General features: G+C 74.5%; 35 protein-coding genes and 1 pseudogene. 17 read left to right on the forward strand and 19 right to left on the reverse strand.

From position 1 onward, the window contains the following. The first annotated feature begins 206 nt into the window (after positions 1–206). Together ABD353_RS27935 and ABD353_RS27940 are read left to right on the forward strand one after the other, a co-directional pair. The gene (locus ABD353_RS27935; RefSeq protein WP_344626456.1) at positions 207–659 is read left to right on the forward strand and encodes a DUF5990 family protein; all 453 of its coding nucleotides are present in this window, start codon (positions 207–209) and stop codon (positions 657–659) included. A 273-nt stretch (positions 660–932) separates the two neighbouring features. Continuing rightward, entirely contained in the window at positions 933–2,138 is a 1,206-nt protein-coding gene (locus ABD353_RS27940; protein ID WP_344626457.1) for a ferritin-like domain-containing protein, read from the forward strand. Between the two features lie 85 nt (positions 2,139–2,223). On the opposite strand, the gene ABD353_RS27945 is transcribed toward ABD353_RS27940, so the two are convergent. Then, positions 2,224–3,030, reverse strand: coding sequence for a class I SAM-dependent methyltransferase (locus ABD353_RS27945; RefSeq protein ID WP_344626458.1), 807 nt, complete (start codon positions 3,028–3,030; stop codon positions 2,224–2,226). Positions 3,031–3,186: 156 nt separating this feature from the next. Between ABD353_RS27945 and ABD353_RS27950 the strand changes: the two genes are divergently transcribed. Next, positions 3,187–3,789, forward strand: a complete 603-nt coding sequence (locus ABD353_RS27950; RefSeq protein WP_344626459.1) for a TetR/AcrR family transcriptional regulator — start codon at positions 3,187–3,189, stop codon at positions 3,787–3,789. Between the two features lie 46 nt (positions 3,790–3,835). Next, positions 3,836–4,222 (forward strand): VOC family protein, encoded by a 387-nt coding sequence (locus ABD353_RS27955; protein WP_199923038.1) that lies wholly within the window; start codon positions 3,836–3,838, stop codon positions 4,220–4,222. A gap of 76 nt (positions 4,223–4,298) precedes the next feature. Here the strand turns inward: ABD353_RS27955 and ABD353_RS27960 are convergent, their stop codons facing one another. Next, positions 4,299–4,700 carry a nuclear transport factor 2 family protein gene (locus ABD353_RS27960; RefSeq protein WP_344626460.1) on the reverse strand — a complete coding sequence of 134 codons (402 nt, stop codon included), beginning with the start codon at positions 4,698–4,700 and terminating at the stop codon, positions 4,299–4,301. Positions 4,701–4,816: 116 nt separating this feature from the next. Here ABD353_RS27960 and ABD353_RS27965 point away from each other — a divergent pair, with 116 nt between their 5' ends. From ABD353_RS27965 to ABD353_RS27980, 4 genes are all read left to right on the forward strand, one after another. Further along, positions 4,817–5,380: a PadR family transcriptional regulator gene (locus ABD353_RS27965; RefSeq protein ID WP_344626461.1), complete on the forward strand. Its 564-nt coding sequence runs from the start codon at positions 4,817–4,819 to the stop codon at positions 5,378–5,380. Positions 5,381–5,449: 69 nt separating this feature from the next. Then, a complete protein-coding gene (locus ABD353_RS27970) occupies positions 5,450–5,851 on the forward strand; it encodes a nuclear transport factor 2 family protein (RefSeq protein ID WP_344626462.1) in 402 nt (133 codons plus the stop codon). A gap of 118 nt (positions 5,852–5,969) precedes the next feature. Further along, positions 5,970–7,085, forward strand: a complete 1,116-nt coding sequence (locus ABD353_RS27975; protein ID WP_344626463.1) for an inorganic phosphate transporter — start codon at positions 5,970–5,972, stop codon at positions 7,083–7,085. Between the two features lie 56 nt (positions 7,086–7,141). Next, entirely contained in the window at positions 7,142–7,387 is a 246-nt protein-coding gene (locus ABD353_RS27980; RefSeq protein WP_344626464.1) for a hypothetical protein, read from the forward strand. 134 nt (positions 7,388–7,521) lie between these two features. Here ABD353_RS27980 and ABD353_RS27985 read toward each other — a convergent pair whose 3' ends face one another. From ABD353_RS27985 to ABD353_RS28000, 4 genes are all read right to left on the reverse strand, one after another. After that, entirely contained in the window at positions 7,522–8,286 is a 765-nt protein-coding gene (locus ABD353_RS27985; RefSeq protein ID WP_344626465.1) for a CbtA family protein, read from the reverse strand. A 12-nt stretch (positions 8,287–8,298) separates the two neighbouring features. Then, positions 8,299–8,511 (reverse strand): CbtB domain-containing protein, encoded by a 213-nt coding sequence (locus ABD353_RS27990; RefSeq protein ID WP_344626466.1) that lies wholly within the window; start codon positions 8,509–8,511, stop codon positions 8,299–8,301. A 463-nt stretch (positions 8,512–8,974) separates the two neighbouring features. Then, entirely contained in the window at positions 8,975–9,130 is a 156-nt protein-coding gene (locus ABD353_RS27995) for a hypothetical protein (RefSeq protein ID WP_344626467.1), read from the reverse strand. A 167-nt stretch (positions 9,131–9,297) separates the two neighbouring features. Continuing rightward, positions 9,298–10,509, reverse strand: coding sequence for a globin domain-containing protein (locus ABD353_RS28000; RefSeq protein WP_344626468.1), 1,212 nt, complete (start codon positions 10,507–10,509; stop codon positions 9,298–9,300). A 326-nt stretch (positions 10,510–10,835) separates the two neighbouring features. On the opposite strand from ABD353_RS28000, the gene ABD353_RS28005 reads away from it, so the two are divergent. The 4 genes from ABD353_RS28005 (at position 10,836) to ABD353_RS28020 (ending at position 12,717) form a co-directional block, all read left to right on the forward strand. Beyond that, on the forward strand, positions 10,836–11,213 hold the full coding sequence (locus ABD353_RS28005) for a gas vesicle protein GvpO (RefSeq protein WP_344626469.1): 378 nt from the start codon (positions 10,836–10,838) through the stop codon (positions 11,211–11,213). Between the two features lie 66 nt (positions 11,214–11,279). After that, the gene (locus ABD353_RS28010; protein ID WP_344626470.1) at positions 11,280–11,726 is read left to right on the forward strand and encodes a gas vesicle structural protein GvpA; all 447 of its coding nucleotides are present in this window, start codon (positions 11,280–11,282) and stop codon (positions 11,724–11,726) included. Between the two features lie 3 nt (positions 11,727–11,729). After that, positions 11,730–12,443: a GvpL/GvpF family gas vesicle protein gene (locus ABD353_RS28015; protein ID WP_344626471.1), complete on the forward strand. Its 714-nt coding sequence runs from the start codon at positions 11,730–11,732 to the stop codon at positions 12,441–12,443. A gap of 10 nt (positions 12,444–12,453) precedes the next feature. Then, positions 12,454–12,717 carry a gas vesicle protein GvpG gene (locus ABD353_RS28020; protein WP_344626472.1) on the forward strand — a complete coding sequence of 88 codons (264 nt, stop codon included), beginning with the start codon at positions 12,454–12,456 and terminating at the stop codon, positions 12,715–12,717. A 26-nt stretch (positions 12,718–12,743) separates the two neighbouring features. On the opposite strand, the gene ABD353_RS28025 is transcribed toward ABD353_RS28020, so the two are convergent. Then, complete coding sequence (locus tag ABD353_RS28025) at positions 12,744–13,925, reverse strand: S1 family peptidase (protein ID WP_344626473.1); 1,182 nt, start codon at positions 13,923–13,925, stop codon at positions 12,744–12,746. A gap of 395 nt (positions 13,926–14,320) precedes the next feature. Here ABD353_RS28025 and ABD353_RS28030 point away from each other — a divergent pair, with 395 nt between their 5' ends. Beyond that, complete coding sequence (locus ABD353_RS28030; protein WP_344626474.1) at positions 14,321–14,764, forward strand: MarR family winged helix-turn-helix transcriptional regulator; 444 nt, start codon at positions 14,321–14,323, stop codon at positions 14,762–14,764. A gap of 54 nt (positions 14,765–14,818) precedes the next feature. Here ABD353_RS28030 and ABD353_RS28035 read toward each other — a convergent pair whose 3' ends face one another. The 3 genes from ABD353_RS28035 to ABD353_RS28045 form a co-directional block, all read right to left on the reverse strand. Then, positions 14,819–15,190 carry a hypothetical protein gene (locus ABD353_RS28035; protein ID WP_344626475.1) on the reverse strand — a complete coding sequence of 124 codons (372 nt, stop codon included), beginning with the start codon at positions 15,188–15,190 and terminating at the stop codon, positions 14,819–14,821. A 123-nt stretch (positions 15,191–15,313) separates the two neighbouring features. Further along, positions 15,314–15,976, reverse strand: coding sequence for an HAD family acid phosphatase (locus tag ABD353_RS28040; protein WP_344626476.1), 663 nt, complete (start codon positions 15,974–15,976; stop codon positions 15,314–15,316). Positions 15,977–16,311: 335 nt separating this feature from the next. Next, complete coding sequence (locus tag ABD353_RS28045; protein ID WP_344626477.1) at positions 16,312–17,010, reverse strand: hypothetical protein; 699 nt, start codon at positions 17,008–17,010, stop codon at positions 16,312–16,314. A gap of 231 nt (positions 17,011–17,241) precedes the next feature. Between ABD353_RS28045 and ABD353_RS28050 the strand changes: the two genes are divergently transcribed. Beyond that, entirely contained in the window at positions 17,242–18,705 is a 1,464-nt protein-coding gene (locus ABD353_RS28050) for an alpha-amylase (RefSeq protein WP_425555265.1), read from the forward strand. Positions 18,706–18,783: 78 nt separating this feature from the next. On the opposite strand, the gene ABD353_RS28055 is transcribed toward ABD353_RS28050, so the two are convergent. After that, entirely contained in the window at positions 18,784–19,455 is a 672-nt protein-coding gene (locus tag ABD353_RS28055) for a helix-turn-helix transcriptional regulator (RefSeq protein WP_344626478.1), read from the reverse strand. A gap of 59 nt (positions 19,456–19,514) precedes the next feature. Between ABD353_RS28055 and ABD353_RS28060 the strand changes: the two genes are divergently transcribed. Next, complete coding sequence (locus tag ABD353_RS28060; RefSeq protein WP_344626488.1) at positions 19,515–20,366, forward strand: class I SAM-dependent methyltransferase; 852 nt, start codon at positions 19,515–19,517, stop codon at positions 20,364–20,366. 149 nt (positions 20,367–20,515) lie between these two features. Continuing rightward, entirely contained in the window at positions 20,516–21,391 is an 876-nt protein-coding gene (locus ABD353_RS28065; RefSeq protein WP_344626479.1) for an S-methyl-5'-thioadenosine phosphorylase, read from the forward strand. On the opposite strand, the gene ABD353_RS28070 is transcribed toward ABD353_RS28065, so the two are convergent. Both ABD353_RS28070 and ABD353_RS28075 read right to left on the reverse strand, forming a co-directional pair. Next, positions 21,336–21,791 (reverse strand): hypothetical protein, encoded by a 456-nt coding sequence (locus ABD353_RS28070; protein ID WP_344626480.1) that lies wholly within the window; start codon positions 21,789–21,791, stop codon positions 21,336–21,338. The two genes, ABD353_RS28065 and ABD353_RS28070, sit on opposite strands and share 56 nt — an antisense overlap. After that, positions 21,791–22,963: a molybdopterin-dependent oxidoreductase gene (locus tag ABD353_RS28075; protein ID WP_425555266.1), complete on the reverse strand. Its 1,173-nt coding sequence runs from the start codon at positions 22,961–22,963 to the stop codon at positions 21,791–21,793. Before ABD353_RS28075 ends, ABD353_RS28070 begins: the two co-directional genes overlap by 1 nt. A 112-nt stretch (positions 22,964–23,075) precedes the next feature. On the opposite strand from ABD353_RS28075, the gene ABD353_RS28080 reads away from it, so the two are divergent. Next, entirely contained in the window at positions 23,076–24,458 is a 1,383-nt protein-coding gene (locus ABD353_RS28080) for a hypothetical protein (RefSeq protein WP_344626481.1), read from the forward strand. Positions 24,459–24,533: 75 nt separating this feature from the next. Here ABD353_RS28080 and ABD353_RS28085 read toward each other — a convergent pair whose 3' ends face one another. The 6 genes and pseudogenes from ABD353_RS28085 to ABD353_RS28110 form a co-directional block, all read right to left on the reverse strand. Then, the gene (locus tag ABD353_RS28085) at positions 24,534–25,217 is read right to left on the reverse strand and encodes a class I SAM-dependent methyltransferase (protein ID WP_344626482.1); all 684 of its coding nucleotides are present in this window, start codon (positions 25,215–25,217) and stop codon (positions 24,534–24,536) included. Next, on the reverse strand, positions 25,214–25,717 hold the full coding sequence (locus ABD353_RS28090; protein WP_425555267.1) for a TIGR04282 family arsenosugar biosynthesis glycosyltransferase: 504 nt from the start codon (positions 25,715–25,717) through the stop codon (positions 25,214–25,216). The genes ABD353_RS28085 and ABD353_RS28090 overlap by 4 nt, the downstream gene beginning before the upstream one ends. 132 nt (positions 25,718–25,849) lie before the next feature. Next, positions 25,850–26,563 (reverse strand): annotated as a pseudogene (locus tag ABD353_RS28095) (glycosyltransferase family 2 protein); the annotation flags it as partial. 88 nt (positions 26,564–26,651) lie between these two features. Further along, a complete protein-coding gene (locus ABD353_RS28100; protein WP_344626483.1) occupies positions 26,652–27,707 on the reverse strand; it encodes an NAD-dependent epimerase/dehydratase family protein in 1,056 nt (351 codons plus the stop codon). Between the two features lie 132 nt (positions 27,708–27,839). Further along, positions 27,840–40,967, reverse strand: coding sequence for a WXG100-like domain-containing protein (locus ABD353_RS28105; RefSeq protein ID WP_344626484.1), 13,128 nt, complete (start codon positions 40,965–40,967; stop codon positions 27,840–27,842). Between the two features lie 4 nt (positions 40,968–40,971). Then, positions 40,972–41,657 (reverse strand): WXG100 family type VII secretion target (locus ABD353_RS28110; RefSeq protein WP_344626485.1); only part of this gene is annotated, 686 nt, incomplete at its 5' end.

A 41,657-nucleotide genomic window follows, 5' to 3' on the forward strand; every position in this document is an offset into this window, starting at 1 on the left:
GCTGCGGCGGCGCACCGTCGTCGCGGTGAGCGTCGTGGCGGCGCTGGCCGTGGTCAGCGGCACGGTGGCGGCCGGCGCCCCCCCCCCCCCCCCCGGCGCCGGCCCCGCCCCCCCTGCGGGCCCGGCCCGTCGGCGTTCCGGTAGGCGTTCCGGCGGGTGTTGCGGCGGGCGTTCCGGCGGGCGGCCCGCCGCAGGACGATGGCGGCATGGAACTCCGGATCGACGCCACCGACCTGCCCGGCCGCGACTGCGGCCCCGGCCCGGCCTTCCCCGGCGCGACCGGCATCCACGTCGGGGTGCAGCGCCGCGGCCGGCCGGAGGAACTGCTCGGCCTGCAGCCCGGCGACGCACCGTCGGCGAGCTGGACGCTCCGGTGCACCGCCGTCCGCGGCCCGCGCGGCGTCGACCTGCGCGGCCCCCACCTCCAGGGCGGTCCGTACGCCCGGTTCGTCCACCTGTCCTGGGGCACGGTCGACGCGTGCGGGGGCTTCACGATGTTCCGCCGGGCCAAGCTGATGCTGGACGCCGTCGCCCCGGAGACCGTCGAGGCGGCGGTGGCGTCCGGACTGCTGGTCGCCCGGCTGGGGCTCACCGACGGCAGGGGGCATCCGCTCTGCGCCGCCGTCCGCCCACCGGCGGTCACCTGGTCCGCCGGCTGAGCACGGGCCGGTCACCGCCCGATCACCCCCGGCCACCGGGCGCTCCCGCCGGTGCGCCGTGCGGGGCCGGTCCGGTGCTCTCCCCGGGTGACGGCTCGGCCGGACACGGTGGCGGTACGTGCCCCGTCCCCGGCCCGCTGGGTAGCGTCGGCGGTCTCAGCCGATGTCCGACGACCGACCGCCCCGGAGGCCGGGAGGCCGGTCCTCGGGTTGCACCGGTGCAGCCGCAGCCGGGCGACGCAGCCGGGCGACGCAGTCGGGAGGGAGCCGCACGTGGTCGACGCAGCCGAGGACGGTCCCGCCCGGCCGCCGGGCACACCCATCGGGCGCCGGGGCTTCCTCAAGTCGGCGGGCCTCGCCGCCGTCCCCGCCCTGCTGCCCACATCGGAGGCCGCCGCAGCGCCGCCCCTCCCGCCGCCGGACCTGCCGACGGCCGCGTACCCGCCGGCCGCGTACCCGTCGGACGTCCCCGCACCGGGCGCCGACGGCGACGCGGTGGCCCGGCTGCTGAGCGCGCCGGGCCCGCGGGACGTCCGCTGGATCCGGCGTGCCCTGCAGATCGCCGTCGCCCTGGAACTCGCGACCATCCCGCCGTACCTCTGCGCCTGGTGGTCGGTCAAGGACCGGACGAGCGAGCCCGCCCGGCTGATCCAGGGCATCGTCGGCGACGAGATGTTCCACATGGGACTGACCTGCAACCTGCTCACCGCGGTCGGCGGCCGGCCGCGGATCGCCTCCTCCGTCCTCGGCTACCCGGGCCCGCTGCCCGGAGGTGTCCGCCCCGACCTCACCGTGTACCTCTCCGGCCTGACCAAGGCGTACGTGCGGGACGTGCTGATGGCGATCGAGGCCCCGGAGCTGCCGCTCGTCCGGGAGTCCGGGCCGACCATCGGCACCTTCTACACCGCGCTGCAGGACGCCTTCCACGAGGTCCGGCCGGCCCTCGACACGGCCGGCCAGCTGTCCGTCCGGATCGGGCCCGACGTGCTGCGGCCGGCGGCCACCCTGGCGGACGTGGACGAGGCGCTGGAGGTGATCAAGGAGCAGGGCGAGGGCACCTCGGCCAGCCCGGACGTCCCCGCGGGCCACGGCGCGCCCGCCCACTACTACGCCTTCGGCGAGATCTTCCACGAGCGCCGGGTGGTGGCCTCGGCCGACCGCTGGGGCTACGACGGCGATCCGGTGCCCTTCCCCGACACCAGGCCGATGGGCGTGGTGCCGGCCGGCGGCTGGCCGGACCCGCCGGCCGCGGCCGGCCAGCTGCTCGGCCGGTTCGACCTGCTGTTCAGCCGGGTGGTGCACGCCCTGGAGGGCGCCTGGGCGATCGGCGACCCGCACGCGCTGGACGGCGCCGTCCGGTCGATGCGCGCCCTGGAGGAGCCCGCCCTCGCCCTGATGGAGATCCCGCTGCCCGACGGCAGCGGCGTGTACGGCCCGCAGTTCCACGTCCTCACCCGCCGCCCGGACGAGCTGTCCTGACCGGACGAGCTGTCCTGGCCGGCCGGCCGGGCGTGACGGCGTGACCGCCGGGAGCCGCGCCCGCACCCGCACCCGCGGCGCCGGGTCAGCCGCGGCGGCCCCAGGCGGTGATCAGACCGGGGGAGAGGTCGGCCGCGGTGCCCTCGGCCAGCGCCCGCTCCGCGCGGATCAGTTGGTCGGGGGTGACCAGACCGGTGGCCAGCACGGCCGGGCGGGAGCGTCGCCAGGTGTCCAGCCAGAACTCCGCGATCGGGCTGCCGCGGGTCAGCGGGGGCACCGTGATCTCGGCCCCGACGTCCGTCAGGCCGAGTTCCGCCAGCAGCCGCGGGTACTGCGGCGTCCAGGTGACGTCGGTGCCGATGGTCTCCCGCAGCGCCCGCCACATGGCCCGCATCGCCAGCCGGTACGGGGTGTCCGGCGGCCCGGCGGAGGTGAGGTCCACCGCGTCGCCGAGCACCAGGCGGCCGCCGGGCGCCAGGAACCCGCAGAGCCGGGCCGCCAGCCGCCGGTGGTCGGGGACGTGCATCAGCACGAAGCGCGCGTGCACCAGGTCGAACCGGCCGGGGTCGAAGTCCGGCGCGGTGATGTCGGCGGCCAGGGTGCGCAGCGCCCCGCCGGCGTGCGGCTCCAGGAAGCGGACGTCCCGGTCGACCGCGAGCACCTCGGCGGCGCCCGCCTCCTCGGCCAGCCAACGGGCGACGGTGCCGGTGCCCGCACCGATCTCCAGGCAGCGGACGCCCGGCCCGGCCCCGGCGGCGAGCAGCCTGCGGCGGGTGGTGCCGTCGTAGGCCAGCGCGCCCAGGTCGATGCGCTCGCCCTCGCCGGGCTGCCACGGCTCGAACAGCGCCTCGCCGTACCCGCCCCGTTCCGTCCTCGCCGGATCGACGCCCATGGCGGCCTCCCGTCCTGCGGTGTCCGACCTTCCGAGCGTAGGGCCGCCACGGCGGTGCGCGCCGCGCGTGCGGGCCGGGCCGCGGGTGAGGGCCGGCCCGTACCGCGGTGCCGGTGCGGCGGCCGGCGGCGCGATCACCCCTGGAATACTGGTCGGGTGATCGAGACCCCAAGCGTGGACGGCCCGAGGCTCACCGGACGCGGCGCGGCCCGCCGCACCGAGCTCTTCGAGGAGCTGACGGCCCTGCTGATCGCCGAGGGGTTCGCCCAGCTGACCCTGGACGACCTGGCCGCCCGGCTGCGCTGCTCCAAGCGCACGCTGTACGGCCTGGCCGGCAGCAAGGAGCAGCTCGTCCGGGCGGCCGTGGTGCACTTCTTCCGCCGCGCGACCGTCCGGGTGGAGGCGGCGCTCGCCGCCGAGACCGACCCGGCCGGCCGGCTCGCCGCGTACCTGCGGGCGGTGGCCGCCGAACTCTCCCCGGTGTCCGGCCGCTTCTTCGACGACGTGGCGGCGTTCGAGCCGGCCGCCGAGGTGTACGAGCGCAACACCCGGGCCGCGGCCCGGCGGGTGCAGGAGCTCATCGACGAGGGCGTCGCCGACGGCGCCTTCCGCGAGGTCCACGTGGCCTTCGCCGCCGACGTGATCACCTCGGTGATGGTGCGGATCCAGCAGCGGCAGGTGGCGGCCGCCACCGGGCTGGCCGACGCGGACGCCTACGCCCACCTCGCCGAGCTGCTCCTGCACGGCCTGGCCCGCTGACCCGGCACGATCCCGAGGAGTGGGCCTAGCCTGGGAGGAGGAGGCGATGGACATGCTTGCTGATGCGCCACTGTTCGCCGTCGTTCCGGCCGCCGACCTGGAACGGGCGAAGGCGTTCTACCGCGACACCCTGGGGCTCACGCTCGCCGAGGAGGCGGAGCACGAGGTCACCTTCGAGTGCGGCGGTACCCGGTTCGGGATGTACGAGACGCCGTACGGCGGCCAGGCCGGGCACACCCTGGCCAGCTGGAAGGTCGCCAGTCTCGACGCCGAGATGAAGGAGCTGCGCGACCGCGGCGTCACCTTCGAGGACTACGACCTGCCCGGCCTGAAGACGGTCGACGGCGTCGCGGAGGCCGAGGGGATGCGGGCCGCCTGGTTCAAGGACAGCGAAGGGAACGTCCTCTGCGTGACCGAGCGGACCGAGGGCTGACGCCCGACGGGCCGCCGGACGGCCGGGGGGGGGGGGGGGGGGGGCCCCCCCCCCCGCCCGCCCCGTCGCACGTCCGTCAGCGTGCCGACGCCTCCACCGCCTCGCGGGTGATCTGCTCGAACCGGGCGCCCATCGCCTCGGCCAGCGCGTGGGCGCCGGACAGCGGACGGACCATCACCGTGAAGTCGTCGATCAGGCCCTCCTCGTCCAGGTGCAGGAAGTCGCAGCCGTCCACGCGGCGGCCGTCGACCGTGGCGGTGAAGGCGAGCGCGTGCCCGCGGCCGTCCTCGCTCGCGAACTCCCGGACGTAGCGGAAGTCCTCGAAGACCTGCATCACGGCGCGCAGGATCGCCGCCGTGATCGCCCGGCCCGCGTAGGGCTTGAAGGCGACGGGGCTGGTGAAGACGACGTCCTCGGCGAGCAGGGCCTCGATCGCCGCCGGGTCGCGCCGCTCGACGGCCTCGCGGAAGGGGTGCATCCGGCCACCTCCGGGTGGGGGAGATACTCAACTTTTTGAATAGGTGTGGAGGAGACTAGGCGGGTTTCCCGGCCGCTGTCCAGAGGCGCCCGGACCGGCGGCGCTACCCTGTCGGGATGGCGTTGCGCAACGCGGTGATGGCCGCACTGCTGGAGGGCGAGGCGTCCGGGTACGACCTGGCCAAGGAGTTCGACGCATCCGTCGCGAACTTCTGGATGGCCACCCCGCAGCAGCTCTACCGGGAGCTCGACCGGATGGAGGCCGAGGGGCTCGTCCGGGCCCGCGTCGTCGAGCAGGAACGCCGCCCCAACAAACGGCTCTTCTCGCTCACCGAGCAGGGCCGCCGGCACCTGCGCGAGTTCACCGCCGAACCGCTGCGCCCCGGCGCGATCCGCGACGAGCTGATGGTCAAGGTGCAGGCGGTGGACGCGGGCGACGCCGGCGCCGTACGGGCGGCCGTCGCCGAACGGATCGCCTGGGCCGAGGCGAAGATCGCCCGCTGGGAACGGCTGCGGGCGCGGCTCCTCGACGGTCGCACCGAGGACGAGTTCCTCGCCGGCGCCGAGCGCATCGGCCCCTACCTCACCCTGCTGCGCGGCCTCGCCTTCGAGGAGGAGAACATCCGCTGGGGCCGGCGTGCCCTGGCCGTCCTCGACCGCCGCGCCGCCGCCCTGCAGTGACCGCGCGGCCTCCCGCCCGGGTCGGCCCGTCGTCCCCGGCGCCCGGCTGCCACGGTGCATCATGAGGACGTGACCGACCGTGACGCCTTCCTCCACTGGGTCAGGACCGCGCTGTACGAGGCGGAAGTCGCCCTGCACGACGGCGACGCCGCGCCGCGCAGGGCCCTGTGGTCGCGGGCGGAGCCCGTGAGCATCCTCGGGGCGTGGCACAACGCGGTCGGCCGGGAGCAGGTCGACGACCTCTTCTCCGCCCTGGAGGCGAGCTTCTCCGACTGCACCGCCTACCGGTTCGAACTGCTCGCCGCCGACGTGGTCGGCGACCTGGCCTACACGGCGGGCCTGGAACACGTGTCGACGTCGGTCGACGGGCAGCCGCGGACGTACGTGCTCCGCGCCACCCAGGTCTACCGCCGCGAGGGCGGCGAGTGGCGGGTGGCCCACCGCCACGGGGACACCGTGACGGACGGGTGACGCCGGGTCACCACATCGCCGCCCTCCTGGGGTCCGGCACGAACGATCGGCGCGTCGATGGGCGACACGCCCGAGTGTCGCGGAGCGGGGCAGGGGGCTGGCGGTTACGTTCGTACACGTGACCGGCAATGACGCAGTCCTGGCGCTGGTGGTCGCCACCGCGCTCGGCTTCGACTTCACCAACGGATTCCACGACACCGGCAACGCCATGGCGACCTCCATCGTCACCGGAGCCCTCCGGCCGCGTGTGGCGGTGGCCGTCTCCGCCGTCCTCAACCTGGTCGGCGCCTTCCTGTCGACCGCGGTCGCGGCGACCATCGCGAGCGGACTGGTCGACAGCGCCGACGTGACCCTCACCGTGGTCATGGCGGGCCTGGTCGGCAGCATCCTGTGGAACCTGACCACGTGGTACTTCGGGATCCCCTCCAGCTCCTCGCACGCACTGATCGGCGGCGTGATCGGGGCGACCATGGCGGCGGCCGGAGCCTCGGCCGTCAAATGGCAGGGCCTGGTCGCCAAGGTGATCGTGCCCGCCGCGCTGTCGCCCTTCATCGCCGGGTCGGTCGCCGCGCTCGGCACCTACCTCGTCCTGCGGATCACCCGCCGCACGGCCGAGGGCCCGCGACAGCACGGCTTCAGACTCGGCCAGGTCGGCTCGGCCTGCATGGTCTCGCTCGCCCACGGCACCAACGACGCGCAGAAGACCATGGGCGTCATCACCCTGGCGCTGATCGCCAACGGCTCGCTGCACGCCGGCGCGAGCGCCCCGAGCTGGGTGATCACCTGCTGCGCGGTGGCGATCGCGCTCGGGACGTACATCGGCGGCTGGCGGGTGATCAGGGCGCTCGGCAAGGGGCTGGTGGAGATCGAGGCGCCGCAGGGCATGGCCGCCGAGTCGGCCTCCGCCGCGGTCATCCTCGCCTCCACCGACTTCGGCTACTCGCTCTCCACCACCCACGTGGCCACCGGCTCGATCCTCGGCGCGGGGGTGGGCCGACAGGGCGCGGTCGTGCGCTGGCACATCGCCCACCGCATGGTGGCGGCCTGGCTGATCACCCTTCCGGCCGCGGCCGTGGTCGGCGCCCTCGCCTACTGGGCCGCGAACGGGATCGGCGGCACCGCCGGCGTGGGTGTCGTCTTCGCGGTGCTGGTGCTGGCCTCGGTCGCCTTCTACGTCGCCTCCCGGCGCCCGGCCGTGACCCCGGAGAACGTCAACGCCGCATGGACGGACTAGGACGTGTCGGACCCGCCCCGGGCCGTCCCGCATCCCCCGCAGGCGAGGTGAGCCGCATGGACTCCTGGATCAACCTGAACGCGCTCTGGAAGATCGTCGTGGTGGGGCTGCTCGCCGGAGCCGGGCTGCCCGCACTCTTCGCCGTCGGCGTACGCGTCCTCAACCCCCCGGCGGGGGAGGGCGACCAGCCCGGCCGGGCCCCGTCCGCCCGTCCGCTCCACGTCGCGGTCGCCGTCCTGTGCTTCGCCGTCGTCCTCGCGGCGATCGGCTGGGGCGTGTCCGTCATCGTCAACCCCGGCTGATCCGTGCCGGCCCGCGGACGGCGCCCGGGCCGGTCGACACGGTCGGTCGGCACGGGCGACGGCCGGTGGGGGCGACGCGGGGTCGCTCCCACCGGCCGTCGGTGGTGGTGCCGTACTGCTGTGCCGGTCGGACGTCAGGCCGCGGGGGCCGCCTCCGGCGAGGTGCCCGCGGCCGTGGTCGCGGTGGCGGGCTTCGGGTTGATCAGCCGTTCGGCCAGGTGGCCGAAGACCAGGGCGAAGGACGTCCACAGCGTCAGCTGAACGGCGAGCGCCGCGACGCGGAACTGCCAGAGCAGCGTGGCCGAGAAGTCCTCCGGGACCTCGTTGACCGCGGGCAGGAACGCGTACGCGAGCCCGATCGCGACGGCGAAGCCGGCGACGGCCACCACGGTGGCGTACCAGTTGCCGAGGGCCGGGGCGAGGCGCTTGCCGACGATCACCGCGGCGACGGCCAGCAGCACGCTGAGGGCCATCATCAGGAAGTACAGCGTGGTGCGCTTGCCGATGGTCTCCGGGTCGCCCACCGACGGCGGGTTGGCCGGGTACTTGAGGAACGGCACCACGTAGACCGCGACGAGCGCCGCGGCCGACAGCAGGGCCGCGGTGGCGCGCGGCGTGAAGCGGCCGACGCGGCCGAGGGCGAAGCAGTAGGCGAGGGCGGCGATGCCGCCGAGCGCCACCCCGAACACCAGGACACCGGTGGCCAGGCCCGCAGTGGACTGCAGGGACCGGCTGACGATCTCCATCTCGTGCTCGTGGGAGTGCGACTCCTCGTACGCGATGGCCGCGTCGATGCGCGGTTCACCGAGGAAGTAGGCGACGACGAGGGCGAGCAGGCCGGACGCGAGCCCGGCCAGCATGCCGCGGACCAGGAGGCCTCTGACGATTGCGGAGTTCACGTGCGGCCCCCGTCAGTGGCAGGGGAAACCGAGCAGGTGCCGGCCGTCGTGCACCCACTCGTGCACGTCCTCGCCGGAGATGAGGGACGTCGCGCCCTGCTCGGCGCCTACGAAGTAGACGAGGGCCAGCATGAGGATGGTGAAGAACACCGCCCACGGCAGGATGGTCTTCAGCGAGATGGGGGTGATCGCCGGCGCAGCGGCGGGGGCGATGGGGTGAGCCATGGCCGACCTCCTTTGGGAACACGCGTCCCGTTCGGTGGAGCACGAGCGACGGAGGCGGGTCTGACTTTCGGTCCCGGCAGGCTGCCGGGTCCGATTCACAGTGGCGCGACCGTGCCGGCATCTCACCGGACTTCCACGCACCGTCGATTTCAGTTGTCGCCCGAGAAGTTACCGCCTCAGGAGGGCCGGGCCAAGGCTTGTTGCGGGGGCGCGTGAAGCACGGAGCGGAGCGGGGATCGGTTCGTATGCCCGCGGTGCCGGTTCCGCGGGCCCTGCGGAAGACGCGGGCCGATCGCGTGATGTTGGTCGCACCACGGGGGTGGCGCTCCGGACGGCCACTCAACTCGTCCGTCCGGGCCCCCCCGCCGCTCGCTCTCCCGGTGGGTTCACGCTCCGCGGCGGACACGGCGGCGGCGCCGCGGAGGGGATCCGCGGCGCCGCCGGTGAGCCGGCTGTGACCGGGTCAGTAGTAGTGGCGGCGGCCGCCGGCGGCGTGGCCGGTGAGGCCGGCGACCCACAGGACGAGGCCGATGAGGGCGAGGACGATGCCGATGGTCCACAGGAACCCGATGCCGGTGGCGAAGCCGATGATGAGCAGAATGACGCCGAGGATGATCACGGTGGCCTCCTTGGATGTGCTGCGGGCCGTGTGAGGGAGGTGGTCCGGGGAGATGCCTGGAGCCGGTCCCCCTCCCGGCCGGGACCGGCACCGTGGTCCGGGCCCTGCCTGCTGACCAGCGCGTATACCGCGGCGTGGCCACCGTAAACGTCGGGCCCGGTCGGCCCTCAGTCCAGGTCGGCCTGCCACAGGTCGGGGCCGAACACCTCGTACTGGATGTCGCGCGGGGCGACCCCGCGGTCGATCAGGCTGCTGCGCACGGCCTGCATGAAGGGCAGCGGCCCGCACAGGTAGTACAGGGCGTCCGCGGGGAGGTCGACCGCCGTGGGGTCCATCAGCCCGTGGAAGACCCCGTCCACCGGCTCGTGGCTCTGCGCGTCCTTCTCGAACCACAGGTACATCCGGGCGTTCTTCAGCGCCAGGACGTCGCCGACCACCTGGCGGCGCAGCGGGAGGGACGCGTCGTCGACGTCGGCGTGCAGCAGGGTGACGGGCAGTCCGGACTCGGCCGCGACCAGGTGCGAGAGCATCCCCGCCATGGGGGCGATCCCGATGCCCGCGCTGGCGAACACCACCGGCCGTCCGGCGTCGTCCAGTACGACGTCGCCGTAGGGCAGCGACAGCGTCAGGGTGTCGCCGACCCGTACCGAGTCGTGCAGCAGCGTGGACATCTCGCCGTCGGGGTCGCCGCCCTCGCCGCGCACCCGCTTGACCGAGAACTGGCGGTGCTCGCCGTCGTCGGCCCGGGTCAGGCTGTACTGGCGCGGCTGGAGCTTCCCGTCGGGCATCCGCATCCGCACGGTGACGTACTGGCCGGGCAGCGAGGTCTTCACCAGCCGGTCGTCGATCCGCTTGACCACGAAGGTGACCACGTCGGAGGTCTCCCTGACCTTCCGGATCACCTGCCAGTCCCGCCAGACCGTCTCCGGCCGCACTCCGCGGGCGCTGTAGAGTCCGCGTTCCTGGTTGATCAGGGCGTTGGCCATCAGCCAGTAGACCTCGTCCCAGGCGGCGGCGACCTCCGGGGTGACCGCGTCGCCCAGCACGTCGACGATCGCCCACATCAGGTGGTCGTGCACGACCCCGTACTGGTCGGGGCGGATCCCGAGCGAGGCGTGCTTGTGGGCGATCCGGCGGAGCAACTGCTCGGGCACCCGCTCCGGCGTCTCCACGAGCGTGGTGGCGAAGGAGGCCACCGAGCCGGCGAGCGCCTGCTGCTGGTGGCCGTGGACCTGGTTGCCGCGGTTGAAGACGCCGTCCAGCAGCTCGGGGTGCTCGCCGAACAGGTGGGTGTAGAAGCGTGCGGCGATCTCGCCGATGTGGTCGGCGACGACGGGCAGCGTGGCGACGACGACGGGCCGGGACTTGTCCGAGAGCACGGGACACTCCTGCGGGGGGAACGAGCGGCGGACGGTGGTCGGTGGACTCCGGACCGGGGATCGGGTGGTGGTGGCCGCTCCGTGCCGGTGCCCCCGGCCACGCTGCCCGCGCCGGGTCCGCGGGGCACCTCCGTGCGGCCGTTCGGGGGACGGGCCGGACGGTCCGGGCGCTGCCGTCGTGACCGCGCGCATCCGGCCCTCCGCGGACCGTCGCCGTCGGTCGCGCGGCCGTCGGAACCGGAGCCGGGGCATGGGCGGAATGCCCTGTTTGAAGTGGTTGATACGGGTATGCGCCGTTTGACCCACTGCAATGGAGGGACAGGAACATGCCCCGCGAAGCCCGAGACACCGAGCCGCCGCGCCGGCGTTCCGGCCGCACCGGCGGCTCCGCGCGAGCCGCCGACGACGGCGGCGCCCGACCCGCCCGGACGGGCGGTCGCCGGGTGTCCGCCGCGCAGGCGATGCGCACCGCGGCCTCGCAACTGGCCGAGCTCCTCGGAAGGGTGCCCGAGTCCGTCTCCGGACTGCGCCGCACCGAGGACGGCTGGCAGGCCGAGGTGGAAGTGGTCGAGGTCGAGCGGATCCCGGAGACCAGCAGCGTCCTGGCGAGCTACCGGGTGCAGCTGGACGAGGACGGGGAGCTGGTGGGCTACGAGCGGACCCGCCGCTACACGCGGGCCGAGGTCGACCGGCGCCGGGGGTAGTTCCGCGAACGACGACGGAGCGAGCAGGAGCCGCGGTTCAGCACGCGGCCGACGAGAGGAGGAGCCGTGACCGTGGTGCCGCAGAGCGGCGGAGGCAGTGTGACCACCGGAGGCGCGAGCACCGGCACGCTGTACGACGTCCTCGAACTGATCCTGGACCGGGGACTGGTCATCGACGTGTTCGTCCGGGTCTCCCTGGTCGGCATCGAGATCCTGAAGATCGACGCCCGGGTGGTCGTCGCCAGTGTCGACACCTACCTGCGCTTCGCCGAGGCCTGCAACCGGCTGGACCTGGAATCGGGCCGCAAGGCCCCCGCCAAACTGCCGGACCTGGTCGGCGAGATCACCGAAGGAGGATCCCGCGGCAAGAGCAAGGGCGCGATCTCCGGTGCCGCCGAGGCGGTCACCGACACCGTCCGCGAGAAGCCCGACGGCGGCGACGAGGAGCCCGAACCGCGGGAGCGGCGTGAGAGACCGCGCGCCCGGCGGGCCACCCGGTCGAGGGAGGAGTGAGCCGTGTCCGTCTACGTGTACGCGATCACGGCCGACAGCCACCCCGCGCGGCTGCGCAAGCTGACCGGCGTCGGCTCCCCGCCCGAAGAACTGCGCACCCTCACCGGGTCCGGCCTGAAGGCCGTGGTCAGCCACGCACCCGAAGGACTCCGGGCACGCCGGCGCGACCTCGCGGCCCACCAGGAGGTGCTCGAACGCCTGATGTCCGAAGGCCCCGTCCTGCCCCTGCGGTTCGGCGCCGTCGCTGCCGACGACCAGGAGGTCATCGGCGTCCTCGACCAGCAGGTCGACGCCTACCGGGAACGCCTGTCCGCCCTGGACGGCTGCGCCGAGTACCTCGTCAAGGCCTCCTTCGACGAGGACGCCCTGCTCCGGCAGATCCTCCGGGACTCCGCCGAGGCCCGGCGGCTGAACGAGGAGACCCGGCGGAGCCCCGACCCCGCGCCGAGGATCAGGCTGGGCGAGCTGGTGGCCGACGGGATCCAGCAGCGCAACCGCGCCGCCGCCGCCGAACTCCTCGACGAACTGAGCGCGTTGGCGCGCGAGACGCGGGAGAACGAACCCGCCGGGAACGACTTCGTCAGCGGCTCCTTCCTGGTCGAGGCGGGCCGGCAGGACGGGTTCCGGGCCGCGGCCGCGGAGCTGGCCGGGCGCTGGGGCGAGGACTGCACCCTGCGGGTGCACGGGCCGCTCCCGCCCTACAGCTTCGTCCAGTAGGGGGCGGGCCATGGGTCTGCTGACCGGTCTGCCCACCCTGCCGCTCGCACCCGTGCGGGGCGTGGTGTGGGTCGCCGAGCGGGTCGCGGAGGCCGCCGAGCAGTCCTTCTACGACCCGGCACCCGTCGAGGAGGAGCTCAAAGCGCTCGAACAGGACCTGCTCGCCGGGCGCATCGACGAGGCCGCCTTCGAGGAGCGCGAGGAGGAACTGCTGGACCGGCTCGACGAGATCCGGCTCTTCCGGGCCTCCCGCGAGCGTGAGACCCGCCCGTGACGGCCGTGGAGCGGCGCGGCGGTGCGTCAGGCGGTGACCAGGGTCAGGCCGTAGCGGGAGAGGATCTCGTTGACCGGCTGGAACCAGGTCTGGCCGCCGGAGGAGCAGTTGCCCCAGCCGCCCGAGGTGACGCCCTGGGCCTGGTCGCCGGTGACGAACGAGCCGCCGGAGTCCCCGGGTTCGGCGCACACGCTGGTGCGGGTCAGCTGGTAGACCGCGCCCTGGCTGTAGTTGACCGTCTCGTTGAGGCCGAGGACGGTGCCGCAGTGCCAGTGCGTCGTGGAGCCGGACCGGCACACCGACGAGCCGACCGGTGCCTGCCAGGAGCCGCGGACGAGCACGTCGCTGACGGTGCCCCAGCCGAGCACGACCGGAACCGTCCACCAGCCGTTGCCGATGCGGATGTAGGAGTAGTCGTTGCCGGGGAAGGACGAGTCGACGAACGAGCCCATCGCCGAGCCGTCCCAGCCGACGACGCTGCTGCCGGCCCGGCCGCAGTGGCCGGCGCTGACGAACCCGCCCTGGACGGCGAAGCCGATGGAGCACCGGGTGTTGCCGTTGATGTAGTACGGGTCGCCGCCGACCACACCCGCCGAGAGGGTGCGCGGGGCCTGCTCCGCGGTCTCCTCCACCGCGACCGGCCCGGCGGCCGCGGCGGCGTCCAGGAACGCCTTCACCCGGCCGTCCGTCCTGCTGCCGGCCGCCACGGTGACGACCACCGCGTTGCGGCGGGGGTCGACCCGCCAGCCGGTGACCGCGGCCGGGGCGGGACGGCTCCTGCTCACGGTGTCCACGGCGGCCTTCGCCCCGTCGAGGGCGGCCTCGGTGCGGGCCACCGGGGCGGTCGCCGCACCGGTGGCCCGGACGGCCGCGGCGTGCGCGGAGTCGGTGAGCCCGACGACCAGGCGGCCCCGGGCCGGGTCGAACCAGGCGCCGCCGTAGGCGGAGCCCGCGAGGTCGCGCACCCGGGGCAGCAGCCGGGCCGCGGTCGCCTCCTGGTCGAGACGGGTGCGGGCCTGATCCGGAGTCAGCCCCAGGTCGCGCCGGAGGGCGTCGACCAGCCCCGGGTCGGCGGCGGGGGCGGGCCGCGCGGCGGCCGCCGCCGGTGCGGTGTCCGGGACGGCCGCCGCGGGGGAGAGGCCGAAGCCCAGGGAGGTGAGGGCGAGCAGGGCGGGAAGGACCGCCCGGATGCCGTTGACGTGCCTCATTGCGGGGGTTCTCCTCGGTTCGGGGGCAGGCGTGGGGCCTGCGAGGGGAGAGCGCTTTCAGAGGTACTGGTCCAGACCGGTGCGATGAGCTTTGCAGCGTTGTATGTTCACGTCAATAAGTTCAACAAGGCTTCCTGCGTGCGGAGTTGTCGATCGCCCTGGGGGCTGGACCGCCCTGACGACGGGAGCCTGCGGCGGTGCGATGCCCGGCCGAGGTGCGGTCAGGAGTCGCGCGTGGTCGGTGCCGCCGTCGACCGTCCGGATGTTGTGCCTGGTCGTGCCGGGTAGCCCCGATCCGGGCGGGCGTGATCGCGCTCTCAATGGCGCGCGGTTGTCGCCGCCCCGACCCCCGGGCCGCCAGGCAATGCGTGCGACTCGCACGCTAATCTGGGGGCATGGAGAACGAAGTGGGCCAGGAGATCGCGGAATCCCTGGGCGTCCTGCTGCGCCGCACCACGCGCACGCAGTTGCACCGCCGGCTGACCGAAGGCATGGGCGAGGCCCTGGACGAAACGACCTACCCGGTGCTCAGCGCCCTCGCCCGCACGGGGCCGCGCAGCGCCGCCGACCTGGCGCCCGAGGTCGGCATCGACCGGTCCGGCGTCACCCGCCGCGCGTCCCGCCTGGAGGAGGCCGGCCTCGTCCGCCGGGAACCCGACCCCGGCGACCGGCGCGCACAGCTGCTCGTGCTGACCGAGCAGGGCCGGCAGGCCGTCGCGGAGCTGCGCACCCGGCTCGCGGACCGCATCGCGGACGCCCTGGCCGGCTGGCCCCCGGGCGAGGCCGAGGCCTTCGCCCGCCACCTGCACCGCTTCACGACCGACGGCCCGTTCGGCTGACCGGGGCGCGTCCGCAGCCGACCCCGCCGACCCCGCCGACCTCGGAGTCGGGGGTCAGAAGCGGACGCCGGTGTGCCCGAGGATCCAGCCCAGGGCCTGCGCCGCGCCGTGCGCGAAGTCCCGTTCCTCGTCGCTGCGCGCCGTGTCGTGCGCGGCGGCGAGGGCGGCGCGCTCCTCCGCGCCGAGCCGCTCCCGGTCCGCCACGGGGCCGCTGTCCCGCGGGCCGAGGGCGCCGTCGGAGGGCCGCGGCGCGGAGCCGTCGAGGGCCCAGCGGTAGGCCGCCGCCGCGCCCCGTCCGCCCGGCCCGATCTCCTCGATGCGCGAACACGTCCCGAGCCATTCGAGGGCCTCGCGGACGTCGTCGGCCGAGCGGACCCCGACCGTGTGAAGCGCTTCCGTGTCCAGGGTCTCCGAGTCACCGTTCACCGGGCCACCGTATGCGCCGCCCGGGGCGGGTGCCCTGCCGGACTGCTGCGCCCGGGCCCGGGCCGGCCGGGCGGACATCCCCCGGGCGACGCGGCCCGGGGGGCGTCCGACCGACCGGGGACGTCAGGAGAGCGTGCCGCCGTAGTCGGGCAGCTTGAAGGTCCGCTCGGCGTGGCCGCCCACCAGGTCCGTGGTGTTGTTGCCGATGTTGGCGACGATCGTGTACCCGTTGCGCTCGATCTCCTGGCGCTTCGCGGTCTTGAACGCCCCGGTCTCCTGGAAGAGGTCCCACAGCGACCGGCCGTACAGCCCGTCCACCGGGTAGCCCACCTTCGTCAGGTTGTACCGGGTGAACGCGTCGATGAAGTCCGGCCGGGCGGTGACGAAGAAGACCTTCACCCCGCGGTCGTGCGCCGCCCGCACCACCTTCAGCACCGCGGCGATCGCCGGGGTCGGGTAGGAGGGCGTGTAGTCGGTCTCCAGCGAGGTGTTGTCGATGTCGAGGACGATCGCGGGCCGGTAGGTCGTCGGCGCCTGCGGAACTCTCGCCTGCAGGTACGCACCCGCCGAGTCCGCGACCACCTGAACGTCCTTCAGCCACGTCTCGTACGGCACGCTCGGCCGGCCCAGGCTCTGCGCCGGGGCGGCTGCCGGGACGGCCGCGGGCGCCGCGGCCGGGGCCGGCGACCCCGTGGCGGCGGAGGCCGGCTGCGCCACCCCGACGAGCAGCACGCCCCCGGCCGCCGCCGCGACCGCGAGATGCCGCACACCGATACGTCCTGCCATGCTCATGCTCCTTTGAGTGAGGGTGGAAGCAGGATGACCCATCAGGGTTACTTGTCGGTAGACATTGGGCGAAGATCATTGCGGCCGGGGCCGGATCCGAACTGTTCTGCCCGGTGGGGGAGTCGGGGCGTCCGGCTCGGCCCGACCGGTCGGCGCGGGAGCCCGGGGCCGTGATCGCGCACGGACCCGCAGGCCGGCGGGGGGCGAGTGCCGGAAGAGCTCAATAACTGGCCTGAGGCGCCCTGCCCGGTGGCCCGGCCGCCAGGGGTGACCGTCCGCTCCGGACCTTCCGTCCCGGGTGGTTGCCGTTCTCCGGGCCGTCGGCGGCCGGGGGCTCAGGGCAGCCGGACGGCCTCGATCTCGGGGTCGTCCAGCAGTGCCTCGATCAGGGCCGGAGGGCCGGCGACCTTGGTGCCCCACAGGTCGTAGTCGGTGCACAGGACCCATGAGCGGTCCTCGGCCCAGAGGTTGGACGGGCTGAAGTCGACCTCGGGGTCGTCGTACAGCGCCGCGGCGTCGCCGAGGCGGCCCGCCCGTACGTGCCGGTCCTCGAAGTCGGCGGCCCGGAGCGCCAGTGGGCTGTAGTAGGCCCGGCAGGGGGTGTCGGGGCCTGCCGGGCTGTGGGCGGCGAGGACGCCGATCAGCCGGTTCCAGGTCTCGCGGTCCAGGCTCCCCTCGGTGGGCGGGAGGATCGCGGGCGGCCGGGTGCCCTGCTTCCCGGCGGAGGGGAAGCAGCGGTGGGAGGGCAGCCGCCCCTCGGGCACGACGGGATCGCCGGTCCGCCGGGCGAGTTCGGCCCAGCGCAGCCGCTGCCAGCCGGGTCCTGGGTGTTCGGCGCGGCCCGGGCCGTGGTGCGGTCTGCCGGCGGGCCCATGGTGGTGTTCGTACATGGCGTTGAGCACCCAGGCCGCATCGGGCGCGGGTGGCGGCATGAAGCCGGTCAGCCCGTCGCCGCAGAGGTCGAACAGCCGGTCGGTGGCCCCGGGCGGTGCGAGCGGCCACCGGGTCGGGGGCGGGGTCGGTTCTTCGGGCACCGGCCCATGATCCCGGTCGGGGCCGCGGGCCGGCCGGGCGGGTGGCGGTGAAGGGGGCCGGAGCCTTGACGGGCACTCATCAGCGCTCTACGGTCAGCGATCAGAAAGTTTCCAGCAAGTTTCATCAATCTTGCGCAAGGGTGTCCGGCCCCCACCGGCGTCCGGCCCGCAGAGCGTTCCACCGGCCTCAGGCCGTCCCACCCACCCGGCTCCGCCCCCACAGGAGACTCCGTGGACAACGTCGTGCTCGGACACGATCCCCGTCGCCCCCGGCCCCGCCGCGCCCGGCGCGCCGCCACCGCCGCGGCGCTGGCCGTCCTCACCGCCGGCACCGGCCTGGTCGGCTGCCCGACCGCGGCGCAGGCGAGCACCCCCGGCACCAAGACCGTCACCGCCACGCTCTTCGAGTGGTCGTACGCCTCGGTCGCCAAGGAGTGCACCAACTTCCTCGGCCCCAAGGGGTACGGCTACGTGGAGGTGTCGCCGCCGCAGGAGCACGTCCAGGGCGGCCAGTGGTGGACCTCCTACCAGCCCGTCAGCTACAAGATCGCCGGCAGGCTGGGCGACGCCAACGCGTTCACCGCCATGGTCAACACCTGCCACGCGGCAGGCGTGAAGGTCGTCGTGGACGCGGTCGTCAACCACATGAGTGCGGGCAGCGGCACGGGCACCGGCGGCACGGTGTACTCCAAGTACACCTACCCCGGTTACTACCAGGACTGGGACTTCCACTCCTGCCGCAGCAACATCAGCAACTACGCGGACCGCGCCAACGTGCAGAACTGCGAGCTGTCCGGCCTCTCCGACCTCGACACCGGCAGCGACTACGTGCGTTCCACCATCGCCGGCTACCTCAACGGCCTGATCGCCAAGGGCGTGGACGGCTTCCGCATCGACGCCGCCAAGCACATCGCGGCCGCCGACCTCTCCGCCATCAAGGCCAAGCTGACCAACCCGGGCATCTACTGGGCTCAGGAGGTCATCTACGCCGCCGGCGAGGCCGTCCAGCCCGGCGAGTACACCGGCACCGGCGACGTCGACGCCTTCATGGGCGCCTACGACCTCAAGCGGATCTTCACCAACGAGAAGCTCGCCTACCTCAGCAACTGGAACGACTCCTGGGGCGCCGGCTACCTGCCCAGCGGCAACTCCCGCACCTTCACCGACAACTGGGACACCGAGCGGAACGGCTCGACCCTCAACTACAAGTACGGCAACACCTACACCCTCGCCAACGTCTACCTGCTGGCCTGGCCGTACGGATCGCCGAACGTATACTCCGGGTACGAGTTCAGCGACATCGACGCCGGCCCGCCGAACGGCGGCACCGTCACCGCGTGCTACCAGAACGGCTGGAAGTGCCAGCACGAGTGGCGCCAGATCGCCAACATGGTGGGCTTCCGCAACGCCGTGAACGGCACCGCGGTGACCAACTGGTGGTCCAACGGCGGCAACGCGATCGCCTTCGGCCGCGGCAGCAAGGGCTACGTGGCGATCAACCACGAGACCGGCCCGATCACCCGGACCTTCCAGACCTCGCTCCCGGCCGGCAGCTACTGCGACGTCCAGCACGCCGACCCGAGCAGCGGCGGAGGCTGCAACGGCACCCGCTACACCGTCGCGGCCAACGGCACCTTCACGGCCACGGTCGGCGCGGGTGACGCGATCGCGCTGTACGTGGGCGCCGGCAACTGACGCCGGGGCCGGGCGTGGTGGTGCGGGCTCCGCGGTCCTCCCGGCGGGGCCCGCACCGCCGTCCCGGGCCCCTGGTGGTCAGCCGGCCAGCGGGGCAGGCGGCGGGGCCGGGCCGTCCTCGGCTGCGCTCCAACCGGCCCGCCGGACCGTCTCCGTCAGCTGGTCCGGGTCGGCGGTCGCGTCGCGGGGTTCCTCCGGCCACCGTTCGACGGCTGCGGCGGCCCAGTCGGCCCACTCGGCGACCAGCCGGTAGTAGTCGGTGAGGAAGCGGCCGACCAGCATTGTCTGCGCGGCTCGCTCCGGGAAGGGGCCCTCGCCGGCGGCGTAGGCGCGGGCGGCGGCGAGGTTGTCCCGGTTGCGTTCGACGGCCCAGGCGCGGGCGGCGTGCAGGGTGGCCAGGGTGTCGGCGGTGCTGCCGGACTCGGCGAAGAAGACCTTCAGGAGCTGTTCCGACTCCAGGACCGGGCCGGCGCCGGGCTCGCCGAGCCAGTCGGCGAGCGCGTCGCGGCCCTCGGGGGTGATGGCGTAGACGGTGCGCGGGCGCCGTCCGACGGAGCCCGGTTCGGCCCTGGCCAGACCGTGGCGGACCAGCTTCTTCGGTTCCTCGTAGATCTTGCTCGCCGCCCTGGGCCAGATCCGGCCCAGGCTGCGGTCCATCTGGCGGGCGAGTTCGTAGGTGCTCCACGGGCGCACCGCGAGCAGTCCGAGGACGGCGTAGGAGGTCGTGGTGAGTGCGGGTTCCCTTGACATCGCGACCCCTCGGGGTTAGACCGGAACAGTCCCATAGGGAGTATAGGGCGGTGGTCGAGATGACCGGGACGCTGCATGTGGACCCGTCGAACGCCGAGCAGGCCCGGGCCTGGGACGGCGACGAGGGGGCCTTCTGGGCCGAGCACGCGGACCGCTTCGACCGTTCGCTGCGCGGCTATCGGACCCCCCTCCTGGAGGCCGCGGCGGTCCGCCCGGCGGACCGCGTGCTCGACGTCGGGTGCGGGGCCGGCGAGATCACCTGCGAGGTTGCGCGCCGGGCCGCGGCGGGCCGGGGGCTCGGCGTCGACCTGTCCGCGGCGATGCTGCGGATCGCCCGGCGCAGGGCGGCGGAGCAGGGGCTCGCCAACGTCGGGTTCGAGCAGGCCGATGCCCAGATCCACCCGTTCCCGCCGGGGGAGTTCGACCTCGTCGTCAGCCGCACCGGGACGATGTTCTTCGCCGATCACGCCGCCGCGTTCGCCACGATCGCCCGTGCCCTGCGGCCGGGCGGGCGGTTCGTGCAACTGGTCTGGCAGGCACGGCAGTCCAACGAGTGGTTCGTCGCCCTGACGACGGCCATGGCGGCGGGCCGGGACATGCCGGGACCGCCTCCCGACGGGCCCGGCCCGTTCTCGCTGTCCGACCCCGCCCGGGTGCGCCGCCTGCTCACCGGCGCCGGGTTCGCCGAGCCGCGCGTCGAGGCGCTCACCGCGCCCATGCACTTCGGGGCGGACGCCGCCGACGCCCACCGGTTCGTCAGCGCGCGGCTCGGCTGGATGCTGGCCGACCTGGACGACTCCGGTCGCGCACGGGCGCTGGCCGACCTGTGGACGACGCTCCGCGCCCACGAGACGTCCGACGGCGTCCTGTACCCGTCGGCCACCTGGCTGATCACCGCGGTACGCGCCTGAAGGCCCGCCGCCCGCGGCCCCCCCCCCCCCCCCCCCCGCGGGGCCCGCGCCGGCGGGGTGGCGTTCGTGAACCGTAAGGTCGCGCACCGCCGTCCGGCCCGGTCTCCGCTCCTACAGTGGCGGCACGTCGACCGGGAAGGACGAATCGCGTGACGGACATTCAGGAACGGCCCACCGCCGAGATCGGTGTGATCGGCGGCTCCGGGCTCTACGAGCTGCTGGCGGACGTGACCGAGGTGCGGGTGGCCACGCCCTACGGCGAGCCGAGCGACGTGCTGTCGGTGGGGGAGGTGGCGGGCCGGCGGGTCGCCTTCCTGCCGCGGCACGGTCGGGGGCACCGGCTGCCGCCGCACCGGATCGACTACCGGGCGAACCTGTGGGCCCTGCACTCGCTCGGCGTGCGGCAGGTGCTCGGGCCGTGCGCGGTCGGCGGTCTGCGGCCCGAACCGGGCCCCGGGACGCTGCTGGTGCCGGACCAGTTCGTGGACCGCACCTCCGGCCGGGTGCAGACGTACTACGACGGGCAGCCGCTGCCGGACGGCTCGGTGCCGGAGGTGGTGCACGTGTCGGCGGCGGACCCGTACTGCCCGCACGGGCGCGGCTCCGCCCTGGCGGCCGCGGCCGGTGCGGCCTGGGAGGCGGTGGACGGCGGAACCATGGTGGTGATCGAGGGCCCGCGTTTCTCCACCCGGGCCGAGTCCCGCTGGTTCTCCGCCAACGGCTGGTCGGTGGTCGGCATGACCGGCCACCCGGAGGCGGTCCTCGCCCGCGAACTCGGGCTCTGCTACACCTCGATCGCGCTGGTGACCGACCTCGACGCGGGTGTGGAGAGCGGTGCCGGCGTCACCCACACCGAGGTGCTCGCGGAGTTCGCACGGAACGTGGAGCGGCTGCGGACGGTGCTCTTCAAGGCGGTCGAGCTGCTGCCGGTCGAGCGCGCGTGCCCGTGCGCCCGCGCGCTCGACGGTCTCACGACCGGTCTTCCGGGGGTGCCGGGCGCTCCTCCCGGGCTGCCGGGCGCCTGACCGGGCCGGTCCCGTGCCGCCACCGCCGCACCAGCCCGACGGCCAGGGCGACGAGGGCGGTGGCGGCCAGCACCAGCAGCCAGTTGCGCAGGTAGGGCAGCGGCAGCAGCGAGGGGTTGCCGTGGTCGTCCCCGGCGCGCAGCACGGCGGGCAGGCCGACCGCCGTGACCGCGGCGGTGACGGTCAGCCAGCCGCGCAGCACCGGACCGCGGGCCAGGTACGCACCGACGAGGCAGAGCAGCGGCACGCACAGGCCGTCGTGGAGCAGGAGACCGCCGACCGCCCACACCAGGACGTCCAGCGGTGCGGTGATGTACGCGTCGGTCAGCATGCCGTACACGCCGAAGCCGATCATCGCCAGGCCGGCGGCGAGGGCGGTGCCCCGGAGCCAGGCAGCCATCAGAGCACCTCGATCCGGGCGACCCACTTGGTCTGCAGCACGCCCGGCCGGTTCGGTGCGACGATCCGCGCGGGGAAGCCGTGGTCCGGGTTCAGGGTGGCGCCGTTGACGCGCAGCGCCAGCAACGTGAGCGGGTCGTCGGCGTACTGCGGCGGCATCTCCATGACCCGGTAGGGGCCGTCGGCCTCCAGCGAGGTGACGCGGACGGCGGAGCCGGCGGGCGCGCCGGCCCGGGCGAGCAGCTCGGTGATCCGGACGCCGCCCCAGCGGGCGCTCGCGCTCCAGCCCTCCACACAGGCGATCGGCAGCACGGCCTCGTACTGGGGGAGCCGGCCGAGTTCGGCGAGGGTGAGCCGGTAGGGCCGTGGGCCGACGACCTCCAACCGCCAGTCGGCGGGTACGGTCAGGGCGCCGGCCTGGGCCGCGGTGCGGTTGACCGGCAGGCCCTGGCTGCCGATGTCGGGGCGGCGCGGCGCCAGCAGGTCGAGGCGCCGCAGCCAGGGCACGCTCTGGCCGGCCGTGGTGAGGGTGACCAGCCCGGTGGCCGCGGTCACCGAGGCCAGGAAGGCGCGCCGGCCGGGCAGCGGGGTGCTGGGGCGGCGCCAGTTCCGGGCGATCAGCGGGGCCTTGACGGCGAGGTGGACCAGCAGGCCCCCGGTCGCCAGCCAGCCCAGCCAGAAGTGGGTCTGCCGGAAGGGGAACGGCCACGGGTACCACTGCAGCGTGTTGAGGAGCCCGGTGAACAGCTCCAGCAGCACCGCGGCGACCAGCACGGCGATGCCCAGCCGTTCCAGTGCGTGGAGCACGCTGCGGGCCGGCGGCCATTCGAAGAGCCTCGGGTAGACCGCCCAGAGCTTCGCCCCTGCGAGGGGGATCGCAGCGATGCCGCTGATCACGTGCAGGCCCTGGGTGACGCGGTAGCCGTTCGCCGGGCGGGCCGGCAGCGCGCCGGACAGCCAGGCCGGCGGGTCCTGGAGCAGATGGCTGGCGAGCCCGGTCAGGAAGCAGACCAGCAGTGCGGCGCCGAGCCATCGGCCGAGGACGACCGTCGTGCGCGGCTCGTGCAGGGGAGAGCGGAACGCACCGGGCCGGAAGGGGCCGCGGCGCAGGAACGCGGGCGGCGGCAGGGCGGGGTCGAATCGGCGGGGGCCGCCGGAGGGCTTGGATTCCACCCCTTCATCGAAGCGCTCCGGGGCGTCCGGAAGGAGGTACGACGTGCTTACGGAATCCGAACGGCGGCTGCGCCGCGGCCGGCGCGCGGGTGCCGGCTGGCAGGGTGGGCCCGTGACGACCCGGACCGGACTGCCCTGTGTGCTCGCCCTCGCCGCCCTGGTGGCGGCCCTGGCCCTGACCGTGACCGTCGGCGGAACGCTGGGCGAGCGGACGGCGCTGTACGGCTGGTACGCGCTCGACGCCGCGCTGTTCGCGCTCGCCCTGGTGCTGCTGCGGCGGGTGCCGGCCCGTCGGGCGGCGCCGCTGGTGCTGGCGGGGAGCGTTCTCGTCGCCGCGGCGGGGCTGCTGGCGCCGCCGCGCACCAGTGACGACGCCTACCGGTACGTGTGGGACGGGCGGGTGCAGGCGGCGGGGATCTCGCCGTACGCGTTCGCGCCGGACGATCCGGTGCTCGCGGGGTTGCGGGACGGCGGTCTGTTCCCCGCCGGGGACGGCTGTCGGGGCTGGGACGAGCGGCGGACGGCGGCCGGGGACTGCACCAGGATCAACCGGCCGGCCGTGCACACGATCTACCCGCCGGTCGCCGAGGCGTGGTTCCTCGTCGTGCACCCGTTCGGCGGCGGGGTGCGCGGGGTGCAGGGGGCGGGGGCGCTGCTGGCGGTCGCCACGACCGGTGTGCTGCTGCTCTCGGGGCGGGGGAGTCGCCGGGCCGCGGTGTGGGGGTGGTGCCCCGGGATCACGGTGTGGGCGGTGAACGACGCGCACGTCGACACGCTCGGTGCCCTGCTGCTGGTCGCGGGGCTGGGCCTGGTCGCCCGCGGGCGTCCGGTGGGCGGTGGGGTGCTGGCCGGCGCGGCGGTCGCCGCCAAGCTGCTGCCGGCGCTGGCCCTGCCGGGTGCGCTGCCCGGCCTGCTGTCCGGGCGTCCGGCGAGGAGGCACCTCGTCCTCGCGGGTGCCGCTGCCGGGGTCTTCGTGCTGGCGTACCTGCCGTACGCGGCCCTCTCCGGCGCGGCGGTCCTGGGGTATCTGCCGGGGTACCTGCAGGAGGAGGGGTACGGGCGGGAGCACCTCGGCCGGTTCGGGTTGCTGCGCCTGGTGGTGCCGGACGGGTGGGCGCCCTGGGTGGCGGGCGCGGTCCTGGTGGGGGTGGTGCTGTGGGTGTTGCGGTGCGGTGACCCCCGGCGTCCGTGGCGCGGTGCCCTGGTGGTGACCGGGACGGCCCTGCTGGTCGTCGCGCCGGCCTACCCCTGGTACGGGTTGCTGGTGGTCGCGCTGGTGGCGCTGGACGGCCGCCGGGAGTGGCTCGCGGTGCCGGCGGCCGGACAGGTGCTCTACCTGGCCGGTGGCGGGGCGGTCCAGCAGGTCGCGTACGGTGCGGCGCTGGTGTGCGTGCTAGGGGTGGCGTCGTGGCGACGGCTGCGTCGGCGGGCCGTGGTGCGGAGGGCGGTCGACGGGCCGCGGACCGGGGTGACTCCGGTGCCGGACCGCAGGTGAGCCGCCCCCCGGACGGCCGCCTGCCCGACCGGCCGTCACGGCGCGGTCGAACGGGGGCCGTCCGGCTGCGCCGGCTCAGTTTCCGCAGGGCCGTCCGGGGGCCGGTGCCCGGTGCAGGGCGAGGAACCGGCGTCCGTGCGAGGTCCAGCGTTCCGCCTCGACCAGTCCGGCGCGGTGCGCCCGGCGGACGGCCGCCGACGCGCCGAGGCGGGCCCAGGTGAACGGCGGTCCCAGCCGGCCGTCGGGGCCCTCGACCCGGACGGTCGTCCGTTCGTCGACCTCCTCGGGTTCGACCTCGACCAGCAGGGTGGCGCCGGGGGCGAGGAGTTCGGTGCTGCGGCGGAGCACGGCATCGGGGTCGCCGCCGATGCCCAGGTTGCCGTCGGCGAGCAGGACCCCGCCCCAACGGCCCTCGCCGGGCAGCCGGTCGAAGAGCGAGCGGCGCAGCGCGAGGCCGCCGATGCGGCGGGTCCGGGCCACGGCGGCGGCGGTGAGGTCGACGCCGAGGGCGGGCACGCCGAGGCCCAGGAGGGCGGCGACGAGCCGGCCCGGGCCGCAGCCGACGTCCAGGACCGGTGCGGAGAGCCGGGTGCAGCGTGCCAGGAGGTCGTGGTCGGCCCCGGCGGCGGGTCCGCACCAGCGTTCGATGTCCAGTGCGATGCGGCTGCCCTCCGGGCGGCGCAGCCACAGCGGGCCGCGTCCGGTGCGCACGGCGTGGCTGAACGGGTCGTCCACCCACGGGACGGCGGGGGCGGTCATCCGGTCGCCTCCTGTGCCGGGGCGAGCGAGCGCAGGCAGGCGGCGAACCGGCCGTCCGGTGCCTCGGCGGCGGCCAGGCGGACGTCCTGGTGGGTGTCCACGTCGGTCATGGGCGGCAGGTGCCGGACCGTCAGACCGGCGGCGGACAGCCGTTCGAGCAGGGCGCGGCCCGTTCCGCCGGTCGACATGGGGACGCCGAGCAGCAGTTGCCGGGCCAGCCGCCCGGTGGGGCGGGCCAGCCCGAGCGCCCAGAAGCCGCCGTCGACGGCCGGTCCGTACCACGCGTCGACGCCGGTGCGTGCGACGGCGGACAGCGGTGCGGACAGGGTTCGGGCCCGCAGGTGCGGGGTGTCCATGCCGACGAGCAGTGCGGGTGCGTCGGGGGCCAGCCGTTCGGCGTGCGCGAAGGCGTCCGCGAGGCGGGCGTCCAGACCTCCGTCGCACTGCGGGACCACCTCCCAGCCGGGCGGCAGCCAGTCGCCCGGGGGGCCGTCGAGCACGACCAGCCGGCGGCCCGCCGGGACGGCGGAGAGGGTGTGCAGGGTGTCGGCGAGGGCGGCTCCTGCCAGCGCGGCGGCCTGTTCGGGCGTCCAGGGCGGTGTGAGCCGGGTCTTGACCCGGCCCGGGACGGGGGCCTTGGCGATGACCAGCAGGGTCGGCGGGGGTGCGGCCAGGACCGCCCGCATGTCGTGCACGGCGCGGACGGTGCCGCGGACGGTGCCGGTGACCTTGGACCGGCCCGCCCGGGGCAGGTAGTCCACCGGCGTCTCGGTGATCCGCATGCCGGCCGCCGCGGCGGTGAGCACCATCTCCAGCGGGTAGCCCGAGCGTCGGTCGCCGAGGCCGAGGGCGAGCAGCCGTTCCCGGCGGGCGGCCCGCATCGGGCCGAGGTCGTGCAGCCGGGCGCCGGTGCGGGCCCGCAGACGGCCGGCCAGTACGGCGTTGGCCAGGCGGGCGTGCACCGGCCAGGCCCGCGGGGAGGACGGTCGGCGGCGGCCCAGGACGAGGTCCGCCTCGCCCGCCAGCACCGGGCCGGTGACCCGGGGGAGTTGGGCGGGGTCGAGGGAGCCGTCGCAGTCCATGAAGCAGACCAGGTCGGCGGTGGCGCTCAGCAGCCCGGCGTGGCAGGCGGCGCCGAAGCCGCGCCGGGGCTCGCTCACGACCGTCGCGCCGAGCGAACGGGCCAGGTCCGCGGAGCCGTCGTGGGAGCCGTTGTCGACGACGATCGCCCGCCAGCCGGCCGGGATCCGGCCGAGCACCCACGGCAGGGCGGCCGCCTCGTCGAGGCAGGGGAGGACGACGTCGACGTCCGTCGGGGACGCAGGGGGAGGGGTCACACCGGTCACGCTAACCGCGGCGGGCGGGCCGGCGGTGCACTCCACGCCTTACGGAAGTGCGACGCCGTCCCGGGGGTGCCGTGCCCGCCCGTGGTGCTCACACCCGCTGCGGGGCGGCGGCGAACTCCACCATGCCCTCCCCGAAGGGGACTTCGGGCCGCCAGCCGAGTTCCCGGCGGATCCGCGAGGAGTCCGCGGTGATGTGCCGGACGTCGCCCAGACGGTACTGGCCCGTCACCACGGGGGCGGGGCCGCCGCAGGCGGCCGACAGCGCCTCCGCCATCTCGCCGACCGTGCGGACCTCGCCGCTGCCGACGTTGTACGCGCGGGAGCCGCCCTCGGGGCAGGCGCCGATGCCGGACAGGGCGGCGAGGTTGGCGGCCGCGACGTCCCCGACGTGGACGAAGTCGCGGCGCTGGCCCCCGTCTTCGAACACCCGTGGCGCCTCGCCCCGGGCCAGCGCCGAGCGGAACAGCGAGGCGACCCCGGCGTAGGGCGTGTCGCGCGGCATCCCCGGGCCGTACACGTTGTGGTAGCGGAGGGCCACCACCCGTCCGCCGCAGGTGCGGGACCACGCCGAGGCGAGGTGTTCCTGGGCGAGTTTGGTCGCGGCGTACACGTTGCGCGGGTCCGCCGGGGCGTCCTCCGCCACCGACCCGGGCCGCAGGGCCTCGCCGCACACCGGACACGGCGGTTCGAACCGTCCGCCGTCGAGGTCGGCCGGACGCCGCGGGCCGGGTGCGACGTCCCCGTGCACCGGGCAGGCGTAGCGGCCCTCGCCGTACACCACCATGGAGCCGGCCAGCACCAGCTTCCGTACCCCGGCGCCGGCCATGGCGGACAGCAGGACGGCCGTGCCGAGGTCGTTGCAGCCCACGTAGTCCGGTGCGTCGCGGAGGTCGAGGCCGAGACCGACCATCGCCGCCTGGTGGCAGACCGCGTCCACCCCGGCCAGGGCCCGCTCCACGGTGGGCGCGTCGCGCACGTCCCCGTGCCGGAGGTCCACGCCCGCCGGCAGGTCGGGGACGGCGCCCGGCGGATGGACGGCCTCCAGCAGGGCGTCCAGCACCCTGACCTCGTGGCCCGCCGCCACGGCCGAACGCACGACCGCGGAACCGATGAAACCGGCACCGCCGGTGACGAGGATCCTCATGTCCGGCGACGCTACCGGCCGGGCGGGCCGTCGGAGCGGAGCCGGACAGCACGTCATCCTTCGGTAAGCCGACGGGGCCGTCCCGGCGTGCGCCTGCGGGCGGCGGCGGGGTGCCGCCGCCCGGCTGCGGGGTCAGCTGTCGTCGTCGGGATTCATCCTCCTGAACCGTGTGGCGAGGTCGCCGGTGTCGTCGCCCGGGCGCTTGCCGCCGGCGACCCGGGCGGGCGGTGACACCAGCTCCATCGCGGCCACCAGGGCCGCCCGTTCGGTGCCGCGGCGGCCGCCCGCGCTCCGGACCCGGTAGTACTCCGTCAGGCCGTGGATCGCGGTCTCGGCGTCGCCCGGCCGCCGGGAGCTGTTCAGCTGGTCGAACCAGGCCTCCACCTGCCGGCGGACGGCGGGGTCGGCCGGGCGGCCGAACCGGTCCATGGTGAACTCGTGGCGGTGGGCCTGCCAGGTCGAGGTCACCGCGTTGCCGCCGTCGTTCGGGAATGCCGTGGTGACCGCGCGGTCCCACGCCAGGACGCCCTGGAGGTAGCGCTGTCCGACCTCCTGGTTCACCTGGTTCTGCGCGGCCGAGGCGCGCAGCTGGGCCAGGTTCTTGTCCGTGAAGGTCCGTCCGGCCACCAGGTCGACGGTCTCCGGTCCGACCGGGCCCAGGGTCTCCGCCATGGTCTGCCAGCTCCGGTAGGAGCGGACGAGCTTGTCGTCGCTGCTGTTGAACGGCGCCGCGCCGTCGAAGTGGCTCGCCACCAGTTCGTCGTGCCGGGCCCCGCCGCGCAGCGAGAAGTCGAGCTCGCCGCTGGAGGTGGCACTGCCGAGCTGCAGCTGGTCCACGAAGGTGGTGTGCGGCAGGCTCTGGTGTGCGCTGACGAAGATCCGGACGAGGTCGCCGACCCTGGTCTCCCGTTCGTGCTGCGGGTACGTGTCCAGCTTGGCCAGCTCCCGGCGGGCGTGGTCGACCGCCCGCGACATCGGCCCCTCGACGTGGTCCTGCATCTCGTCGAACCGGTTGCCGAGCCAGCTCTCCAGCTCCTGGCGCGGCCTGCCCTCGAAGGAGAGCAGCGACTCCCGCATCAGCGACCAGGAGGCGGCGTGCGAGTACTGGTTGCTGCCGAACTGGGTGTCAGGGCGGGACTGCTCGCTGAGCACGATCCGCCCGATCCGCGACGGGTCGCCCGGGTGGGCGCCGATGTCCGCGACCAGCTCTGCCTTGAGCTCGTAGCGGGAGAAGCCGGTCGTACCGCCCGGCAGCTGCCCGGGCGGCTGCACCGTCACCGGCTGCAGACCGAGCTGGCTCTCGATGTCGGCGCGGTTGGCCGGCGTCATGTACTCCGGGTACGCCCGGTGGAGGCTGCGGATCAGGTGCTCCTTGGCCGTTTCGACGTCCTTCTCGGAGAGCGAGGCGGTCTGCTTGATGTCCAGCAGGGTGCCCACGACCTCGTCGGTGCGGGGCGCCGGGCCCTCACCCCGCTGGAAGGCGCCGAGGCGGTCCAGCATCCCCGCCTCGCCGTGCCCGACCGCCCGGCCGTCCGCGAACGAGGCGAACGACGTGATCTGGGAGAGCTCGATGTAGCCGGACACCAGGTCGCCGAGGTCGCGGTGCCACTCCTGGAGCGACTGCCGGCGCGACGGATCCGCGGGCAGTTCGTCGAGCCGCGCGACGATGTCGTCCCAGCGTGCCTTGACCGCCGGGTAGTCCTTCTCCGCGGCGCCTTTGGGCTCCGGCGGGAACTTCTTGAACTCCGTGATGTCGTTGGTGAGTTCGGCCCACACCGACTCCGCGGAACGCCCGGCGAGACCGCTCGCCGCCCGGCGGGTCAGCGCCCAGGGCACGGTGTGCGAGCGCTGGTCGGTGCCGAATCGCGTCATCGGCCGGTCGTTGGAGGGCAGCACCTCGCTGAGGTAGACGTCCCGCCCGTGCGGCGAGGCGTGGTCGGTGCCGACGACCACGGTCTGCACGGCGACCGCCAGCGTCCTGCGCGGGGGTGTGGCGGCCGGCGCCGGCGAGTCGACGTCCATCGGGGTGTACTGGTTCGCCGTGTGGCCGGTCGCCGTGTGGTCGACGGACGGCGGCGGGGGCGGCGGCGGGGTGTGACCGCTGCGCGCCACCGGGCCGGTGCGGAAGGCCGGCGGCGGGGGCGGCGGCGGAGGCGCGTCGCCGGGGTGAGGGGCCTGGGTCTCCGACGGCCGGGAGCCGAACGCCTGCTGGGCGCCCTGCTGTTCGACGTTCGTGGTCCGGATCTGCTCGTGGCTCTGCTCGGTGTGGTTCTGCAGCGCGACCGGCCGGTCCTCGGCGAACCCGCCGGCCCGTCCGCCCGCCTCGGACGGCGGCACGGTGCCGAAGTCGTCCACGTCCATCGGCTCCGGGGTGTGCTCGGCCGGGGGCCGGGTGAAGGTCGAGTAGGTGTCCATGAAGTTCGGGTCGTGCGGGCCCGAGATGTTGTTCTCGCGCGGGTCGGCGACCGACGCCCACACCGTCCAGTCGGAGCGGAAGTTCTCCGGCATCCCTCCGGCCGCGGGAGTCACCTTGCGGTCCGTCAGGTCGGCCCACCGCAGCTGCCCGTCGCGGTCGTGGACCAGCGCGACCGCGTGTCCCGCGCCCTCCTTGCCCACGCCGAGCACGGTGGCGAAGCTGCCCGGCCCGCCGGCCTGCACCTTCTCCATCAGCTTCCGGACCGCGGCGTCGCCCTCGCCGAACAGCGCCGGACCGTCGTGCCGCTTCCACAGCGTGTTGCCCGGAATCGGCTCCACGTTCCCGTGCAGCGTCTGCCCGGAGACCCGGGGACGGCCGAAGTGGGTGTCCCGGTAGGCCTCCACGTTCTCCAGGCAGGCGTTCAGGTCGTTGCCGGGCCGGAACCCCTCACCCGGGTGGACCGGCGCGGTATGGGGGTTCACCTTCCCGAGCAGCGAGGAGCTCATCGGCGGATGCACCTTCGGCTCGCCACCGAGGTAGCTCATCAGGTCCTGCGTCAACGGGTGCCGGGTGCCCACGGCCTGGTAGCCGCGGTCGTGCATCACCGCGTCGGTGTTCTCGTACGACGGTGTCCGCTGCCGCTTCGCCTCCCGTTCGTCGACGGGCCGGTCGGCCTCGTCCTCGTCCCGTCCGCGCTTGCGGCCGTTCGACTCGGAGTGCTCCTGCATCACGGTGTCGCCGTCCGCGTCCTGCCGGTGCGGGACGGCCGGGGCGGGCTCGTCGACGTCCATGGCGCGGGACTGCTGGTGCTCGGACGCACCGGTGCCGTGGGTGGTGTCCGGCGGGGCCGAGGGCAGCGAGCCGAAGCCCGGCGCGGGGTCGTGCTGCTGCTCCTCGGCCAGCCTCTGCAACTGGCCCGCGCTGTCACGGGACATGACGGACAGCCAGGAACGGTCGTCCTGCGGCGCGAACTCGTCGAACAGCTGCCGCTGCAGCGCCTCCAGCTCGTGGAAGCGCGGGTTGGCGTGGCCCAGCGCGCTCATCCGGGCGGTGAAGAGCATCGACTCGCCCTGGGCGTGCTGGTGGTCGGCGGCGGCCTGCTGGTGCAGTGCGGCCGCGCCGTCATGGACCTGCTGCATGGTGGTGCCGGGCTGCGTGAGCGCGCCGACGGCGTCGGCCTGGGCGACCAGCCGGCTCCGCAGGTCGCCGAGTTGTCCGAGCAGTTCGTTGCGGACGGTGCGGAACTTCGGGTCGGTGGCCGGCGGGAGCTTGCCCTGCAGCTTGTTCGCCAGGTCGTCGAACCGCTCCACCTGCTCCTTGGCGTTGATGTGGTACGGGCCGACCGTCATCTGCACCCGGTCCGCCTCGCCGGGCGGGTCGAGCCTGAACGGGCGGGTGGTCTGCCTGCCGATGTGCGGGTTGCCGTGCTCCTGCACCGACTCCTGGCTGGTGACGTGCCAGCCGTCGGGACCGTGGTGCAGGACGTTGGTGACCTCGAAGGTGAACGGGTGCGGCGAGCGGTACTCGTCGGGGCCGAACCAGTCGGTGACGGTCTTTCCGGCCCGGAAGTCGGCGCCGCCGATCAGGTTGTTCTTCGCCGAGTACGACTGGAAGTGCCACAGCTGGAAGGTGTCGGTGTGCGGGTTCACGTCGGTGGCGACGAACGCGCAGCCGTTCATGCCGCCGGTGAACACCAGCCCGTCGCCCGGCCGCGCCGGGTCCGGGTGCAGCGGCACCTCGACGTGCCCGATGGTGTGGTCGCCGGCCGCCGTCCCGGACTTGTACGGGGCGTACAGCGCGGTGACGTAGTGGTGGTCGGGCATCGGATCGGGCAGCCGGACGCCGGCCGGGGGCCGGAACTCCTCGCTGTGCTGGGCGTACTTCTCCCACGCCGGGGTCAGCACGAAGGCGTCCTTGTCGGGCGTGCTGCGGGCGGGGTCGCGCACGAGCGCGAACCAGTGCCGGTCGCTGCCCTCGAACCTGGCGAGGAAGGAGTTGACCTGGTGCTGCTGCAGCCCCTCGGTGCGCAGCTTCAGCCCGGAGCCGAAGTCCACGCCGAGCGGGGTGTCCCGCAGGAAGCTCCCCGGGTCGTGCATGATCCCGTACTCGGGGGTGCCGACCGGCGGGAGCAGCGGCTCCACGGGCGGGACCTGCTGGTCGTCGTGCGGCTGCTGGTCGGCGTCCTCGTGGTGCTGAAGCGGGTCGGCCTCGTGCTGCGGGCCCTCGTGCTGCTGGCCCTGGTGCTCCGGCGCGCCGTCGTGTCCGGCCGCGGGCTGGTGCGGAGCCCCGGTCCCAGCGGTGGGGTTGTGACCCCCGGCGGCCGGGGTGTGGCTTTGGGTCGGCGGCGGCGGCGGGGAGGGCAGCGTGCCGAAGCCCCGGGTTCCGGTGTTCTGGTGGCCGCCCCCGGCGGGGTGCGCGAGCGGCGGCGGGGGCGGCGGCGTCGGCACCGCGTCCGGCGCGCGGCGCTTGGACGGCGGCGCGTCGGGCATCAGCACGTCGTCGTCCGGGTCGACCCGGCGCTTCTCCGGCCGGACGGTCTGCTGCGAGGCCATCGGGTGGTCCTGGCTCTGCGACGGCATCGGCACGTCGTGGCTCTGCGAGGGCATCGGCGTGTCGTGGTCCTGCGACGCGGTGGGCGTGTCGTGGTCCTGGGTGGCCATCACCACGTCGGTGTCCTGGCTCGCCGGGGGCCGGGGCGTCGCGGGGGGCGGGGTGGTGCCGATCTCGTGGCCCTCCGCGCCCGGCCGGGCGTCGCGGGCCGGGTCGTGCAGCGCCTCGGAGCCGACCACCGGGTTCGCGGACTGCCCGGGCTGGCGGGTGAAGTCGCCGGACGAGGAGACCGGGGTCTTGCCGCCCGCGTGGTTCAGCATGCCGTGCTCGTCGGCGATGTTGACCGCGCTGGCGCTCGGCTTCTGGCCCGGCTGGTGGAGGTCGACCATGTCGGCCTCGGTCTTGGGGGCCATCAGGTCGCGCAGCTCGCGCGGGGCGAGGCCGGTGTCCTCCAGGGTGCGCAGGCCGCGCAGCAGGTCCAGGGTGTGCGGCGAGTAGAGCGCCTCGGGCGGCAGGTCGCCCTTGGCGACGGCGGTGAGCACGTCCTGGTCGCGGACCACGTGCGGGTCCAGGAAGTTCTGGATCCACTTGTTGGTCAGCTCGTCGCCGAAGCGCAGGTTGGAGGCGCTGTTGGACAGGCCGGCGGTGATCTCCTCGATCAGCTTCGGCACGTCCTCGACCTTGGCCTGCACGGCCTGGTCGAACAGGCCGGCGGGGTGCTTCTCCCCGGCGCCGGCCCGCGGGAAGCCGCCGCCGTACTGCCGGGCGACGGCGGCGATGTCCGCGTCGGCCTTGGGCAGCAGCTTCTCCGCGGCCTTCTGCTGGGCGGCCGCGGTGCCGCCGGGCTTGAGGGTCTGCGCCGCCTCCTCGCGGCGCCGGTCCACCTCGTCCCGCCGCAGCTGGTCGCGCTCGTTCGGCAGCTTGTCGGCGAACGCCTCCAGCCGCTCGGGCCGCACCGCGTCGGGGTCGTTGCGCAGCTCGTTCGCCAGGCCCTTCAGGTCCTGCCGGTCCTGGCCGAGGCGGTCGTACGAGCGCGCCAGGTCGTCGATCCGGTCGGCCAGCCGCTGGTGCGCCGGGGAGTTGCCGGGGCCGGCGGGCGGCTCGGCGGCGGCCTGCCGGGCCGCCGCCACGGTGTCGTCGAGGTGGCGCGGCCCGGTGACGCCGTGAATCAGGGCGAGGTCCTCGACGGCCTGCTCGCGGACCTTGGTGCGGACGTCCGCGAGGGCGTCCTTCATCGCCGCCAGGTGCTGCGGCGACGGGTCGTCGGAGAACCGCTCCACGGTGTCCGCGTACCGGTCGAACTCGGCCTTGGCCGGGCCTTCCAGTCCGGAGCGGTCGAGCTGGTTGCGCACCTCGTCCCTGGCCGCGACGGCGCTCGCCGGGTCGTCCAGCTTCGCGGGGGCGAAGGCGGACTCCAGCTTGTCGTTGCCGTAGGCCTTGCCCAGGTCCACGTCCTTGGCGGTGTAGGCCAGGTCGCGCCAGGCGAGCGCGGCGTGCTCCTGGTCGTTGGCGCCGAGCCGCTTGGCGGCCTGCTTGCCGGCCTTGTCGAGCACGCGGTGCTGGTCGGGCGCCATGGTGTCGGCGAAGTCGGAGAAGGTCCGCGACGCCTCCACCCGGTGCTGCTCGTCGCCGAACGACCGGGCCTTGAACACGGCGGCCGTCACGTACTTGTGCACCATGTAGTCGGCGACCACGTGGTTGCGGTTGACGACCGCGGTGCCGAGCTTGACCTTGCCGTCCTCCATCCGGCGGGCGGTCTTCTCGGCGTGCGGCTCGCCCGCCATGACGCCGTGGTCCGAGTACCCGAACGCGGCGCGGTAGGCACCGTCGGTCAGCTCGTGCTCGGCGCCCTTCTTCGGCTTGGGCGGCGTCGCCCCGTAGTTCCCGGCGAGGGCGTCCTTGCGCGCCTGGAGGTCCTGCGCGAGCTCCTCCTCGCGGACCCTGAGGTCCTCGACCCGGCTCGCGAAGACGTTCCGGGTGGTCTTCGCGGCCGCCTCCGCCGCGGTCTCCTTGGTGGAGCCGGTGGCGGTCCGCTTGCTGTTCTCGTTCTGGTAGGCGGTCTCGGCGTCGTCGCGCCGCTGGACGGCCTCCTGCCGGAGGTCGGCGACAACCTTGCGCTGCTCCTCGATCCGCGCCATGGCGTCCTTGGCGATCTGCGGCTCGGCCTGCGCGCGGGCGTCCTGCAGTGCCTTGAACTCCGCGGTGCCGGACTTGGGTTCGCCCTTGAGTCGGGCCAGCTCGTGCTCGTAGACGGCCAGCCGGCCCTGCTGGTCCTCCAGGTGGGCCTTCGCGGTCTCCAGGTTGTGCTTCTCGCCGGCCAGTTCGGCCTGGCGGTCCGGCCCCTGGCGGGCGATCTCGTCCAGCCGGTGGTTCACCGCGTCGAGCTGCTCGGGCACGTTGCGGCGCAGCACGTCCACGTGCAGCTGCTTCTGCTGCTGGTACGCGTGCAGGATCGCGTCGGTGTCGCCGTCGATCAGCGCGGACCGCTCGTACTTCTTCAGGTTGTCCTTGACCTTGTCGAACTCCGCGGAGTCCGGCAGGAAGTCCTTGATCGCGTCGAAGGTCTTCTCGCCGTCGATCTTGTGCGAGTAGCCGTCGTCCGCCGCGGGCTTGCTGCCGAAGCCCGGCGCCTTCGGCGGCGGCGGGGGCAGGTGCGAGGAACTCCCGCCGTGCTGACCGGGGTTGCCCGCCGGCGTGGTCGGCGGCGGCGTGGTCGGCGGCTGGTGGGCCGGGGGGTTGCTCCCGTCGCCGTCGACCTGGTCCATGAAGTCCCGGAAGCCCTCGTACATCTGGTTCTCGGCCGTGGTGGCGTGCACCGGGTTGGCCGGCCCGCTGTGCACCGCCCCCGGGTCCTTGCCGTACAGCTTCTCCAGCAGCGGCAGCATGGCCGGCTCGTTCTGCCGCACCCAGTCCGCGCCGTTGTTGCGCGGCTGGCCGGTGTACGGGTCGGTGCCGTGGTTGGTGCCCAGGTACGCGTTGGTGACCTGCGCGAAGTACTCCTGTTCGTCGCGCGAGGAGTAGTTGTCGACCGGCTTCCCGCTGCCGTCGTGGCGCGGACCGTCCGGCCAGGCGGCGTTCGGGTCGCCGTGCTTCTGGTTGAAGGTGTCGGTGATCAGCTTCTGGTCGTTCGCGTCCAGGCCGTACCGGTGCACGGTGTGGGTGAACTCGTGCGTGGTAGTGGAGTACCCGTCCTCGTAGTGCCCGCCGTGCCCGATCGGGGTGTGCTCGCCGAGCAGGTTCTCCTCGGTGACCGCCGAGTGGCGTCCGCCGGAGCCGCGCATGTCGTCGTAGCCGCGGCCGGCGCCCGCCGAGGAGTTGTTGTGCACCCCGCGCAGGTCGTTCAGCTCCGGGACGTCCGGCATCCGCACGTCCTTCGGGACCACCACGACGTCGGCGCCGTTCTTCAGCAGCCGCGCGGCGGTCTCCGGGTCCTGGAGCATCCGGGCGATCTGCTGCTGCGCCTCCTGCCGCGCCGAGGGCGCGCGCTCCGCGCGCGGGTCCACGTGCACCATCAGCTCCGCCGCGGTCTTCGCGAACTCCTTCGGCGGCAGCGCGTTCTTCAGCGCGTCCACCGTCTGCGGGTCGCGTGCGAGCCAGCGCCGGTTCTCCGGCGAAAGGCCGGCCAGCTCCCGGGTCCGCTCCTGCGGCGACATGGTCGGCAGGTCCTGCCGCAGCCGGTCGGCGCCGGGAGGCGGCGTCGCCACCGCCCGCTGCTCGCGGCCCAGCTGGTCCACCGCGTCGCGCACCGGGGACTTGCCGGACAGTGCCTGCAGTTCGGCGTCGCGCGCCTGCTTCTGCCGGTCGAGGAACTGGTCGTGGGCGCTGGTCGACGGTGCGTTGTGCGGGCCGGTGGCGGGCGGGTTGGTGTGGCCGGTCGTCGACGGCGCGTTGTGGCCACCGGTCGCCGCGGCGTTGTGGCCGGAGGCCGGCGCCGTGTTCGGCGTCGTCGCGGGCGGGCTCTGGTGGCCGGACTGCGAGGATCCGGCCGTGTGCTGCTGGGTCGGCGGGGCGGGCGGGGCCGGCGGGGTGCCGTCGCCGCCGAGGCTCCGGGTCGACGGGGACGAGCCGCCCCCGCCCTGGTGCGACACCGGCGGGGCCGGCGGCGCGGGCGTGTTGTCGGTACCGAGGCCGTGGGTCGACTGCGAGGAGCCGCCCCCGCCCTGGTGCGACACCGGCGGGGCCGGCGGCGCGGGCGGGGCACCGTTGCCGTGCTGCTGGGCCGTGTTCGCCGGGTCCTGCCCGGTCGACTCCCGGGCGAGGTAACCGAGGCGCATGTCCCCGGCGGCGGTGGTGGCGGTCGCGTCGTGCGGTGCCCCGTTCGGGTTCGGCCGGCCGCCGTCGGTCAGCCGCACCGACGGGGCGCCCAGCATCTCGGCCACACCGGGGATCCGGTGGCCGTTGCTGTTCGCGTGCTCGTGGACGTGCGCCTTGCCGGTGACCAGCACGTACTTGCCGGTCCCGCCGCCTTCCGTGATGGCGTGGTTCATGTAGGAGTTGAGCAGCCGCGCGCGCTCCTCCAGCGCCTGCCGTCCGAGGTCGTGCGGCCGCCGCGCCGGGTAGCCGTCCACCGCGTGGATCGTCACGCCCTCCTCCTTCGCGCGCACCACGGTGTCGTACAGGCCGTGGCCGGGCGGGGAGTTCAGGTTGCGGTCGTACGTGCGGAGCATCTTCTCCAGGTTCGGCGACATGGTGCCGCCGGGGCGCTGGAAGTCGCTCAGGTGCTGCTGGAAGGCGTCGTCACGGAGCGACTCGACGTAGATCCGGTCGACGCCGCCGGCCTTCAGGGCGTGCATGTTCTCGTTGAGGAAGCGCCAGCTCGGCGACTGGTTGTGCGCCTCGCCCAGCACGATCCCGTCGAAGCCGGGGTGGCCGTCGTGCCCGCCCAGCAGCCGGTTCACGCCGTCCATCGCGGACGTCGAGCCGTCCAGGTGGTCGTTCACCCGCTGCTCGCCGACCGGGTGCCAGGTCTGCTGCGAGTCCTGGCGGGCCAGGCGCTCCAGCACGTTCCGGCGGATCTCCTGCTGCTGGAAGTGCTCCTGCGTACGGAAGTCCAGGTTGCCCGCCGCCTCCAGCACCTGGTTGCCCTGGTACACCATGGCGTGCGGACCGAGCTCGTTGCGCAGCGGCGTGGTGATCGCGCCGGCGGCATCCGAGTGCAGGGCCTTGAGGGTCAGCGGGTCGAGGTGCGTCTTGAACGACTGCGAGTACGGGCTGACCTTGACGTCCGGCCGGCCACTCGGCGTCTGGACGCCCGAGTCGTGCCGTCCCCACGAGTTGTGCGGCAGGGTGTTCGCCGCCGTCTGCAATTCGCCGGTCAGCCTGAAGTTGAACTTGTTGTCGCTCTTGTACCGGGCCAGCGCCGCCGGATCCGCCTTGGGCGGGTGGATCAGCGACGGGCCGGCCGGGTGCTGGTGCAGCTGCGCCAGCTCGTCCGGGGTCGGCGCCTCGTCGATCGGACGGATCCGGGAGTTCCCCGACGGCGGCGGGGGCGGCGGGAGGTGCTCGTCGCCGGTCCGACCGGTGCGGGGCGCGGACGACGAGGACCCGTTCGGGTCGCCGAGGGTCCGCGGAGTCCCGCCCGCCTGGTGCTGCGGCGGCGGGGGCGGGGGCGGCACGTGGGTGTCGGACGTTCGGCCCGCGCCCGGCCGGACGGTGCCGCCACCGGGCTGCGGGGTCGGCTCCACCGGGCGCTGCGACACCGGACCGGTCGTGGCGTGGGGCGAGGGCGTACGGGCGCCGCCGCCCGCCGTGTGGGCGGAGCCGCCACCCGACACCGGACCGGGCATGAACCCGCCCGACATGGGCGGCGTGCCCGCCGGCTGCTGAACGGTGGACGCCGCGTTGTCGGGAACGACGTTCCCCGGCACGGTCTCCGGCGCGGGCCTGCCCTGGGCCTGACCGCCCGAGATCCGGGTACCGCCGTTGAGGTGCGTGTCACCACCGGGCGCGGCCAGGTGTGCGGCACCGCCGAGCGGGCCGGTGCCGTCCAGCCGGCTGGACGCCGGTGCCGGGGCTTCCGACTCGGGGGCCGGGGCACGGTGCTCGCCACCACTCCCCGCGGCATGGCTCTGCGCCGGGGCCGCGGACGGAGCTGCCGTGTGCGGCACGGCCGCCGCCGGACGCTCCGCGGCACCCTCGTGGACGGGGGCGGGGGTCTCGTGGACGGGCGGTGCCGTGGTGTGGACGGGGCCGGTGCCCGGCTGGACGTGGGACGGGGTCTGCTGCGCGGGGGCGGGCGTCTCGTGGACGGGCGTAGGCGTGTCGTGGACGGGCGTAGGCGTGTCGTGGACGGGCCCGGTCGGCTGCTGCGTGTGCACCGGTGCCTCGTGCGCAGGGGGCACGTGCGCAGACGTCTCGTGCACAGGCGTCTCGTGCACAGGCACGGAGGTGTCGCGGGTCGGGACGGGCGTCTCGTGCACGGGGGCAGCGGTCTGCTGCGTGTGCGTCGGGGTCTCGTGGACGGGGGCCGGCGTATCGTGCGCGGGCACGGAGGTCTCGCGGCTCGGCGCCGGGGCCTCGTGGGCAGGGGCCGTCGTCGGCCGGTCGGCGATCGGCGCCCGGTCACCGGCGTGATCCGCGGCGGCGGGCCGGGACTCGTGCGCCGGGGCCGGGTCGGCCGGCACCGTGCGGGTCTCGCCCGTGGTCGCGTGCGGCGACGGCTGGACGTCCTGACGGGCCTGCGGCGGTGCCTGCTCGTGGATCTGCCCGGGGGCCTGCTCGTGCGCGACCGGTGCGTGCTCGGTGCCCCGGGGAGTGGTCTCGGGGGTGCGCGGCGCGCTCTCGGAGACCTGGTGCACGGGTTCTGCGGGACGCGGCGCCGGCTCGGCGGAGTCGCCACGGGCGGCGGCCGGGGCGGCAGCGGTCTCGGGCGCAGGGGTGTGCTCGGGCGCAGGGGTGTGCTCGGCGGAGGGTGCGGGACGGTCGGCCGTGTGCGGGGTCGGCTGCCCGGTCGCGGCGGTCTCGGGCGCCGGGGCGTGCTCGGCGGCGGGCGCGGGACGGTCGGAGCCGAACGGGACCAGGCCCCGGGTGCCGGAGGCCGGCGCGGGAGCGCTCTCGGGACGGCTCGCGCCGCCCTCGCCACCGCCGTGCGTCGTAGCCGCCGAACTGCCCGTGCCGGCCGAACCGGACGAGCCGGTGGATCCGTTGGAGCCCCCGGTCAGGCCGGTGGCGGAGTGACCGCCGGCGGAGCTGCCCGCCGAGCCGGCGGAACCGGTCGAGCCGGTCGAGGCCGGTGCCTCGTGCGAGCCGCCGGACAGGCCCTCGGCGGACGGTCCGCGGTAACTCGACGAGCCGGAGTCCGACTTGGAGAAGACCGGTGCGCCGCCCGACCCGCTGCCCGCTCCGGGGGTACCGCCACCGGCGCCCTCGGGGCCGGCGTGCGGGGTGGGGATCTTCGGCGGGCCGTTGAAGTGGCCCTTCACGGCGGCCGCGCCGCGGTGCAGGCCGACCGAGGCACCGCCGCTCAGACCGGAGCCGAGCAGGCTGCCGCCCTCGACGTGACCGGTCGTGATGAGCTGGGTGGAGACGTCCGCACCGACACCGACGGCTGCGCCGTGGGCCATCCGGCCCGCGGTGGTCTCCATGACGCTGCTGAGGCCGAGCTTCGACCCGCCGGCACTGAGGCCCTTGCCGATGAGGTGGCCGCTGGCACCGGCGACGGCACCGCCGAGGGCGTTCTGGCCGAGCTCCTTCATGTCGACGCTCTTGCGGTGGCCCTCCATCACCTCGATGCCCTGGGCCAGCAGGTTGATCGCGGCCATCTGCGCGGCCTGCTTCGCCGCGAACTGCAGGGTCTCCTTCAGCAGTTGCTTCAGGATCTGCTGGACGGCGGTGCGGCTGATGCCGACGAACACCGGGATCTCGGCCAGCGAGGCACCCGCGGTGAACGGCGCCTCCGCCTCCGCGGTGGCGATCTCGAAGGCCAGGATGCCGAGTTGGGCCACGATCTGGATCTTCGCGGTCTCCGCGGAGTTGGCCATCGCCTCCAGCATGTCGCCCATGCCGTTGCAGGCCTGGACGAGACCGGGGAAGTACCCCGGCTCCGCCTCGGTGCCCTTGCCGGTGGTGAACTGCGACCAGTGCTTGCCCAGGGCGTCGGCGGCGGCGCCGCGCTGGCCGTCGAGCGCACGCTTCACCGCGGAGTCGGCGGAGCGTCCGGCGTCCTCCAGGGTCTTGGCGCCGTCACGCCAGCGCTCCGCCATGTCGCGGAGCATGTCCTCGTCGGCCTCCGGCCAGCGGGTGCCCGCCAGCAGGAGGAGCACCCACTGCAGGGGCTCGGGGAGTTCGACCGCCATCGGATCAGGCCCTTCGGGTGGTGGACGGGTGGGCCTGTGCGATGTTCCGCAGGGCGGCGCCCGGAGAGGTGACGTTGACGGGAGCGCTGTACGAACCGGTCTGGGGGACGGACACGCCGTCGGTTCCGCCGCCCTGGAAGACCGAGGTGGTGCCCTCCTCGGTCGCCCGGTAGTTCTCGGCCATGGCCTTGAGGCCGTCCGCGACGTAACGGACGGCCTCCGGCATGCCCTTGAGGCCCTTGAGCGTGTCGGTGCTGTACCGCAGGTAGCCCTTCTCGCCCTCCGCGAACTTCTTGCCGGACTCGTCGTTGCCCCACGGGGCCGTCGACTGGGTGTGGTCGAGGAACGCCGAGAGCCCGGTGACGAGTTGGGTGAGCTGGTCGGCCGCCGCGAGCACCGGGCTGACCGCGGCGCGGTACTGCTCCGGATTCACCTCGAAGCCGCTGCCCGCGGATCCGCCGGACTGCGCCGCGGCGCCGGTGGTCGACGCTAGCCGTTTCACCTGGGCGTCGGGGGCGGTCCGGGCCGTCGCGGCCAACGGAGTGGACTGCGTCGGGGACGCCTCCACCGCGTCCGGCCGAAGCCGGACACCGTGTTCGGCCAACGGCAGGTCGCGCTCCGTGGGCTGCAGGCGGACACCGTGTTCGGCCAACGGCAGGTCGCGCTCCGTGGGCTGCAGGCGGACACCGT

Origin of the sequence: Kitasatospora arboriphila (assembly GCF_039528095.1) — a bacterium.
Classification (GTDB): Bacteria; Actinomycetota; Actinomycetes; order Streptomycetales; family Streptomycetaceae; genus Kitasatospora; species Kitasatospora arboriphila.

Bases quoted from the DNA above. Each gene is read 5' to 3' on its own strand.
- ABD353_RS27935 (WP_344626456.1), top strand. From the start codon at position 207: ATGGAACTCCGGATCGACGCCACCGACCTGCCCGGCCGCGACTGCGGC.
- ABD353_RS27945 (WP_344626458.1), bottom strand. From the start codon at position 3,030: ATGGGCGTCGATCCGGCGAGGACGGAACGGGGCGGGTACGGCGAGGCG.
- ABD353_RS27955 (WP_199923038.1), top strand. From the start codon at position 3,836: ATGGACATGCTTGCTGATGCGCCACTGTTCGCCGTCGTTCCGGCCGCC.
- ABD353_RS27960 (WP_344626460.1), bottom strand. From the start codon at position 4,700: ATGCACCCCTTCCGCGAGGCCGTCGAGCGGCGCGACCCGGCGGCGATC.
- ABD353_RS27965 (WP_344626461.1), top strand. From the start codon at position 4,817: ATGGCGTTGCGCAACGCGGTGATGGCCGCACTGCTGGAGGGCGAGGCG.
- ABD353_RS27980 (WP_344626464.1), top strand. From the start codon at position 7,142: ATGGACTCCTGGATCAACCTGAACGCGCTCTGGAAGATCGTCGTGGTG.
- ABD353_RS27990 (WP_344626466.1), bottom strand. From the start codon at position 8,511: ATGGCTCACCCCATCGCCCCCGCCGCTGCGCCGGCGATCACCCCCATC.
- ABD353_RS28005 (WP_344626469.1), top strand. From the start codon at position 10,836: ATGCCCCGCGAAGCCCGAGACACCGAGCCGCCGCGCCGGCGTTCCGGC.
- ABD353_RS28020 (WP_344626472.1), top strand. From the start codon at position 12,454: ATGGGTCTGCTGACCGGTCTGCCCACCCTGCCGCTCGCACCCGTGCGG.
- ABD353_RS28025 (WP_344626473.1), bottom strand. From the start codon at position 13,925: ATGAGGCACGTCAACGGCATCCGGGCGGTCCTTCCCGCCCTGCTCGCC.
- ABD353_RS28030 (WP_344626474.1), top strand. From the start codon at position 14,321: ATGGAGAACGAAGTGGGCCAGGAGATCGCGGAATCCCTGGGCGTCCTG.
- ABD353_RS28040 (WP_344626476.1), bottom strand. From the start codon at position 15,976: ATGGCAGGACGTATCGGTGTGCGGCATCTCGCGGTCGCGGCGGCGGCC.
- ABD353_RS28055 (WP_344626478.1), bottom strand. From the start codon at position 19,455: ATGTCAAGGGAACCCGCACTCACCACGACCTCCTACGCCGTCCTCGGA.
- ABD353_RS28060 (WP_344626488.1), top strand. From the start codon at position 19,515: ATGACCGGGACGCTGCATGTGGACCCGTCGAACGCCGAGCAGGCCCGG.
- ABD353_RS28070 (WP_344626480.1), bottom strand. From the start codon at position 21,791: ATGGCTGCCTGGCTCCGGGGCACCGCCCTCGCCGCCGGCCTGGCGATG.
- ABD353_RS28085 (WP_344626482.1), bottom strand. From the start codon at position 25,217: ATGACCGCCCCCGCCGTCCCGTGGGTGGACGACCCGTTCAGCCACGCC.
- ABD353_RS28100 (WP_344626483.1), bottom strand. From the start codon at position 27,707: ATGAGGATCCTCGTCACCGGCGGTGCCGGTTTCATCGGTTCCGCGGTC.
- ABD353_RS28105 (WP_344626484.1), bottom strand. From the start codon at position 40,967: ATGGCGGTCGAACTCCCCGAGCCCCTGCAGTGGGTGCTCCTCCTGCTG.